The following is a 57,671-nucleotide window of genomic DNA, read 5'->3' on the forward strand; positions in this document are numbered from 1 at the left end:
ATTCTTATTACCATATTCCAATGGATATACAGAAGGAACTAACAACAAGATTAAGGTATTAAAACGAATAAGCTATGGACTTCGCCACTTTGGTAGATTTAGAGTACGTATTCTACTTTTGAGCAATCATAACCACCCGTAGAACGGGTGGTTTGCTCTGACCCTATAAGGGTCTTTCTCTAGTGGTAGCCCTCTAAAGAGGGCTTTGAATGATCTGACAACCACTCTATTACCACTGGCTGCCCCCTACTCGGGGGCTTTTATTTTGCCTATTTTACCGGCTCACCCGTAAACGGGTCGGTATATTCTTTAAAGTTTAATGTATCTTGTGCTATATCTTCTTGTAATTGATTGCGAATATACTCTTTTATCGCTCCTTCGTATCTTCCCACTGTATCCACATAATATCCTCTACACCAGAAATGTCTATTTCCATACTTATATTTTAAATTTGCGTGTTTATCGAATATCATGAGGCTACTTTTGCTTTTTAAATATCCCATAAAACTTGATACACTTAAATGTGGTGGAATCGTTACTAACATATGAATATGATCCGGACAGCATTCTGCCTCTATAATCTCTACATTTTTTCTATTACATAAATCTCTTAAAATTTTACCTACATCAGCTTTTATCCGACCATAAATTATTTGTCTTCTATACTTTGGTGCAAAAACAATATGATATTTACATCTCCATTTACTATGTGATAAGCTTTTTACGTCATTCATTGACATTGAACCTCCTATGTTGAAATGTTGTGGTTGCCAGACCAACTTCATTTTACCACTAGGAGGTTCTTTCCTTTTCTCTAAGAATTTTTTACCGACCCCCAGTTTAACTGGGGGTTTAGTCATGCCTATTCGGCGTACAAAGAAAACCGCGTAGCACGAGTGTACTACGCGGTTATACATACCTTAGATAGACAGGTATTCAGTGCCTACCTTTTGGGAGGTATCTTATTTAGTTGTCTTTTTAGCTACTTGAGGATTAGCGGCTAATACTTTTTCAAGCACTTCTTTAATTTCTTTATTTTGTGCTTCTAAGCTAGCAACCTTATCTTCGAGAACTTTTACAGTTGCTGGAGATGCAGGTTTGGAAGGTGCTGTAGGAGCGGAGCCAATACCGATAGTTACACCAGCATTTGCCATTACACCATTATCACCATCATAAGCAGCACCAGCGTGGAATAACAAATCAGGATTTGCATAATGAGCAACACCTAATGCAGTTGCTGTTTTACCTTTGTATGTACCAACAGCTGCCATGATTTGAGCTTTTTGGCCTTCATGGTATTCAATAGGTTTCAATGCTGCCAATGCGGCTGCAGATGCACCTACTGTTTTAACTTCACGTTCTACACTGCTAATGCGACGAGAGTTATCTTGAATTTGTGCTGTATGTTGTTCAATAGTTTCATGATCTTGAATTGTTAATGCACTTGCACGCAAGCTGTAATTTGCAGCTTCAGCTAATGTACTAATATCTGCAGTATTCTTGTTAACTTGTAAGCCCATTACATTGATACGTTCATTGTTTTCCAATGCAATCGCACCTACTGCCTTAGCTAATTTAGTATTGTCATTAACTTGATTTGTTACAGTAGCAATACTTTGTGTATTTGTATTAACTTGGTTAGATACTTCTGTTACACGGTTATTAACAGTGTTAATATTAGTAGCATTTGCTTTCACAGATTCAGTAATACCAACAATAGCATTTGCATTAGTTGTTACACGGCTATCAATGTTTTTAATATTTTCTGTATTCACGCTAATATTCTTAGCATTTACATTGATATTATTGATATTCGTAGTAACTTGATTAGATACTTTAGCAATATTAGTAGTATTTGCTGTTACTTGATTATTTACTTTTGTAATATTGTTTGTATTTTCAATAACGGATGCATTGATAGTGGCAATATTATTAGTATTTTTATTAACTTGAGCAGATACACTATTAATTGCTGCAGTATGTTCATCAACCTTGTTGATTACTTTTTGAACTGTTACGTTAGTATTTTGAATTGCTTCAGCATTTTGTTTGATAGCAGCTTTGTTAATATTGATATTTTCAGTATTGTGTTTGATTCTATCAGTATTAACTTCTACTTGGCTTTGAACATTTTTAATGCGTTCTTCGTTAGCATTAGCTTTGATTGTATTCGCATTAACTTGTTTTTTTACCTTAGATACATCAGCACTTACATTTTGCAAGTCTTTAATTGCTTGTGTATTTTTGCCAACTTGATCTTTCAAGCCAGATACATCTGTTTGAATACCGTTGATAATCTTAATATTGTTTTCAACCTTAGCATTCACATTTGTTACATCAGATTTAATGCTAGTTACATCAGATTTGATGCTAGTCACATCATTCTTAATATTTGTAACTTGATTATTGATAGTCTTCACATCATTCTTGATGTTTTCAACATTGTTGTTCACAATATTAATCTTCGCATCAATCTTCGCATTGATGTTAGTAATATCATTCTTCACGATAGTTATATCAGCTTTGATATTGTTAACATTCTTTTCAACGTTTACTACATTAGCTTTAATATTGTTAATGTTAGAAGTGTTGTTTTGAATATTTACAGTATTAGCATTGATTACACTATTTTGAGCTTTAATGTTGTTTGTAATATTTTCAACTTTCTTTTCAACATTAACGATTGTAGTGTTGCCTTTACCTACTTGACCTTTCAAGGATTCAATAGCTTTCGCATTAGAATCAACTTTACCATTCAAGTTACCAATAGCTGCTGCATTTGCATCGATACGAGTGGAGTTAGCATTTACCTTAGCAGAAACATCTGCGATGTTTGCTGTGTTACCTGCTACTTGTTTAGATACACTAGCAATAGCTGTTGTATTATTAGTTACATCAGTGCGAATTGCTTTAATATCTGCTGTATTCACATCAACTTTACTATTAATATTAGCTACATTATTTTGAATAGCTGTAATAGATTTGCTATTGTTTTCAATAGCTTTTGCATTCGCATCAACTTTTACATTTACATTATTGATCTTACTATCAATCTTCGTATTGTTTTCAACAATCTTCGCATCGATATTTTTATCAACTTTGTTAATAATAGTTGTGTTGTTGTTATTAATTGCAGTTTCAATATTCTTATTGATTACTGTGTTGTTATTAGAAATTGCGGTCTTGATATCGTTTCTAATCACTGTATTATTTGCTTCAATCTTAGTATTGATTGTATTTTCTACATTTGTGATTGTTGTACCAATTTTACCATTCAATTTCTTGATAGCATCTTCATTAGCAGAGATACGTTCAGAATGATGAATAATGTTGCCATCAATGTAATCAAGACGTTGATCATGACGATCTACGCGAGCTTTAAGACCTGCTACATCACCTTTAACGCCATCAATCTTAACATTTACATCACCAATCTTCGTATTAATTGTGTTGTTAATTTGTTTGTTGTTTTCATTGATTTTTACATCAATATTTTTATCAACCTTGTTAAGAATTGTAGTGTTATTTTCAGTAATCTTGTTATCGATAGACTTATTAATAACTACATTATTTTCATTAATTTTGTTAGTAATAGTGTTTTCGATATTTGTGATTTGAGTACCAATATGGCCTTTTAATTCATCAATAGCTTTAGTATTGGATTTCACACCATCTTCTACAACACTGATACGTGTAGAATGATCTGCGATGTTATCTTGTAAGTAATCCAAACGTTGATCATGGCGGTCTACGCGTGCTTTAAGACCTGCTACATCACCTTTAACGCCATCAACTTTTACATTTACATTGTTAATAGCAGTTGTATTATTTGCAATGTTAGTTGTATTAGCATCTACTTTTACATTTGTTGCATCAATACGTTTACTATTATCTACGATAGCTTGTGCATTAACAGCAATGTTCTTAGTATTATTTGCAATGTTAGTAGTATTATTTTCTACCTTAACATTTGTTTCGTTGATGCGTTTGCTATTATCTACAATAGCTTGTGCGTTTACAGCGATGTTCTTAGTATTGTTTGTGATGTTAGTAGTGTTATTTTCTACCTTACCATTGATATTAGTGATTTGAGTTTTAATATCATTGATAACTGTAGAGGATTGACCTACTTTGCCTTTCAATTCATCAATAGCTTTAGCGTTGATATTGATATTCTTAGTATTATTTTCAATAGCAACCTTGTTGTCGCCGATAAACTTACGGTTTTCAAGAGCAATTGTGCCAGCTACATTAATATCTTTTGTATTTTGATCTACCCGTTTAGTTAAGCCATCTAAATCGCCTTTAATACCATCAACTTTTACATTCACATTATTAATAGCTGTTGTATTAGCATCTACTTTAACATTTGTTTCATTGATACGTTTGCTATTATCTACGATAGCCGCTGCATTAGCATCTACTTTAACGTTTGTTTCGTTGATACGTTTACTATTATCTACGATAGCTTGTGCATTAACAGCGATGTTCTTAGTATTGTTCGCAATGTTAGTAGTGTTTTTTTCTACCTTAACATTTGTTTCATTGATGCGTTTACTATTATCTACGATAGCTTGTGCATTAACAGCGATATTCTTAGTATTGTTCGCAATGTTAGTAGTGTTACTTTCTACCTTAACATTTGTTTCGTTGATGCGTTTGCTATTATCGACGATAGCTTGTGCATTAACAGCGATGTTCTTAGTATTATTTGTGATGTTAGTAGTGTTATTTTCTACCTTACCATTGATATTAGTGATTTGGTTTTTAATATCGTTGATAACAGTAGAGGATTGACCTACTTGACCTTTCAATTCATCGATAGCTTTAGCATTGATATTGATATTCTTAGTATTGTTTGCAATGTTAGTAGTATTAACCTTTACATTATCTTCAACAGCACTAATGCGGGTAGAGTTATCTACAATATTGCCTGCTAAGTAATCTAAACGTTGATCGTGACGATCCACGCGACCTTTGAGACCATCCAAGTCGCCTTTAAGACCATTTAAATCACCTTTAACGCCATCAATCTTAACGTTCACTTCACCAATCTTAGCATTGATTGTATTTTCCACATTAGTGATTGTAGTGCCAATTTGACCTTTCAATTTCTTGATATCATCTTCGTTAGCACTAATACGTGTAGAGTTATCTACAATATTGTCATGCAAGTAGTCTAAACGTTCGTCATGACGATCTACGCGTTTAGTAAGACCAGCTATATCGCCTTTAACACCATCTACACGAACATTAACATTATTGATGGCTGTTGTATTAGCATCAATTTTCTTGCTCAAGTCGATAACATTATTATCAATCTTCGTATTGATTTCATTAACCTTGTTATCAATGTTTGTGTTGATTTCAGTTACTTTATTATCAATCTTAGCGTTGATTTCATTAACTTTATTATCTACCTTCGTATTGATAGTTACATCGTTCTTATCAATCTTAGCATTAATTTCGTTAACCTTGTTATCAATCTTAGTATTGATTTCGTTTACTTTATTATCAACTTTTTTGTTGATAGTAATATTATTATTATCAATTTTGGTATTGATAATATTTACATTATTATCGATTTTCTTGTTAATAATATTTACATTGTTATCAATGTTTGCATTGATTTCAGTTACTTTGTTATCAATTTTTTGATCAATAGCAATTACTTTATTGTCAATCTTAGTGTTGATTTCTGTAACCTTATTATCAATCTTTGTATTGATTTCATTAACTTTATTATCTACTTTTGTATTGATAGCAATGTCGTTTTGATCAATCTTCTTATTGATGTTTGTAATATCATTTTTAATATTGTTAATATCTACTTGAACGTTGCCAATATTTTGACCAACTTTACCCTTCAAATCAGCAATATCCTTTGTATTGATATTGACTTGATTTGTAGTATTGCTCAAATCAGTCTTGATATTCTTAACATCATTTTCTACAGCTTGTAAACGACCTTCATGGTTGCTCATAGCTTCAAGTACGTAGTTAATACGGGTGTTATTACTATTAACTGTATTAGTTAAGTTTGTAATAGCTGTCGCATTTTTATTAATGTTTGTAGTATTATTCGCAATATTTACTTCATTAGTAGCAATGCGTTTGCTATTATCTACAATTTTAGTTGTATTGCCATCAACCTTAGTGTTCACATTGTTAATTGTAGTGTTGACATTATTAATCTTAGCATCAACATCAGCATTCACTTTATTGATAATAGTTGTGTTGTTAGCATTAATTTCATTTTTGATTGTCTTGTTAATTTCAACATTATTTTGTTTAATGCTATTATCAATGTTAGCGTTAATAACTGTGTTATTAGCGTTGATTTTATTATCAATATTAGTGTTTACTGTATTGATAATATTTGTTTTACTATTATCAATTTTAATGTCTATATCTTTATTGATTTGATTAATAATCTTAGAGTTGTTTTCATTAATCTTATTATCAATTGTTGTGTTGATGTTGTTAATAGTAGTACCAACTTTACCTTTCAACTCATCGATGGCTTTTTTATTATCATTGATATCTTTCTTATTGTCGCCGATAAGTTTGCGGTTTTCCATCGCAATTGTGTTGTTGAAAGTAATGTTTTTGGTGTTTTCGTTAACTTGTTTAGACAAGTCAGCAATAGACTTGCTGTTATTGTTTACATTAACAGTCAAGTTGTTGATAGCTTTGCTATTAGCATCTACCTTAACATCAACCTTGTTAATATTCGCTTGTAATTCATTTTTTACATTGGCGATATTTTGATCAATTTTTACATTATTTTCATTGATCTTATTAACAATCGTTTTATTAATTTCAACATTATTCGCTTCAATGCTATTTTTGATATTATTGTTAATAACAGTGTTATTAGCATTAATTTCATTCTTAATAGTCTTATTGATTTCTACATTATTAGCATTAATTTCATTTTTAATGTTGTTATTAATAACTGTATTGTTGTTTTGAATACTTTCATTAATAGTTTTATTCACTGTATTGATGATAGAAGTATTATTTTTTTCAATCTTAGCATCAATATTTTGATCTACTTTATTAATGATTGTTGTATTGTTATTTTCAATTTTATTATTAATTGTTTGATCAATATTTTGATTTACTTGATTAATAATAGTTGTATTGTTAGCTTCAATCTTATTATTAATTGTTTGATCAATATTTTGATTTACATTGTTAATAATAGTAGTGTTATTATTTTGAATTTCTTTTTTAATGTTAGCATTTACAGTATTAATAATAGTCTTATTATTTTCTGCAATCTTAATATCAATCTTATTATTTACATTGTTAATAACATTATTAGTTACCTTGTTAGTAACATTATTAGTAATCTTATTTTCAATATTTTTAATATTGTTATTGATTGCATTAACGCTTACATTAAGTTGCTTAATATCTAAAGAGTTTTTAGATACCTTATCAGATAAGCAGTAAAACTGAGTACCAAGGCAATTAACTTTGTTATTTAATACATTGATATTATGAGTATTTGTATCAACTTGTTTTTTAATATCGCCTAAACCAACAATAACGATTGCATTACCGTTTTTTTGAGATTGTTGCTGCTGTTGTTGTTGCTGTTGTTGCTGCTGTTGATGCTGTTGTTGCTGCTGTTGCCATTGTTGTTGGTCTTGTTGATGCAAATCAATTGGTCTTTGTTCAACTGGTTGAGATGCTTGACCAGGTGTTAACCATTTTTGACTACCAATAAGATCAGTTCGATACCAATCCGCAGGTGTGGATGCTGAAACAATGCCTCCACCCAAACTGGCACTAAACAAAATGGCTGCTACAATTGTAGTAGCTGTTTTTTGATGCGACTTTGCTAGTTCAGATGTAACTACATATGCATTTTTAGTCGCACTCCATACTACTTTGAATACCTTATTCATATAATGTTCCCTCCCAACTTATGCGGCTCTCACCCCGCAAAGATGAAATAAATGAAAATACTGGAATACACTTCACTAAATATTCACAATATCTAACTAAATACTAGCATAAGTAATTTTAAAATTAAAGCATTTTTTTAATAAGTTATTCTTATGCTTCACATTTTACTCATGTATTTTTCGCTAGAATCCAATATTTTTCTTTGAACATCGTATTCTTTAAATATTTAAACTACAATTTTTATTTTATATTTATTTTAAGATATTACTCGTATGTTTATTCACAGCAATAAAAAAGGCCTATTAATGTATATGTATACATTAATAAGCCTTATATGTTCTATATTATATAAATCTAATTAGAATTTAGATTCGATAGCACCTTGTAAATCACCTTTTGGTAAGAAGCCAATTTTACGATCTACTACTTCGCCATCTTTCAAAATTACAAATGTAGGTAATACTTCTACTTGTAATTCACGAGCTAAGCTTGGTTCTTCATCAGTATTTACTTTTACAAAGTTTGCTTTGCCTTCTAATTCACCAGCGATTTCTTCGAAAACCGGCATCATGCGTACACAGTAACCGCACCATGGAGCCCAGAAATCAATTACTGTTACGCCACCTTGATTAACAAGATCTTGATATTCTGCTGTTTTTAACTCTTTTAATTCGCTCATTATTTCCTCCTAAGGTAATTGAACTAATACACAATCTTGAATGTAATCCAAACCTACCTCTTTAGCCTTAGCTAAAACTGCTGGTTTATCCGCACCGGGTTGTAACCAGATTGTCTTAATACCTAATTCTTTACATTCATCAATTGCTGCAAGCCCTGCTGCTTCTGGAACTACAAAATCAACAACGCTAGGAACAACTGGCAACGCAGATAGACTAGGATAACAAGTATCACCATCGATACTCGTCACATTTGGATTAACCGGATAGACTTCATATCCATGTTCTTTTAAGCACTTATAAATCTTATATCCAAACTTATCGGTTTTGTGAGTGGCACCTATTACAGCCCAAACTTTTTCAGCTAATGCATTTTTAATAGTCATTCTTACCACCTCTTAATTAATATTATATATTAATATCGAAAATTGTCAATATATTATATTGATTTTTCTAAAACAATATGTTCGCAATGCAATGCTTTTGTATGTGCAGTATATATTAATAATGATTCTAAAGAGATGCTCGGTGCATCGCTTTTGGGTATGAATCCAGCTAATACAGCTAATTCACCTAAAATGCGCTCCTGTGACCAACCCAGTTCTCTCAATTCTTTTACCGTTATACTTTTCTGCCGTTTTGAAAGCCTATGTCCGTCATTATCTATGAGCAGCGGTGCATGGCCATAGCATGGTGACTCAGCATGTAACGTACTATATAAATACATTTGTTGAGCCGTAGTTTCCAGTAAGTCATGACCTCGAATAATTTCAGTGATGCCCATAGATATATCATCTAATACAACTGCTAAATTATAGGCATACATCCCATCTCCGCGGAGCAACACAAAATCATCAATACCTTGACGCAGTACAAAACGCTGTGGTCCTTGGTATATATCGTTGAAATCCATAGTAGAATCAGTTACCTTAATTCGCATAGATGGGCTCTTTTCAAGTTTCTTTTGCGCCACAGTAAAACCATCTAAATCACGGCAATGACCATCATAATGATGAACTACTTCTCCGCGATGAGGTGCAGAAGCAATAGATTGCAAACGTGCACGATTACAAAAACATGGATAGATTAATCCTTGTTCCTCAAGCCTATTAAGGACTTTGTCGTATAGTATAAATCGTTCACTCTGCCAATAGGATTCTTCAGGTCCACCTACACGTGGTCCTTCATCCCATTCAAATCCAAGCCATTCCAAATCATCTAACAAGGCCTCTCCTAAAGAGCGTTTAGAGCGTTGTAAATCGATATCTTCCATCCGGACCACATAGGTGCCGTTTTGATTACGTGTAGATATATACGATAAAAGGGCGATCCACACATTCCCTAAGTGGATATACCCCGTTGGGCTAGGTGCAAATCGTCCTTTCATAAATAGTATCTCCTAATCACTCTATAATATACTATTATAATAATACATTATTATATTAATGTATCGTGAGAGTGTCATCAGTTTATAAACTATATATTATCCAAGGGATACAATGTTATCAAAGACACCAGCGTCTTTAATTTTTTGTTCATTCCCCATGGAGCAAATATTATTATCTTTCAAAACAGGCTCTACTACTTCTGCAAGAGCTACAATATCCTCTGGCTTACAAGCGATAACTTGTTTCCTAAATGCTACCTTATCTTCGATATTGGCACCACTAAAGTATAAACCCATAGCACGTGGCCCACGTAATGCAGGCGTCATCGGCAAATCAAGACCACTCATGGTACCGATAATATATTTACGCATTTCACGATCTGTCAAGGTAAATTGTCGTAAATACTCTGGCAATTCCTTGTAAACATTTAACGTTTCTACAAGATTTGGATCTCGATAGCTACAGAAAATCATATTACCATCATCGTAGAAATTAGCAAAGGCACCATAGGCACCGCCTTGTACGCGGATGCGAATCCATAAGTATTCGTAACGTAAAATAGTTTCTAATACACTCATAGCGCCAACATGAGTAAATCCATGATCTATAAAATTGCCGCCTTGAGCTACATATTGAACCTTGCCGGCAGTAACAATCCCTTCATTACTCGTTGTATGCTCTATAGTTAAAACATCATCTGGTAATATTTCTGCATTCCAGTTTTCAAGTAATGGTGCCATCAATTCTGTAAATGGTGCTAACTCATGTTCTTCACCAACAAATAAAATATCCACGTTATTGGAGCGGAAAATTTTACGAGCCACATCGGCTAATTTTTCTGGCAATAACGGTAATGCAGCTGGATTAGTAGCTAACTCACTAATCTTTTGATAATAACCTAAATTACCATCATCACGGAATTTACCAACCTTAGATACCTTGGCCATAACGCGTTGGCTAACGATAGTATTACCTCTACGGAAAGCCTCATTATCCCAAATGGCTTTGCTTTCTTGCACAAGCTCGGTCAAACGAGTTACATCTGTATACTGTGCATCATGAATAACTTCATTTACAAGTTGGCATAGTTCAGGCAATTTAGCATGAAGTGCCTTACTACGTACAATCATAAGCGGTACAAATTCATCGCGTTTACCCGCTTTGCTAATACCCGTAACATCAGAACTCAAACCGCCAAGATTTAGGTTAATAGCCTTTGCCATATCTTCATAGGAACGTTGAGATGTATCTACACGCCCAATGATATCACTTAAAATATCAGCATAAAATAATTCTTCTTCTGTAAGGCACCCTAAATTAAAGTAATAGGACACATAATTAATGCCTTTTGCAAAGGTCGGTACAAAATGAAGTTTCGTATGACCAATCATGCTTTCACGGCGTTCTACATCTTCAACGTCAGGACTCAAATCAGATAATTCTAACAACGGAATCGTAGCCAAAGCGTCTTCACTATCTGGTGTTTCTTGGCGAAGTTTAAGGCGTTTTGTTTGATCTACAATGGCTTGTAACTCGTCTTGTGTCATAGATGCTTTAATATTTGCCAATTCAGCCTTAACCTCTGCATCCTTTTGCTCTTGTAATCCTTGTTCTGGATATAAGGACACAATCGCTTTATGATTATTACCCAAAATAGAATGACGAATTAAATCTTCAAAATAAGTACCTTGTAAACCCTTGCGGATATTAACCAAAGCCTCTTCATAATGTAATAGTTCTAACGGGTCATGGCCATATAACCAATTGTCCATCATGCGAATCACATAAGCAAGACCGATTGGTCGACCGCCAAAGTCGCTTTCACGAAGGGCAAACTCAATAGAGTTAAGAGAGGCTTCTAATAACTCTTTATCAATGCCCTCTGTACATAATTGTTCTAATGTGGATTCTACAATAGATTGTAATTGTTCTTGCATATCTAAATTAGAACCACTCGCATGAATAGCCCAAATTGGTTGACGGATACTATCTAAATAATAGCCGGACACATCAGAACCAATGCCAGCTTTTACCAATGCTTGTTTTAGCGGTGCTGCTGGAGATGTTAATAAAGCATGAGTTAACACCTCAAAGGCAAGGCTTTGTTCAGGTGTTACTGATGGTAATACATAGGCAAAAGCATGCAATGTACGATTATCTGTACTTTCATCAGAACCTACACTATATGGATATGTAATGACACGGCCTTCCTTAAATGGGGCCTGCTCAGTCACCTCTGTATCGATTTCAATAGCATCAAAATGACTTAAGTATTCATCATGGATAAAACGCAATTGCTCTTCAATATCCATCGTGCCATACAAGAAAATATAGCTATTGGATGGGTGATAATGAACATTGTAAAATTCCTTGAATTTTTCATAGGTTAATTCTGTAATATTATCTGGGTTACCACCAGAATCTACACCATATGTGGTATCAGGAAATAAGGCATGCATCAATTCACGTTCAAGGACGGAATCTGGAGATGAGTAAACACCTTTCATCTCATTAAATACTACGCCCTTATATGTCAATTCATCATCTACTGAATCGAGTTCATAATGCCAACCTTCTTGCATCATGATTTCTGGGTCATTCGCAGCACGTGGATAGAAAACGGCATCGAGATATACATCCATTAAGTTGTGGAAATCCTTGTCATTCTTACTTGCTACAGGATACATTGTCTTATCTGGATAGGTCATAGCATTCAAGAATGTATTTAGGGAACCTTTAACAAGTTCAACAAAAGGCTCTTTTAATGGAAACTTACGAGAACCACAAAGTACGGAATGCTCCATAATATGTGCTACCCCTGTACTATCTTGAGGTGTTGTTCTGAAAGCAATATTAAAAACTTTATTAGAATCAGGTGAGTCAATATAAATAAGACGAGCACCAGACTTTTCATGTTTCATTTCATAAGCAGTACCATTGATTTCATCAATGCGTTCTATGCGATCAAGGCGAAAGCCAGAATATATATTATGTAATTCCATACTGTCCTTTCTTTCTATTATGTAATATGTATATATAAATATAGGTTTTTAATGTATTACTAACTATTTATTATACCACATCAGTATAGTTAACACGAATTTTCAAGAATAATTATCAAATTATAGATTATAAGTTGCAAAATCTCATCATCACAGAATAATACAAAGATTTACAGCAAAAAAGGACACTGCGAGAGTGTCCTTCTTAATTATTTCTTAGGATTTATTTGCCATTTTAAATTGCGTCGACTAGTCAAAAGACCTTCGAGAACAACTTCGAATTGGCGAAACGTCAATGTATAAGGAGCATACATATCTGGTACCACCTTATACGATATGGTCACTTCGGACGTATCGTAATTATAGAAAATACCATGAAGATTGCTCATTGTTGTATAGCCTGTTTGTGCTTGCTCTAATGTAGGAATCGGTTGTGTTTTTAAATTAGCCAATAAATCACTAATAAAACCTTCCTTGCGCCCCTGATCATCGAGCATCTCGTCCATAAATGTACGGAGACTATCCATCATACTATATTAGCCTCGTTTGTTAAGTAAAAGACCATTATGAATTACGCGAACAGCATCTTTTACACGCTCTTCTGCTACCAAGCAAGAAATACTGATTTCAGAAGTACTGATGATTTCAATATTGATACCTTCTTGGCTAAGGATTTCAAACATTTGTGCAGCTACGCCAGGTTGGCCCAACATGCCCGCACCAATGATGGATACTTTAGCCATGTTTTCATCGATATTCACAGCTTCGATATCAACTGTTTTTTGTAACTCTTCCAACACTTCACGTGCTAAAACTACATCATCAAGAGCAACTGTAAAGATTAAGTCTGTTTTAGGCTCGCCAACGGAACGGATGGATTGGACAATCATGTCCACGTCTACGTTTTTATCTGCTAATGCTTTAAATACTTTTGCTGCAATACCAGGTTTATTTTCAACGCCCACAAGAGCTACTTTCGCTGTATTAGTATCATCAGCTACGCCTGTAATAATATGTTTATTTGCTTCCACGGTATAATCCTCCCGAATAATTGTGCCTGTATTATCAGTGAATGTAGAACGAACATGAATAGGTACACCATAACGGAAACCCATTTCAACGGCACGCGGTTGCATAACGCCAGCACCTAGACGAGCCATTTCAAGCATTTCACCATATGTAACTTCTTCTAATTTGAAAGCTTCCTTCGCTACGCGAGGATCAGTAGAGTATACACCTTCTACGTCTGTGAAGATTTCACACACATCAGCTTTCATAGCGCCAGCCAAAGCAACTGCAGTTGTATCGGAACCACCACGACCTAATGTTACCATATCACCATATTCAGTTATACCTTGGAAACCTGCGACAACAACGATATTGCCTTCTTCTAATGCCTCGAACACACGATTAGGATCAACACCTAGAATGCGACCTTTATTAAAGTTCTCACTACTTGTGATGCCTGCTTGATCACCTGTTAAAGAGATAGCCTTTTGACCACGTTCATTGAACGCCATCGCCATTAAAGCGATAGTTACTTGCTCACCAGTACATAGCAAACGGTCCATTTCACGACCATAAGGTTTAGATGTCACTTGTTTTGCCAAAGCAACCAAGTCATCTGTTGTATCACCCATTGCAGATACAACTAACACAATGCGATCGTCTTCTTTCTTTTCATGAAGGACACGATCAACAATATTAAATATTTTTTCAGGTGTAGCAACGGAACTGCCACCAAATTTTTTAACGATTAAGGCCACTGTTATCCCTCATTTACCTATCTATACTAAAAATAACATGCATATACTGTACCATAAACCAATAGCACTGTAAAGGCATATACACATATTTTTCCACCTGAAAAGTACAAAAATCTTTTTTAAGGGGACAAACATGCATATCAATAAGTTATATTAATTCATATAAAAAAGCTATATAAGATATACCAACATACAAAAAAGACCAGCCCTCAGGCTGGTCTTTTAAAGTCGAATAGATTTAATTATTCAACAACGATATCTTTTTCAGACTCCCATAAACCATGGATATTGCAGTAAGATACAGCAATTAATTTACCAGATTTTTTCAAGGATACTGCTAATGTACCTTCAGAAACTGCAACTACAGGACCTTCGTTTGCTGTTGCACCATCACCATGTACATTGAAGGATACTTCACCAACTTCGAAAGGCAATTGAGTACCTTCAGCTACGAAGTATAATTTAATCCAGTTAATATGATGTTCTACAGTATTTGGATGAGCAATATCTTTACCAACAGACAAGTTTACGTGGAATGTTTCACCAGCTTTTACTTTGTCAGCAGCTTCAATAACAGGAACGTGTTTTTCAGTAGCGAAATCGCCAGATTTAATGTAATCATGTACAGCCATAGTTAACCTCCTGGTTATAGTTATATACATACTTAATGTCTTAAAAAATAGCACCTTGTGCTTATGACTATATTATACATTTTCGATATAGTTTAGGCAAGGACTTTTTCGAAAATTTTCTATATTTAAAACTCAATTCCTCTTGCTGCTTTTATGCCTTTTTCGTAAGCGTGTTTTACTACGTTCATTTCGGTCACTGTATCAGCGATGTCGATGATTTCAGGTTTTGCATAACGGCCTGTGAGGATGACATGTAGTCGTTCCGGTTTGTGTTTGAGCATGTCTACAACGGAGTTGACATCGATAAGTTCATAGTTAATGGCATTGTTGATTTCGTCCATAACGATGAGATCCCAATTATCGGAATTAACTTCTTCCACTAATGTTTTCCACGCTTCTTGAGCTGCTGCTTTGTGTTTTTCTAACTCTTCTACCGTAACTTTATCTCGGTTATAGTAGATAAAACCTTTTCCCATAGATTTGATGGTAACAGCGTCGCCTAGCTTTTTTAAACCCTCAAGTTCACCATAGCCATGTCCACTTTTGATAAATTGTAAAATTAAAACCTTTAATCCTTGTCCTACAGCGCGTAGCACAACACCTAAAGATGCCGTTGTTTTACCTTTACCATTACCAGTATTTACAAGTATTAAACCATGTTCGCTCATTTCTAGTACTCCTATTATGTCATACACTGTTATGCCATATACCTATCATAAGAAGGCTTATATAACAGCACTATTTTGCATTACCAAAGGCTTCACACATATCTACAAAATGCTTGGCCCCTTCAAGAGAGCCTGCAAAATTAAGATGTAAGTAAGATGCTAACACATTATTCGTAGCGTAACCTCCATCATAGGATTGAGGCTTTCGACCACCTTCTAAATGAAAGGCCCATGGGAACTCTTCAATAGTTGGTTCCATTGTAGAAAAATGGAATTCATGACCACGCAAAGTGGTTCCAGTATTACCCAGTAATGTATCCCGTTTTACCGTTGCAGTCACATAGCCGACCTTTTGCAATTTTTGTTGCATTACGCAATTGGCAGGCACGACACCAACCGTATCAAATACATTACCATCAAAATCATGAATGTGTTTACAAAGATACATAAGTCCACCACATTCAGCATAAATCGGCATATGACGTTCATTTGCATCAAGGATGGATTGCTTCATAGGTAGATTCTCGGATAAAGCCTGTAAGAACATTTCAGGGAAGCCGCCCCCAAACACAAGACCGTTCACATCAGGAATAGTACTATCTTTCAAGGGACTAAAATATACAAGTTCTGCCCCTTGAGCCTCAAGAGCAGCTAAACTCGCTGGATAGTAGAAAGAAAAGGCTTCATCATACGCAATACCAATCTTGGTGCGCTTTGTAACACCCTTAGTAGCATCAACAGGTGCTGCCATAGGGGCTGCACTAGCGGCAACCTTGTAAAGTGCATCTAAATCCACCATTGATTGCACTGCATGTTGGATTGTAGCAATCGACTCTGTTGGATCGATTTCTGTAACTGGTGTTAAACCAAGATGACGTTCTGGAGAATGCATACGATCATCACGGCGAATAGCACCAATAACAGGTACACCAATCTTCTCCATTCCTTCACGAACCATACGTTCATGATTATCGGAACCTAAACGGTTTAATATTACACCTTTAAAATCCACATCCTTGTCATAGTCTCTAAAGCCCATTGCAATAGCAGCTGCGCTTTCACCCATAGCCTTACAATCGATAACGAGCACAACAGGAGCACCTAATTGCTTAGCAATTTGAGCCGTACTGCTCACACCCTCTCGGCCACCATCATACAGCCCCATAACGCCTTCAATAATGGCTAGATCTGCATCGCCCGCCATGGATGCAAAAAATGTTGGCAATGTATCCGGTGGAACTAACCAAGAATCCAAATTATAACTTTCACGGCCCGATGCAATTTTATGAAAGCCCGGATCGATATAATCCGGGCCCACTTTAAAGGATTGCACCCCATGGCCACTTGCTCGATACGCTGCGAGAAGGCCCGCAACAATAGTCGTTTTGCCGACACCGGAATTGGTACCAGCTATAACAACACGTGGAATGGGTACAGTATTCATATGTATTACCTCTTATTAATACTATCTATAGGGATTTTACAATATCCATATAGTTAACAGGGTATATAATCGATTAACGATCTTTACGTTTTGCCAAAATTGTGGACAAGTAATTCAATTTCTTGTCTTTAGGCATATTGTCTAAACCTACGAAAACTTGTTCGTCAGGCAAACCAACGCGGGAAATCATAACGGCATCATCTGCCATATTATGTTTCAACAATACTTCTTGCACTTCATCAAAGTTTTTATACACCTTCATGATAACTGCATCATCAGCTACTGCCAATACAGCATCAATTTTTTCCTTAGGTGCTGTAGCTGGAACGATAGCCAATACTTCTTCTTTTTCTACGATTGGATAACCAAGATGAGAACCAATAGCACAGAATGCAGTGATACCAGGAATTGTTTCAATTTCAAAGCCTGTATGTTCAATCAAACGATATACATACATGTAAGTGCTGTAGAACATTGGATCTCCAAGAGTAAGGAATACAACCTTCTTACCTTGTTCTAAATAAGATACGATAATACGTTTCGCTTCTTCCCAACCCTCTTGTTGTGTAGCATCATCGAGTACCATTGGGAATACAACTGGAACGATTTCAGTATGTTCTTGAATGTATGGTTTCGCAATATTAAGAGCTACAGAACCATCTTTCTTTTCTGTTTTAGGTGTAATGATAACGTCCGCTTCGCCAACAATACGCGCCGCTTTCACCGTCATTAATTCAGAGTCCCCAGGACCAACACCTATGCCATATAATTTACCTTTCATGGTGATTCTCCTATTCTAATTTCAATATGTTTACCATTAATATTATACCTAATTTACTAAACATATACAAAGAATTTTATGAAAGTACTATTTTACATTAGGAATGATTGGTCTATGTCCACTACGTTTACCGTATACATCATCAATACAGTCTTGAATATGTTGACAGTAAATATCTTGAATTTGTGAGTATTCGCCTAGAGCATGGTGCATCTCTTCTACTTTATAGCCTGCTTCACGCAATACATTGACCACACTATCCTCTTCATCGCCAAACAAATCATTGAGTGCATGGTCACCTAGCACAAGCAATAGTGGATGAACATAGATTGTATTAGGTCTTTTACCATCAAGCCACTCCCAAGGAAGCGCTACATCCTCAATTAAAGGTGCATTTTCTAGGGTAGCGATACGTACATGGCCGAGACCATTGCGAATTAATTGATATTGCAAATGACCATAAGAGGAGTTGCCAGAACTAATACCACCATGACCAATTAATAACAAACCATCATCAGCGGAAATAGATAGGCTCTTAATAAATGTATCAATAAAGATTTGATAATCATTAGGATGTTCTTCTTGTCCCATGTAGAATACCAACGGACGACCTACGCGAAGAACCTCTAGTTCACTAGCTCGTTCATGATGTAAAATATTATATTTTAGCTTTTCAAATTCTTCCCCACCGGCAAAGTGCAATGTTTGTACATAAATGTGAGTATATCCATCCTCAATGAGAGCATCGAGTGCACCTTGCTCTGTAGGAATATCAATACCACGATCGCGTAAGCGCTTTACAATGATACGAGATGAAAAAGCCAAACGCACTTCATAATCCGTATATTTCTCTTTAATACGATTTACAACAGCATCGATTTGGTTTTCACGAGCAGAATCAACAGTTGAGCCAAAGGCTACCACTAAAATAGCTTGTTTCATAACGTTCTCCTTATAAAATATAACTTACTATCCATCATACCATATGCCCTGTTATAGTGGGATACCATACCCCGTATAAAGCCTATATTATGATAAACTTTCATATGCATATAGATAATACATATCAAAAAGCATCCCCTAATTTGGAGGATGCTTTTCGATGATAGTGTGTATTTATGAGAGAGTTTATATTACAACCTTACATAAAAGCAATTAGGAAATCATTCCCTGTGCCTCCATGCGTGTAGGTCGAATAACGGATTGAAATGAGTCCTTTTGGGAACTGCGTTTTCTGTCAGACATGCGGATAGCTTGCCCTAAATGCTTTAAGAATAAATCTTGCACATAAGGATTTTCTCCAAGACCTTCATTCCAAATATCTACATTATAGCCTTGTTCTGTAAGAAGCGCATAAATCGAATCAGAACGATCGCCGCCAAGGTAATCCATTAAATGTGCAGAACCAATCAAAGCCAATGGCACAACGAGTATGTCCTTATGTCCCATACGTTCTACTAAGGTCAACGCTTGTTTAAATGTAGGGAAACCATTTGTAGTAAATACCGCTACATTAGGTGCTACCCCATACATGGCTTTCAATTGTAATGTAGAGAATTCCAATTGATTTTGTCCATTTGCCATCAATAAAACCGATTTATTGAGAGATTTTGTATTAATATGACGCATAATTCCATCAATGGTTGCTTCATAATCATCAGCGTAGTTTTTCACCCCCAAGGATGTCAATAAAGGTTTACCAATATTAACTTGGGTGAAGCCATATTCACTGCTGTGAAGAAATTTAAGAGCTTGTTTGCGCATTTGTTGATAACATTGATCTGCTACAAGAGTGATTGGTTGAATATAGACCTCATCTATCCCCTTGCGGCTAAATTCTTGCATGACCTCTGTGAAAGAAGAAATTATATCGTCATATTTTTCATTCCATTTTTCCACCAATGCATCAGACAAAAATACCCGTCGTACCTCTACATCTCTGTATAAGGAACGAACTTTAGACTCTATAGTACCAATGGATGTTTCCACTGCTTCTTTATAAATTGATCCGAAGGATGCAATAATTATACCTTTCATATGTGACCTCCATATACTCATATATATGAAATAGATTTCATAATTGAAAACTATTATCAACTACTATGCATTAATAATACAAGATTAATATATGAAAGTCAATGAGAAATATTATCACTAATTTCATTTGTATAGGATAATATTTCGGTATTATTTCCAATTAAATCCAACGTATAAATATTTTCTACAGTTTTATCTATACTACTCTTTAAAATTTTAACAGCTTCATTAGTAAAATTACTCTTTATCACTAGTAACCATCCCTTATATTAAGAAACATTAATTTTATGAAGTTTTTTCAGTGCCTCTGACATATCGACAGCACGATCTTACTATAAGCCTCTATCTATTTACGAGTTTATAGCAACTACAGCTCTATAGGTCGCTATGACTATAATCAACAACTTTATAACCAGCGGCATCTCGCTTTGTATTAACCAAAATATAAATACTATGTAGCTAAAAATAATAAAGCTCCATTTAAACTTACTTTTAGGAACTATATTAATTCCTAGCAATTTGCCGTGTAAGCCTAAAAATACATAGAAAAATACTTTTGTTTGAGAGCCACAATTCCTTAACGCTCGTTTATAAATAAGTTTATATAGCTTTCGCCTTCTATATATAGGGCCTAATACAACGCACGCATATAAAAATGCGGGAAACATACCTTCTAAAACAGATAGTGAAAGCTCATAATTCATATCTTGTAGGCTGCCGATAAAGAAACCAACCAATAATATTAACGAAGAAATCCATCGAAATCGTTGGTCATTTAGAAACGTTAGTAATACGCTCTCAACACACAAATTATCTCCTCCTATTATTAGTCAGTCTATCCGCAATATGAAGCAGAATATTTCCGATAAACTCTCTAATAGTTTAAAGAAATAATACAATACTTTATTATTATTTAATCTATCTAATTATATAACATATTTTTATAAGATATGCCTACTAAAAGAACTCTGAAGAAGTGTTTCATCTCTCTATAAATCATGTTTCAAATATATGTATATATCTAGATACACAAGGTGAATTACTTATAATTATACCATTATAACTAATAAGAATATTAACCTCAAACATAAGAGCACTATATATTTATCATAATATTTTATTAATAAACCCTTATATTATCTATACTTGTACAGGTATGGGGTTTATTGACTTATATTCCACTACTTGCTACGATTAATTATAGATTATATATATTTATGTCTGCATAGTCAGATAATGTTGTTTAATGAGGTGATTCACTTATGATTAGTGTAAAAAAACATGCATTAACTGTTTCTGCTGCATTGGCGGCTTTCGCATTGACATTTGGTGCTCCTGTGCTTGGTCACGCTGCATACCAATTAAATCCTGAAGTAAAAGACCCTACTCCAGCATTAAAAGAAGCTTCTACAATCGGTGTTCGTACACACAATACTGAAGCTTTACAAAACTTGCCAAACAAAGATGCTATCGTTGTTATGAGCTTTGGTACAACTTTCAAAGATACTCGTGCTAAAACAATTGATGCTACTGTAGATGCTATTAAAGCAGCTCATCCAAATACAAAAGTAGTAACAGCTTTCACAAGCCACATTATTCGTGACCGTATCCAACAAAAAGAAGGTATTACATACCCAACTCCTGAAGAAGCATTAGCCCAATTGAAATCTGAAGGTTACTCTCGCGTAGCTTTGACATCCTTGGATGTTATCCCTGGCATGGAATACAACTATGATGTAGCTGTTTATAACCTTTACAAAAACAACTTCAAAAAAATGACATTAGGTACTCCACTTATGTACTGGATGGGTCAAGAAGGCCAAACTGATGAAGTTATTCAAACATTAAAAGCTGTTCAATCTCAATTCCCTAAAGTAGGTAAAGAAGATGCTGTTCTTATCATGGCTCATGGTACTCCAGATCCTGCCAATGCTTACTATTCTGTAATTCAAGACCGCATCCATACTCTTGGTATGAAAAATGTATTTATCTACACTGTAGAAGGTACTCCAAATCTTGAACAAGTTATCCCTCAATTGAAATTACATGGTATTAAGCATGTTACAATGATGCCATTCATGATGGTTGCCGGCGACCATGCTAACAATGACATGGCTGGTGACGAACCAGATTCCCATAAATCCATCCTTGAAAAAGAAGGCTTCAAAGTAGATACTTACCTTCATGGTTTAGGTGAAAACCAAAACATCCGTAACTTATTCGTTGAACGTGCTAACGAATCTTGGGACGCATTACATAAATAATCAATCTACAATTTAACTAGTATCGTTACATAACGTACATAGGAGTACATCATGAAAAAACTACTATTTTGTAGTCTTGCTTTGGTCATGATCGTACTAGCAATAGCTGGGTGTGGTAAAACCACATCCAGCTCTTCTGCTACTACGAAGGAACTTACCTTTAATGGTGAAACCTACACTGTACCAAAGGATCCGCAACGCATCGCCGTTCTTTCAAATTCTGTATTGTCCATGCTATACGCAGTAGATGGAAAGGCAGTTTCCCGAGCTAGCACAACAGATAAATTAGCGCCAGAATTAGAAGCATTACCTGCATTAGGTCAAACGGCTAATATCAATATGGAACAATTGTTAGATTTAAAACCAGATGTGGTATTGGGTTTGGAAAACCAACATAAAAAATATGAATCTCAATTACAATCTAACAATATTCCAGCCGTACTTTTCAATTACGATGGTATCAAGGATAATGTGCCAATGCTAACATTCCTTGGAGAGTTAACAAACCATCAAGATAAGGCTAAATCCGTTATTGCCACCTATGAAAGTAATATTCAAAAGGTTAAGGATGCCATTAAAAACCAACAACCTGCACGTATTGCCGTATTGCGTGCTACCGGTAAAGGTGTGACAGCCGAAACCGATGAAGCGGTAACTGCATCTATGGTCAAAGAATTAGGTATGACAAATGTTGTAACATCTCACCTAGATGGTACAACTAAAGATAAAACGGTACCGTATTCTCTTGAAACATTAACCGCTGATAACCCTGATATTATCTTCGTCGTTACCATGGGTAAAGAAGAAGAAATTACAAAGGCCATGAAGAAAGCTATGACAGATAATCCTGCATGGGCTAATCTTAAGGCTGTACAAAATAATCGTGTCATTTACTTACCATCTAAACTATTCCTACTTAACCCAGGTCTACAAACACCTGAGGCTATGGCTCGTTTAGTGAAAGAAGCATATGGCATTGATGTTACATTTTAACATATCCTAACATACTAAAGAGGGCATTCCCCATTTCGGGAATGCCCTCTTTCACTATTAGTCTAGTTATCTACTCAACTAAACCTTTTACGCGTACATATTGTTTATCATCAAAGGTATCGATTTGAACATCTACAGAGAATACATCTCTAAATAGTTCATCCGATACGATTTCTTTCGTATCTCCAGCTGTCACTAAATGACCGTCTTTTATAATAGCCATATAATGAGAATATTGTACGGCTTGCGTCAATTCATGGAGTACCATCAATACGGTTAACCCTTGTTCATCGTTTAATCGTTTTAACAATTCCATGATTTCTAGTTGATGGTTAATATCTAAGTATGTTGTTGGTTCGTCTAACACTAATAATTTTGGTTGTTGTGCTAACGCCATAGCAATCCATACCCGTTGCCGTTCACCACCAGATAAGGATGGAATTAATTGATTCCGTAAATGATTCGTTTTTGTAATTCCTAATGCATAGTCAACGATTTCTCGGTCCTCTTTGGCCGTATTCTTCCACCACATTTGGTATGGATAGCGTCCACAATATACCAATTCTTCTACGGTCATATCCTTTGGCATATTAGGCACCTGTGGCAGAAACGCCATTTGACGTGCCAATTCATTTTGTGAATACGACTGTAATGGTTTACCTAAAATAGTCACACATTCACGAGGACTATGAATATATCCAATCATAGACCGTAAGAGTGTACTTTTACCACAACCATTAGGCCCGATTAAAGTCGTTATTTTACCAGTAGGGACAGATACATTAATATCATGTAAAATATGACGATTTCCGAGAGTGACGGATAACTGGTTTACATCAATAGCCGTATTCATTAGTTATCCCTCCTCAATAGATATAAGAAGAATGGCGCCCCAAAGAATGCCATAATAATGCCAACCGGTACCTCAATTGGACTCCACATAACACGCCCTACCGTATCACTAACAACGAGGACGAGTGCCCCTAATAGTGCAGAGCCGGGGAGTAAATACGCATAATCATTACCGATGATAAGTCGTAACATATGCGGTATAACGAGGCCTACGAAACCGATTAAGCCCGCAATACTAACGGCACCTGCTGCTAATAGAGCCGCAACAGCAGTCATAATAAACCGCGTTTGTTCTACCTTAAGGCCTAGCCCCTTTGCTGTTTCATCACCTAAACTTAAAATAGTAAGACGTTTGGCACCTAAACAGGCAAAGATAAGACCGACTAACGCGTATGGGAACAGAACCTCTACTTGAGGCCAACTGCGTGCAGCCAAGCCCCCTACCATCCAAAGTAAGGCTCCTTGCACACGATCTCCATAGAATACAAGTAGTGCAGAAATACCAGAGCCTAAAAAAGCAGCCACCGCAACACCAGCCAAGATGATACGGCTTGGGCGTACACCATTCTTCCAAGCAAGAGCATATACCATCAACGCCGCAGCCATAGCACCTATAAAGGCGACAAGAGGCACAATATGATCATAGCCAGGGAAAAGAATAAATATAATAACACCGGCAAGTCCAGCACCGGAGGAAACGCCAACGATTTGAGGATCTGCCAAAGGGTTCTTCATAACCGCCTGTAAAATGGCACCCGATACGGCTAAACAAGCACCAACTAATGCGGCAACAATATTACGAGGCAACCGAATATTCCAAATGATTTGTGATGCTGTATCTGTTAGCTCACTAGCCCACAATGTGTGCCAAATCTCCGATAGTGACACCGGTGTGGAGCCCCAAATCAGTGAGATAATCATGCTAGCTATAACAGCAATAACCAAGACAATAATAACTGATATGCGAAAGAGTTTTCGTTCATTCAGAGAGTCCACAGTAACCTCTCCTTTCATCAATACATGGTGCTATCAGCACCCGTATTATACATATAAACCTCATAATAGATATAGTAAAACCCGAATCGCCAGCAGTATGCAACGATTCGGGTTACTTATTATTTAGATTCTTTGCCTTCTACAAAGAGCATATCGTTGCGTTTTACGTCTGTGTAAAGCAATGCATTACATACGGATGCTGCAATTGGGCTACCACCTTTGTTACCTTTTACAGTGATATAAGGAACTGGGGATACTTCCATCAAATAATCTTTGGATTCAGCAGCGCCAACAAAGCCTACAGGAATACCAATGATAAGAGCTGGTTTAATACCTTCTTCAAGAGCTAAACGCAATACTTCGTACAATGCAGTTGGTGCATTACCGATAGCAACGATTTGGCCTTCCAACTCTTTACCAAATGTACGCATAGCAGCGATGGAACGAGTTACACCTAATTCTTTAGCCATTTTAGCTACGTTTTCATCTTTGATTAAGCAATGTACTTCATTACCACGAAGTTTAAGAGCCGGTTTAGAAATACCTGTACGAACCATTTCTACGTCAGTGTAAATATCTGCACCATCGTCTAATGCTTCGATACCTTTTTGAACAGCGTCAGGACTCATTTTTACGAGTTGAGCATATTCAACGTCACCAGATGCGTGAACTGTACGAGATACAACGCGTACTTCATCATCGGTTAAACCTAAATCCTTTACATAATCGTAAATGATTTCCATACTTTTATCTTCAATAGCTTTAGGATTTTTAACGTAATCCATTAGTGTCCTCCCATAATTTGAAAAATTTATCATTCGATGATACCACAGGGCATTCGAGTTTTACCCGTGGACGATCGATAACAATAACGTGGATGCCAAGGTCGATGGCAGCCTGTAATTTCGTATCAGCACCACCTACGAGGCCAGAGTTTTTCATAACTACAACGCTCGCCTTTGTATCGTGAAACATAATACGATTCATATCGTAAGAAAATGGACCTTGTACGGCAACGATACGTTTAGGACTCACATTGAGGTCTTCCATCATTTGCAACACCTCAGCAGTTGGCAAAATACGTGTCCACACTTCACAGTCTCGCAACGCTTCAGATTTAGCAAAGATGTGCATTGTCTTACTACCAGTAGTCAAATACACATGGTTATTATTTTCTTTTGCTAACTTGCCTGCTAGATTAGCTGCTTCTGTCTCATCCACTACGATATGCAACTTATCATAGTCTGGCAAGGGTACCTCTTTTCGTTCAAACCGAACAAAAGGGATACCCACCGCCTTAGCTGCATCTTGAGCCGTTGCAGTCACAATAGCCGCATACGGATGGCTTGCATCAATGAGTAGGCGCACATTATGCTCCTTAATCAATTGTTGCATAGCCTCTTGGTCAAGACGGCCTGTATGAACTGTAATGCCTTCATGAGCTGCCAATTCCGCCCCATATTGGCTCACAACCGTCACGAGAACCTCTTCACCGGTTCGTTCTTGAATATCTACCGCTAAGGTTCGACCATCCAAGGTACCAGCGATGACCCAAATCATAATTTATAGCCTCGAGGTGTAATCATACGACCATTTTCAACATAAGTTTGGCTGTTACCAATGATAACAAGTGTTTGCATATCCACTTCTTCTTTTGTGAAGTTTTCAAGGTCAGAGATAACCATGTGTTGACCTGGACGGCCTGCTTTTTGTACGATACCTACTGGTGTTTTAGGGTCGCGGTATTGAAGAACGATTTCACGTACTTCTTCTAAGTGAGTAACGCGTTTTTTACTGCGTGGGTTGTACAAGGAAATAACCATGTCACCTTGCGCACAAAGATCAGCACGTTTTTTGATAAGATCCCATGGAGTCATCAAGTCACTAAGAGAAATAACAGCAAAGTCATGCATCAATGGTGCACCCAAAACAGATGCTGCCACATTAACGGCACTAAGTCCTGGTACGATATCTACAGAAGGACGTGTGTCAGCTGGTACTTTGTTAGCAAGCTCCAATACAAGACCTGCCATACCGTATACACCTGAGTCACCAGAGGATACTACGACTACTTGATGGCCTGCTACTGCAAGGTCAACAGCTTGTTGGCAACGATCTACTTCTTGCATCATCGCTGTACCAACAGTCTCTTTACCTTCGATAAGGTCTTTAATCAAATCAAGATATGTTAAATAACCGACTACACGATCTGCCGCTAAAATTGCTTCCCGTGCTTGTGGTGTCATAAATTCAGCGTCCCCAGGGCCAATACCGATTACTTTGATGTTACCTGTGCAATGGCTACCGTTGTTTTGGGATACACCGTTTTGTTCTGTATTAATGTTTGGCTCTTGGCCGCTAGTAATGCCGTTGTCTCGCATACGTTTCCTACTCCTATTGTTCCTTTTACAAATGTGGATTCTTTTAAATCCTGTTCTTCTATAACGGGTGCTATCTCTTCTTGTGTGTAGAAATGGATAGACCACCCTAATTCATTTACAGCCTCTAATAGACCGACTTCATCTTGTTTTACAATAACCGATGCAGCTGTGACGATACTTTTTGGTGAAAGCTTATGTACCTGTAATGATTGCGTAATAGCATCGAGGATGAGTTCCTTCGGCGTATCTCGGCGGCAACCTATGCCCATCGTATACGTACGAGGGCGTAAAATAAGTTGCTCTGTATACTCAGGAATCACCTTATCCGTTATCACTACGCGACGAACGCCATTAGTCTCAGGCAATGTAAATACATCTACCATCTGAACAGTACCATGAGTACCGATATGTGCTGTAGCAGATTGTGCTAAATGCTGTGCATTGACCAATGTGTTATCGATATAATAATTAACCGTTTCACCTGCGACGACAGCTGAGTTCACATCCACTAAGGTTTGGAAATCATCTACCAACAGATGCTCATGGCGCGCCAACACGTCAGGCGCTGGCAATCCGTTTACATCCGTAGCGGTTGTAATAACCGGGTCCGCATCGATGGCCAGCGAAATGGACTGCGTCCATTCGTTGGCGCCCCCCAGGTGACCAGATAATAAGCTAATTACATGGTGTCCTACTTCGTCCATTACAACAATCGCAGGGTCCTTAGATTTATGCTCAATATATGGTGCAATCATGCGCACTACGATGCCCAGTGCCATAATGCACAACACTTGATCATAATCTTTGAAAATCTGTCCAATATGGTTTTTGAGGGAATCAAAATAGATGGCCTCGCCTCCAGATGGACGATTTTCCTTTTCAAAGCAATCTGCATGAGGTGCCACTAAAGACCTAATGCGTTGACCTAGCTTTGCACCTCGTTCAGACACAGAAAGAATAGCTGTCCTATTCTTCTTGCTTCCCGTCAAAGGCGCAACAGTTTCTAGTGCTTTCATCACACTAGTCCTTAGCACTACGATACATGTGAGCAAAGCCCTTATCGTAAAGCTTAGATAATTCGTATTCGCTATCTAATACATGACTAACAACGATCATAGCTTGACGTAATACGCCTTCTTCAGCCACGATATCCGCAATCGTTTCTAATGTGCCACGAATAATGCGTTGGTCTGGCCAAGAAGCTTTCACTACGATTGCTACAGGTGTTGTTTTATCATAACCGCCTTCGATGAGTTCAGCCACTACCTTATCTAGCATTTGAACGCTAAGGAAGATACACATGGTCGCTTCATGAGATGCTAACATGCGCAATTTTTCCTTTGGAGGCATTGGTGTACGGCCTTCCATGCGCGTAATAATGACGGTTTGAGATACATTTGGCAATGTGTACTCTTGTTTTAATGCTGCTGCAGTAGCAAGGAACGAACTTACGCCAGGCACCACTTCATAGGTAATCCCCATGCCAGCCAAAGCATCCATTTGCTCTTGAATAGCACCGTAAATAGCAGGGTCGCCAGTGTGCAAACGGACAACCTTTTTGCCTTCTGCTACGGATGCTTTCATAACAGCTAGTACCTCATCAAGATTCATAGTAGCACTGTTATGAATTTCACAGCTAGGTTTACAAGCCTCTAAAATAGCAGGATTCACCAAGGAACCAGCATAGATAACAACGTCCGCTTCTTGTACTAAACGATAGCCTTTTCGCGTAATAAGCTCTGGATCCCCAGGGCCTGCGCCTACAATATGCACGTCAACCATATTACTCTCCTTCTGCGATACGCGTTGCAGATACAATAAAAATTGGACTCAATGGGTCCAACAAATGATATGGACCAGCCTTACGATAGCGGCTAATGGACATTTGGTACCCTTCATAGGTGAAAGGACGACCTTTCAACTCTTTTAAAATGGTATAACCCGTTTCCATCGTTACCGCCGTTACAACAAGGCGACCGCCTACCTTTAACAACCGTTGTACTTCATCCATAATGCCCGTCATACCACCAGCACTGCCGCCGATAATAACCGCATCAAGCTCAGGTAAATCTTCCATACCTTCTGGAGCCTTGGATTTTATAACAGTCATATTATTTACATTGAATTTCTTCATATTTTCATGAATCAACTCAATGCCTTTATCAAAACGTTCGATAGCGTACACATGTCCTTTAGGTGCTGCAAGAGCCGCTTCAATTGAAATCGACCCAGTACCTGCACCTACGTCGAGGACGATGCTATCTTCTTCGATGCGCGCTTCATTCATAACGGCTTTGCGAATCTCGCATTTCGTCATCGGCACGTCACCGCGTATAAATTCCTCATCAGGAATTCCGAAAAAATGTCTCATCCTAGTACCACCATAACAGAATGTCCAAAGCCTTCGAGTTCTGTAAGAACCTCTAGCGTGGAGTCTACAATTTTCTCATCGTCATAACTCAAGCGCTCAAGGGCTGCAGCTCTCGTTTCTTTTGGCCAACCTGCATCTATTAAAATACGCGCAATATGCGCTGGATTATATTCAGGATCCGTTAAGAATCCCATCTTTTTCCCTGCTTCATACACGAGTTTCTCAGGCGCTGGTTGGCGTCCATGAAAACTCATTAAATCCGCATCATGCCACACCTCATTAAGACGTGCAAAGGCAAATGTCATGGAACTAATGCCTGGCACCACTTCAATACGCGTGGTGGGAAATTTCTTTTTCAAATACGGTAACAAGCTATAGTAGCCCGTATCACCACTGACCATAACAACTACGTCATAATCGTTGAGCTCACGCTCAATTTGTTCAGATAACATGCTTAGCTTACCTGTTACAGGATATGTAATTTGGCCAGGCTCTTGAAAGTCCTCTAAGGACCGTTCACTGCCTACCAATACTGTAGCATGTTTAATTAAATTAAGGCCTTTAGGCACCACATAATCAGGATTGCCCGGACCAATGCCTACGATATACAAGGTATGTGCCATTGTTCAAGCTCTCCTATCTCTTTAGCATGTTTATCCATAGCCAAAATCTCACCCTTTAATGTGGTAATAATAATACCTACTTCAGCCTCATTGGCAATATATCGTTCACTACGTAACGATGCACGATCTACCACACGTTGATATACACCAGTTAGGCCTTCTCGCTCTAAGATAGGGAACGTAGATTCTGTAGTTTGGCAATTAAATAACTCTTCACAAACCGCCTGTGATGCACCTTCAAGGGCTGCATAGGCCACAATACTTTCCATGCGACCATCGCTCATGCGATTATGGGTATGAAAACTTCCGCTAGCAAGCTTAATAAGTTTACCAATATGACCGATGATCAAGATACGTTTAAATCCAATATGAACGGCTTGTTCAAGCATAAATCCGATGAAGTTACTCGTTTCAGCCATTTGGTTCTTATGGATACCAAGCACTTGTTCTGCCAAATCTTGACCAATCCGCCCTGGTACGAGAACCGCTGTTTCACAGCTATTGGCTTTCATCACCTTTAACTGAGGCACCAAAGAATTCTTGAACCCTTCTTCACTCATCGGTTTTACAATGCCCGTCGTACCAATAATGGAGATACCACCTTCAATACCAAGAGTATGATTCAATGTCTTCTTAGCCAACACCTTACCATTAGGCACACTAACGGTTACCGTTACGCCTTGACCATGAACACAGAATTCCTCAAAGACAAGTTTCATCATAGTCCGTGGACCCGGATTAATGGCAGGTTCGCCTGGCGGCATTGCTAGGCCTGGTTTCGTTACGGTGCCGACACCAAAGCCTGCGCGAAAGCGAATCTCCCCAGAATCATCAAGGGTAATGGTCGTTTCCACATCATTGCCATGTGTTACATCAGGGTCATCGCCGCCATCTTTCATAACGGTTGCCTTAGCCTCCGTATCAGATATAATCTCTACGGCCTTAATAGGCACCTCAATGTATTGACCTTGTGGGTTTTCAATAACCACCTTATCTACAATCTTCTTATCTAAGAGAGCCAATAAACCAGCTTTCATTCCTGCCGTAGCACATGAACCGGTCGTATATCCACCCTTCATGTCCTCTACTCTCATAGGGCCTCCTACACCAATAGGGTTAGCGATTCAAAGGAATCAATCTAACCCCATTTTTTATATCTATGTTATTAGGAACGGAAATTAACGAATTGCAATTCTACAGGAATATCCAATTGTTTTAACATTTGAATCACTGCTTGCAAATCATCTTTATCCTTGCCAGATACGCGCACTTGATCCTCTTGAATAGATGCTTGTACCTTTAATTTCATGTTTTTGATTGCTTTTACTACTTCTTTAGCATTTTCTTTTGTGATGCCTTTTTTAATAGTAATTACTTGACGTACAGTTGCACCTGCAGCTGGTTCAATCTTGCCATAGTCAAGATTTTTAATCGCTACATTACGCTTAACCATCTTGCCTTTTAATACATCGATAATAGCATTCAATTTATATTCGTCATCGCCAATAATTTTGATGGTGTCACCTTCAAGACTAATTTCTGCTTTAGAACCGCGGAAATCATAACGCGTACCAATCTCTTTCTTGGCTTGGTTTACCGCATTATCTACCTCTTGCATCTCCACTTCAGATACTACGTCAAAGGAACAATCTTTAGCCATATAATACCTCCCTACACCTGAACCCGTTGGGCATGGGGTCCACGCATTATTTTCATCATCATCCACGTATTCATTGAATAGAATACATCTATATAATTATATCGTAAATTATCAATATTTACTAGGAATTCAAATAATTAGATTATGATGATTTTTCATTAATCTAAATACAATAATTATCTTCGTATCCTATTATTTTTATATAATCAACTAAAATACCCAATAGCAATATTTTAAAATTTATCACTATTGGGTATTAATACTACTTATATTTTATTTAATTGGTAAAACAATATTTTGACCAGTAGGTTTACTTGGATTCATAGCATTAGGCAAATCTTCCACTGTTGTATTTAAATCTGTATCAGTAGATACAACAGCTACAAATTTTTGACCAGGTTCATAGTAAATATTAGTCCCTTTCATGAACAAGCCACCAACCAAACTTACTGCAGCAGCAACGGCAACTGCTCCATTATCAGAATGACCCTTTCCTTTAACTTCTGCAGTTAACGGAACATTTACACCATTAATAGTCTTAATGCTATCAATTTTAAACTCTAAACGACCTTTGCGTCCAAGCATACCATTTTTTCTTGCTTTTGTAATTGTCCCTAATACCTCTTGGTTTGCTGGAATAACAACTACATCATTAATTAGTATATTTTCTATGGTCTTTAATCTAAAGGTATTTCCTTCTTTGCTTTTCTTAGAACTAATAGGATCAATTAATTCTAAATTTATATTTGTATCTTTAGGAATATACGCATGTCCAGCAACAACAGATGATGTCTTTACAGTTGCCGTAGTTTCACCACTCTTTAACAACTGAATACGATTAACTCCAGATGGTAATTCTGTCTTAACTACAGATTCCTGAGTCACACTTTGTGTACTTGTATCTTCTGCTGAAGCAGTCAGTGGTAATGCACAAGAAACACTAAGACAACCTACAACCAAAAGTTTTAATAATGCTTTAGATGTTTTCATATATTCCTCCAAAAGCGAATAAATTCACAAGCCAATTTATAACTACAGTATAGCACATTATGAAAAATTAATGAATTCCTCATTTATAGTTAAACAACATAATATACTAGGATAACCAATACATAAATTTTTATTATAATACAATCTATCTATAAAATCTCAATATCCTCATACTGTGGTTGTACAACCCACTCACCACGTAGATTTACAATTCCCCATTTACCTTGAGATTTTGCCACAGCATAACCATGTTTAACGGGCATTGCGGAGGTAATTGTGTTATCACTAAATAATACTTTGCCAGTATCATCAATAAGCTTATAATCACTAGAGGTCTTATGTACCCAAGTATATGGTCCACTAAATTTGTTTATCCCCATATCTTTGGAGGTAGTCAAAATTACATTTCCTGTTGTCATATCGATTAACTGTTGAGTATCACCACTCACGACAACCATATTAGTTAGGCTTACAAATCTAATAGAATCATAGGTAAACGGAATAACTTGTTTACCTGTATCCACGTCAAATACACCCGCTTTTTTAGAATCTTTATTGATAAGTACTAACAATCCATTAATATCACTAAATTCGCCTAAATCATAATTACCTGGTTGAATAATATAATTACCTTCACGATTTACGAACCCAATAAGACCTTGATTTTTCACAAGTGTACCGTAAGCAGTAATTGGCCAAACTGCATCATTTTTACTGTCGATAACAATTTTACCATCACGATTAATATAACCACGCTTTACACCATCATATACAGGGTTCCATGCATCACCATAATAGATTCCGCCATGATTACTAAGGGTTATTCCTACAGCCATACTCAACAAGCCTCCAAGATTAAACTTGCTTATATGGCGTCGGAATTCTGCCAATCCATCATCATATGCGTCAATATCATTAGATGGTGCTTCAAATACAGTCTTACCTGTGCCATCAATTGCTACAGTTTTACCTTTCGCATCTTTTACAAAAGCACGATCTTCACTAAATTTCGTATATACTTCTTTAAATTGTGGTGCGATTACAGTATTACCTGATGCATCAGTAAAGCCCCATTTTCCTTTGACAGAAACGGCCGTATAAGAATCACTTGCATAGGTTTCCTTATGGTTTAACGAATTTTGATTCTTGTTTACAGTCTCATCATGATGATCAATAATTTGTTTAACCTGTTCATCTAAGGCATCTTTACCAGTTGATAAAACGGTACCATCTACTTTAATATGTTCTAAAGTTTTCTTTAACTTTACGAAGTATGTTCCGTCCTCAGCATAAGATGGATCTAACTCTTTATATTGTGGATCAAGCAAAACTTGACCATTAGTTCCTACAAGTCCCCATTTACCATTTTGCTTAACCTTAGCTAATTGACCCATTTTAATAAAAGCACTATTACTTTCAGTAGCCTCATCAATGTTTGCTTGGAGAGACTTAAATGCTTCTGGTGCTAATTTTTGAGTGGCTCCAATAATTGGTACGGCTACATAATCACCTAATTGCCCTACACCAACAGATACAGTTGTACCACTTGATTTAGTAGATACCTTTTCAGTCGTAGAAATATTAGTAGTAGATGTGGATACACTCTGTTGTTCACGTGTTACACGCGTACTTGTAGATGTTGGTGTATCATGATTTGTTACTGTTGTAATACTAGTGGATGTTGTACTAGATGCTGCGAAAGCACTCGTAGACATAGCCGCCAACACACATGCGACTAATAAAGATTTCTTGTTGAGTTTCATAGGCCTCTCCTCTTATTACTCAAAGCACTCTAGATATAAAAATTTTATAAAAAACTATTAACATAAATTATACTATATAGCCCTTTATATATACAATAAATTATGAAAAATTCTTCATCCATTATTTTTTTGCTATAATAGGACCTATGAAAACAGCAACCATAATCGACTTGATTGTAGATGCTAATGTACACACGCAATCTATGAATCACATCATAAAACAACAGCATATTTCACAGCGCATGCGACGACGTCTAAAAAATAATGGGATCATCACCATTAACGGACAATCGGCTACATGGGATACCCTTGTTCATGGCGGAGATCATCTACTTATGAAATTAGCACCTGAACAAGAATTTTCACGCACTCCAATGAATCTGGAAGTCGTATACGAAGACGAACACATCCTCGCTGTAAATAAAGCCGCCGGTGTTCTTATGCACCCTACCTCGACAGTACGCGAGGGAACATTGGCAAATGGTGTTCTCTATTATTATGACGAAACCGAACAAGCTCATGACTTTCACCCCGTCCATCGCCTCGATAAGGACACATCGGGCATCGTCATCATCGCTAAAACATCGGTAGTACAACACGCCTTTGATAAGCAACGCATAAAATTTCAAAAGGTTTATGACGCCATCGTTGAAGGCACTATGCCAAGTCAATCGCTAACCATTAATTATCCCATCGGACGTAAACCGGGTAGCATCATCGAACGGTGTTGCACATTAATCGGCAAACCGGCTCGTACAGATGTGACGGTATTGACACACCACATAGTTTCCGAGCCAATACAAATGGATATAAATATGAGCACGCAACAGGTTCTCACTCATGTGCAATGTGTATTGCATACGGGCCGAACCCATCAGATTCGTGTACATCTATCCCATTTAGGTTTTCCTTTAGCTGGTGATGATTTATATGGTGGTCATTTAGACCTAATTCAGCGCCAAGCATTACACGCAGGATATCTAGCTTTCACCCATCCTATGACACAAAAACACATGGAATTACGTGCACCTCTACCAGAGGACATGAAAAATATACTTAATCCATAAAACAGTATAAAAATTGTGGTGCTTTACATTGTTTCTTGATATACTAACAATGAATAGATATGTATCATCATAAGTTGATGACAATACTTTCAAAATACATAGAATCGGCTACTATGCCAAGGAGGACATTATGCCATTAGTAACGACTACGGAAATGTTTAAAAAAGCTTATGAAGGCGGTTACGCAGTAGGTGCTTTCAACGTTAACAATATGGAAATCGTGCAAGGTATCGTAGATGCAGCCAAAGAGGAACAATCCCCTCTTATTTTGCAAGTATCTGCAGGGGCTCGCAAATATGCTAAACATATTTATCTTGTAAAACTAGTAGAAGCCGCTCTTGAAGACAGCAACTTACCTATCGCGCTTCACCTTGACCACGGCGATTCCTTCGAAATCTGTAAGGACTGTGTAGATGGTGGTTTCACATCCGTTATGATTGACGCATCTCACCATGATTTCGATGAAAACGTAAAAATTACAAAACAAGTTGTTGAATACGCTCATGCGCACGGTGTTGTAGTAGAAGCAGAACTTGGTCGTTTAGCTGGCGTAGAAGATGACGTTAACGTATCCGATGCAGACGCTCGCTTCACAGACCCAGAACAAGCTGCTGAATTCGTAGCATTAACAGGCGTTGATTCCTTGGCTATCGCTATTGGTACAAGCCACGGTGCTTACAAATTCAAAGGCAATCCTTACCTTGACTTCGATCGTTTGAAAAAAGTTGGCGAATTATTGCCTAACTTCCCAATCGTATTACATGGTGCATCCTCTGTATTGCCTGAATTCGTAGCAAAATGTAATGAATTTGGTGGCAACATTCCAGGTGCACAAGGCGTACCTGAAGAAATGCTTCGCAAAGCAGCGCAAATGGCGGTTTGCAAAATCAACATCGATACAGACCTTCGCCTTGCGATGACTGCATCTGTTCGCGAATACTTGGCTCAAAATCCATCCGAGTTTGACCCTCGTAAATATTTAGGACCTGCTCGTGACGCTATTAAAGGCATGGTAGCTCACAAAATTAAAAACGTATTGGGTTCTTCCAACACTCTATAATCAATGGCTAGTGGATTTTTAAAAGGAACCTTAATTTTAACCATTGCCGGTTTCGTAGTAAAAGCCATCGGTAGTATTAACTGGATTCTTCTATCCCGTATTTTAGGCGGTGAAGGCATCGGTATCTACCAGATGGCCTTTCCTATCTATTTATTACTCTTACAAATTTCGAGCGCAGGTGTGCCAATCGCCATTTCTATATTAACGGCAGAACGGCTAGCCCTACACGACTTTGGTGGGGCCAAACGAGTATTCAATCTTTCCTTTATTATGCTCACCATAACAGGACTCATCGCCAGCCTCGCCATGTATTTTGGTGCGGATTGGCTCATCTCTAGTGGCATCATTACGGAAAGTCGTGCCTACTACTCTATTATCGCGCTCGCTCCGGCAGTGTTCTTTGTAACTTGGATATCCTGTTTCCGTGGTTATATTCAAGGTTATGAAATGATGACCCCTACAGCGGTCAGTCAAATCGTTGAGCAACTTTTGCGCGTTATCGTTATGCTCGGTGCGGCGGCCATTCTATTACCTTACGGTTTACCTGAGGCGGCAGGCGGTGCTAGTCTAGGCGCCGGCGTTGGTGCCTTTGGTGCCTTTCTAGTACTCCTATACTATTACTACAAATTGCCTAAGACTAGTAGTACTGGTGAAAGCTACGATGGCCCACGGGAATCCAGTGGTGAAATCTTAACACGCCTTGTGGGATTAGCTTTGCCGATTTCCTTGGCCAGTATCATGTTGCCATTGACGGCTAACCTAGATTTGCTCATCGTACCTCGTAGACTATTAGTGGCGAATTTCTCCATGAACGAAGTGACAGAGCTATTCGGTTACTTAACAGGCATGGCAGTACCACTCATCAACTTGGCTACTATCATTACGGCGGCCTTGGCTACGAGTATCGTACCGGCCATATCTCACGCATTTGCCAAACGAGATCAAGAGGGCATCTACTCACGTACATCAGGTTCCATGAAACTTACCTTTATGGCAACTGTGCCATTTACGGTACTCCTTTATGTATTAGCTGCTCCAACGGTAACATTAATCTATAATGCACCAAAAGCAGAGTTGGCTACACAAATTACAGCCTTCTCCATCTTCTTCCTCGGTGTTCACCAAGTAACAACAGGGATTTTACAAGGTTTAAATAAACCTCGTATCCCAGTTATCAACATGGCTATCGCCCTTGTTATCAAGGTTATCTTAAACTGGAACTTAACCTCCATACCTTGGCTTGGCATCGGTGGTGCTGCGTGGGCAACCGTTGCAGATATAGGCTTTGCAGCCTTACTCAACTTGATTTACATAAAAAAATATACAGGCTACTTCCTCGATATTTCCCTACTGTGGAAAAACGTGGTCAGTGCCGGTGTCATGGGTATACTCATCTACATGAGCTACCACTACTTAACAGATATCTTACCAATGTGGGGTAACTTTATACTCACAGGTATCGAAGGGTTAGTCCTCTATGTTATCATTATGGTTCTATTAAAAGGAATCAATAAAAATGACGGGGCTAATATGCCGTTGATTGGTAGATTCTTTAGATAATTACATATAACAACAAGAGGACTGACCTATGCGAGTCAGTCCTCTTTCTTGTATCGAACAATATAAAATACTCTATATATGATCTCTATATGATTATGTCCTATGAAAAGACATTTATTTTTTATTAGCTATTTTTTCTAACAGTTTTTCTTCCAATAAATACGAAGGCATACCTAAACCGGCCTTATATTTACTGTGATTCTCTTTATTTTGCTTATAATCTACATATTGCACAATATCTCGTAGTTTAAAATTACTAACATGAACCTCATGAGGCTTTATTATATAGTGAGAATAACGATGTGTATCATCAAATACAGTCATAATAAATAAAGTATCCTTCTCACCCTTAATTTCAAAATATATGCCAGGCAATCCATCATTCCATACAGTAGCATATTGAATTGGCTTGCCTTCATTTAATGAATCTACACCTACAAAGTCCATTAAAGAATTGTATAAAAGATTTTGTGCTTTTACGTCATCCCTTTTATGAAGAGGGCCTACTGAAATAGACTCTTTAATTTTCCCTGATTGGAAATACTCTATTTGCTTACCAGTTTTAGTAATCTTCGTTCCCTTCGATTTACTATTTTTTAGAGTTCTAAATGTGAAAGGCCCTCTATGTACCTCAGAGGTGTACTCTAGTATATCACTAGCAGGCTTAACAGATGGCAATACAATATTGGCCAATGGAGCCATAATAGTCCGTACTACTGTATCTTCACCTTGAGCACTTAATTTTTTTGAAACACTCTTAGAAGGTATATAACCAAGATGATAAGAGATCGTTGGCTGTTTAGGCATTGTAAAGTTTATGGTACCTACTATTCGGTTATTTTTATATTCAAACACATCCCATGTAGCCTTGTTAACAGTTGTATATGTAAAAGGATTGGCACCTAAAACCTTTATACTACGTTTATCTTCATTCGATATAGGATTACGTTTCTTATAAAATACGTCTTTCATAGATTCTGAATTCAATTTATTATAGGCTATATTAGTGTCTTCCCAATTCTCACTCTTTGGCTGTGGTCTTAACTCATAAGACCATTCACCATCGTAACTCAAGATACCACCACTGCGTGTTATCTCCTTATGCTTACCGTAACTCTCATCAGTATGCCCTACGATACTCGCTTCAGGAACAGTAAATTTTATATCCGCTCCATGATCTTTTAAAATAAACACTGTACTAGAGTACTTAATACCATGATTCAATTCCGTATTATGATAAATATCTGCTGGTAATCTAGACATATCATAATTAGGAATCGCCTCATCAGCCTTTGTAACACGCTCTACTATTTTTTGTTCCATTAGACGAGACTCTGCTGTATTCTTACGATAATTCTGATATTCATCTACAGACATTATCGCATCAGCACCAGGTATATTGACAGAAATTCCATAGGCCTGTCCCATACCTAATGTCATACCAAGAAAACCTAATGCTATCAGTCGTTTCAAATTCATAAATACGCTCCTCTATACTTCTATCTCTTAAACTAACCATTATTATACCTAATTATTAAATATTTATCAATTTTCTTTAAATTTTTGTTTTTTCATGAGTATGACAGTGTCTTAATATATAGAATTATTAGCATAGAAATAGTACTTGTGCATTATGTTATAGTCTATTAAAAATATATGCTATATACTAATACATAGTGTTAATGACTAGTGTATAGGATTAAGGCTTCTTGTTAGACCTTCTCTTTTTATATGGTATTGATATAGACCTATAAGGTTACTACCAATTTATATAATTGAAACTATGATTTATATATGAGGTGATACGATGACTAAACCATGTATCGGTATTTCTGGCAGCATATTGCGTACAAATGATGCGCCTTTTGCAGATGTGTTAAGAGCTTTTGTAAACGATGATTATGCTCGCTCTATCGAAGAAGCTGGTGGAATTCCAGTTATTATTCCTTTCACAAAAAATCTAGAGGTTGCCCGAGAATCACTCTCTCGTTTAGATGGGCTCCTCCTTACTGGTGGTCACGATGTGTACCCTCTGCACTATGGTGAAGAACCTTTACAAGGCATCGAAGATGTTTGGCCGGAGCGAGATCAATTTGACTTTGCTTTGTTGAAAGCTGCCGAAGAAAAACAAATTCCGATCTTTGCCATCTGCCGTGGACTTCAAATCCTTAACGTATATCGTGGTGGCACATTATATCAGGATTTAAAATATGATACATCCTGCTCCTTAAAACATTCACAAAATCAAACGCCAGCCCTTGGAACCCATACAATAGCAATTGATAGTAAGTCAAAATTAGCCAACGCTATTGGACATACTAATTGGGTAACGAACTCACATCACCATCAATCGGTAAAGGATGTGGGCGATAGTTTACATATTACGGCCCATGCCAAAGACGGCACTGTGGAGGGCTTAGAGGATGATAACTATCCATGGCTTGTAGCTTGCCAGTTCCATCCAGAAATGATGACAATAAATGACCAAAAAGCAAAGCGCTTATTTAAAGCATTTATACATGCTACAACAAAATAATACAGCAAAGAGGCAGGAGCAAGCTCCTGCCTCTTTATACATTCTATTAAAACTCTTCGTCTATATTTTCTTCTGCTAGTTCTGCTAAGTCCTCTTCAATATAGCCTATATCGTCAAGGGCCTCATCTTCATCACGAGTATCTATGTACATACTGATTAAGGCCAACTCACCTTCTTCGTTAAGGCTCACAATGAGGCTCATAGGTCCATATATTAAGATGAGTTTATCCTCTTCATCGCGAATAATGTGCGGCACAGCAGCAAAATGTTGATTCATCAACTGATCAAAATAGTCCTCTACATCGAGACCATTTTCAAGGGTAATGGATTCGGCATCACCTTTTTGGAATACTACCTTTGTATCCTCTGCAATATATTTGTAGAAATCGTCTACATCTAGATTGTCTGTTTCAAGCCATATACTAAGTGCTGCAATCCAGTCTTTCACCGTATGGGGCACGGTCTTAAAGCGATATGGTGACTCGTCCAAAGACAGTCGAAGATCATCATATTCGATGGTATAGTTTTCTTGGCTAGACACGATGCGCTCAATGCGACCATCGTCATTAAGGTCTACAAATAACATATACGCATATGTATCGCCTTCATCATAGGCCACCGTAAGACCTACACGGCCTTCGCGGAACAATGCATCATCTTCATAAACTTCAGCAATATGCATTACACGACAGATGACGGGCACGCGATCGGCTTTAATAGAATCGGTCATAGCCGATAAAAACTCTATGCTTTCAATTTTATTACGCGCTATGGTACCACGTCCCGTAGATACATACACACAATCTTCGGCGAGTAATGATTCAACACCGTGAAGATCTGAGGACTCTAGAGACGCTTTCAATAATAAAAGAGCTTGTATTTCAGTCATAACTACCTCATTATAAAACAACAGCCAACTACATTACTATTGTAACATAGTTGGCTGTATATACACTTAAAAATCTATATTATAAATTCAACTTAGCCATCATTTTTTCAATTTGTTCTTGCATAGCATTAATCTTTTCATCTTGCTCTTTAATTTTTGCATCTTGGTCATTGATAACCTTAACAAGTCCTGCTTTGGAGTAGTCTGCATAAGGTTCACTCTTACCAAATTTGAGACTAACGCCTAAGTTAAAGAGGTCCTCTCCGCCGCCTAGGCTAGCACCAACAGAATATAACATCTTATTATTAGGACGATAGAATGCACCAAGAGCCATAGCATTAGCACCACGGTAATGACCATACCCAGCAGCAAAGGTCCATTGATCATTAGGGTCAAACTCTTGAGGATGCAATGCAGCCAATGCTGCTGCACCGGCACCTACACGTTTAACACGACCATCTACAGCATCAATACGATTATTAACTTGAGTCAATTGATTATTAATAGTAGATGTGGAATCTGCTGTAATTCGTTTTAACTGTGCTACATTGACAGCATCAGTATCTTCTGAACCAGCTGCTACATTTGTAATTTGGCGTGTAAGAACAGTTGTTCCTGTGGAATCACCAACAGAAATAGCGGCTGCCGTAGATTTCCAAGTTGGAGAACCATCAGTAGATGCTGCTTTTGTAGTTGGATCATACCCAGCAATCCCTTTATCTACAGAAGCAATCGATTCACTCCCTAATGCTACACCACCATTTCGAGTAACGTTCGTATTGTAACCAAGCATTACAGCATTTTCAACATTTGCTGTATTGCGACGAGTAGCAACTAATTCCTTCACTGTATAGGTAGATGTACTACCATCAAATATATTTGTAAATGATTTCGTTACATCTCGCTCCTCAGCTGCCATGGAGCCAAGTACAACATTATGCTTTCCACCATCAAAGTTATGGAAATCCCCAATCACTACATTATCTTCACCATTTTTAAGGTCATTTCTAGTACCCACTATGGTGGATCGACTAATATTCGTACCTTCATTACCATATCCACTGACAGTATTGAAAGTACTTAAATTATTCTCTTGCCCTTTTAAGACATTATTAGTACCTGAAATTTGAGAGCGAATAGCATAATCAGCTGTATTGCTACTACCTAAAATAGATACGGCACCAGCACTCAAAGCCATGTATTCTTTCATATAATGTCGACCATCTTCTACTGTAGTTTCGGTTTTACCTCTGAGTTTATCGGTCCCAATCATATCTATAGTTTGAATAGAAAAATCACCAATGGTTGAACCTAGTGCAGGATTATCTATCATTGGGGCTTTAGAATTTGTCACCACATTACCAGAACCAACAATCATGGTACCTGTAGTTCCAGCTGTTCGGTTTAAACTACCTGTTACAGAGTTAGCAACATTATCAGCTTCCTCCGTATCAGTGGCAGTACTTTCAAGCGAATTTAGAGCCCCATAAGAGGAAGAGTACGAACCCGATAAATTATTCCCACCTTCAATTGTGGTTCCGTGACCAGTAATAGTTTGTAATATTTGCCCCGATTTTGAATGGTTGCCTACCACTACACTACCGCCTGAAGTGTTAGATGTATGATATCCAATAATCGTACTAGACCCACCAACCGTATATTTTTTATCGCTTGGATCTTGATCTGATTTTTGGGCTTGCTCCGCAGGCGACATACTACCAATCACAACAGACTCACTTATAGTATCAATATTTTGATTATCCCCAATGACAATACCTGCTGAAGGACCACCAGCAGATTCTGTGCTGTACTCAGCTTTGTTATTATTACCGATAACAGTTAAGGAGTCCCACTCATTTCTATATGTGTCAGTACCTCGTATAAAATTCCCTCTACCAATTGTCAAATCTGATGCATTCGGTTCACGACCAGATGGATGTCCATAATCAGTAACCGTCCCAGCATCACGAGCGATGATTTGGTTATTATCACCAATCACATGTTGTCTCCGGCTACCTTGAACTGTATTATTAGCCCCCACTATTCGTACATCTTCATTGCCAACGGCATTTACAAGAGAGCCATTGTCTCTAGGGAATGTCTTTGTAACTGTATTATTATCCCCCACAATAGTAGCATTTTTACCACTCGGAACTGAATTACTTTTACCAGTAATATTAGTATTATCACTAGCCAGATACGTGTTGCCATTCGCATCAGTAATTGGAGTTTCCCCATATACAGAGCCCCCCCATAAACAACTACAAGTACTCGTTACCAAAACAGCCGTTAACAAAGTGCTAACCTTACAATGTTTATTCGTTTTCTTTTTCATACTCTCACCCACTCCATCACATAAAAAACAAAAAGATTAACATAATTTATATAACTAACTATTTTAACACTATACCTAAAAAATACATTTGTCAACAACATTAATAAATAGAATGCTATTTAATTTATTCAACTTATATTTCAAGCTATAATATATTCTATATAAATTTTAAAATTGAAAAAGACTAGCAGTACAGCATTAGCTCTACTGCTAGTCTTTTACATTGTATATACCTGAGAATTAAGCCATCCATTATGCTACAATCCCAACTATTGTTAATAGTTCCATAATGAGTGGTATTACGAACACAAATAAAATAGTACTAATCATAACAAGCCCTGTAGCAAAGGGTAAATCAGCACCAGATTCGTTAGCTACGATTGGTAAAACCGCTATGACAGGACCGGCGGATTGAACGATAAATGTAATCATCGCAATGGGCTCTAATGTAATACCACCTATATAACGAACCGTTATAATAACGCCAAACATGATGAGTGGTGCAATCACAAAACGACCGAAAATACCACCTAATGAGTCTTTATTAAGAGCCATACTCTTAAGGCCTGCATCATGAAGCACAATACCAATATATAGTAAGGATAATGGTGTAACCATATCGCCTAAGTAATTTAAGGTATTATGTAAAATCGTAGGCAATGGAATCTGTGCATATAAAAATATCAAAGCCACGATAAAGCCCATAAGTGGCGGTGGTAATAATTTCTTCCAAGAAAATTTATGTCCTGAAGAGCGCACGCTTTCACCAGTAGCACTAGAATTCTGTGGCAAAGGATCCATTTCGATAAGAAATACCCCTACCATCCATACGGATATGGTGTTACCAATGTAATACAACAGAAAATATGGTAGCGCCTCTGGTCCAAACAAGGCAATCTGTACTGGTAAGCCGATAAATAGGCAATTATCGTTTACTACCATGTTGATAAAAATACCACGACGACCTGGAGGAACGCGTAACATTTTCATCATAATGAAAGCCACAATATACGATACAAAATAGGTCAAACCTACCACGAGTAAACCGTATCGTAAATTCCATAAATCCGATGTTTGCATATGATGTAAAACTGATACAAATACGCCTGCTGGTAAAATGACAGACATAATGAGGCGTGACAGATTAGAACTAAAGGTATCATTAAACATGCCGCGCCCTTTTAATATATACCCTAATGCTATTAGCAACACAATGGGGATAATACTTTGTAATGAAGTAAGAAAAACCATATAACCTCCCATACTCTATAAGTAGTATATCACAAACAAAATAAGCAAGTTATATGGCAATACAAAATTACGCTAATACCGCATTCATTTCGGTCAACAACTATAACAAATCCATATAGAACAGGCAATTATAATGTAAATACAGTTATAAAATAAACTGGAAATCGTAATGTTTCTTATAAATGCTAACAGTATCAACTATGCATTTTACGTATTATTACTATAACTCATTGTATTGCCTTGAAAGTGTGATGTATGTTACATTTATGGGGCAATGCTTTCACAGTGGTTATATATTGATTTATTCGATGCATTATAGTATGACGATTACCATGTGAGTATGTATCTGTATATTTGTAGTTAGTTGTCCCCCACGGAGAAATGAGGAACAAATGGAAAACGAAGTAAGAAAAGTTGAAATGAGCGAAAATGTAGCGGATCCTACTGGTCTTGGTTTACTAGGTCTCGCTGTAGTATGTTTTGTGGTATCCACGTCCCGCGTAGGCTGGTCTGGACCAACAACATCTGTTATTATCCCTTGGGCAGTGTTATTAGGTTCTATGGCCCAATTAATTGCAAGTTATTTTGATTTCAAGAAAAACAATCCATTCGGCTCCGTTGTATTCGGCGCATACGGTTTGTTCTGGTCCGCTATGGCTGGTGTTTGGTTGATCCAAATGGGCTCCTTCGGTCCTGAGATCCAAAAAGGTTTCGATGTAACACAATTAGCATTCGCGTTTGTGGGCTTCTTAATCTTCTCTATCTTTGGTACCATCGCATCTTTGAAAACAAACAAAGTTGTATTCGCTATCATGTTCTTAATCTGCTTCCTATTCTTGGGTCTTGCAACAGACCTATTCTTAGGTGGCAAAACAGGCTTCTTCGCTCTTGCAGCATGGTCTGAATTATTCATCTCCCTCTTGGGCTTCTACGGTTCTGGTGCCGTACTTGTAAACAAAGTTTTTGGCAAAACTGTATTCCCTATGGGTAAAAGCATCCTATAATAGTTTGAAAACTATATAATACACTTAAAGGTCTATATATTACTGAGTTGTAATATATAGACCTTTTTTATTACATATGTACCAATAATCTATTTAAAGCTAAACTGTGCATCCATAATCATGTGTCGCAGTTGCTCAATGCGTACACCATTTGGCAATCTATCTCTATAGAACTGCAATTTATAATAGTATCTAGTTCCTTCATAATCAGTAACTAATACCATATCCGTCCTATTCTTTAATGGCCAGCCATACATAAATTCAGCGAGTAAACTACGCACACCATCATTATAGACCTCTATTACATCATCCTTAATAGGCAATACCATCTTAACAGTAGGTTCAGGAATCGTTCTCTCTTTAACAATCTCATTAACCTCAGCCTCTAAAGTGGAATCAATAGATTTAGCCTTAACATACATAAATACCCCATCAGAGGTTCTAAACACCCTACCATCAATATCCTTTGTTTCACCCTGCGTTTCAATAGCATCCTTTAATACGCGGAACTGGTAAGGTCCATAAAACTTTGTTTCTGTAAAAGTATCTAACGAATTATCATATTGACTATTAGATTCATTAGTAACACGTATCATAGATGTTATATCAATTGCTTGTGAAAGCACTGGTGTCGCTAGCAATACACCAAGGCTGATAGCACATATTATTCGTTTCATCTCTACGTCCTCCATGATTAACGATGATGCGGAAAATCCTGCTCAATATCCTCTCTATAATCGTCTTTGTATCGTATCTCATCAATCTCTGCTGGAGTCAACACACGACCTTCAGCATTAACATATTCACGGAACTCATTAAAGTATATGCCTTCTACATCGGAAGGTTCTAATTGCGGCTCATACGATTCCACATTCCCATATGTACGATTGATTTCATCCAATATGCGATTCTGTTTCTCTATATCCGCATCATTATCTATTTGATTATTCGATGACCTAGATTTTGCAATAAGTGCAATGATGATGACGGCAATGACTAAATAGAACATAGGTCTCTCCTACAACACGACTACTATATTATTAATTGTAACATATTGGGATAAATAAATTTGTTTAAGGCATGAAAAAAAGGCCCGACAAAGAAGTCAGACCGTTTCTTCAATATTAAAAATCGAGAAGCGAGAGCTGGCGACCAAACCATTTATGCCTCACTTTGATATCAATTATATCATATCTAAGCACGGAAGGGAATTGAACAATTTCCTTCCGTGCTTTCATTTATAAACCTTCATGCATTCTTCGTTCATAGGTATCATCTTTGGGAAACAGATGGGCCTTCACATATTGATTCCAATAATTGCCTTTTATAATTTCCTTACCATTATATCGGATAGCAGCCCGCCCCTCATGATCAGGCGATTTGCTATAAGAGGTAACAAAATATTGAATATGGCCTCGTAAGCTAGGCGCTAAATATTCTGTTTCTAACTTATGCCGTATTCCAGACCACGTAGCCATAGGATTCACACCTCAACACACGAAACAAATATACACATTACTTAAAAGGATAATCCTGCTCATAGTCCTCTTGATAATCTAGTTTATGACGAACCGCATCAACTTCATTGGGACTTAGTACATTTCATATTACTATTATTGTATCATAGCAAATCCACTTCACCCTTATAGGTATCTCCTAAGTTTGCAATCTTAGCATCTGAAATAATACTATGCAATAATCCAATATTATAATCATTCGTTGCACGATTATAATTAATCGTATGGATATAAAGATTATGAGCATCTTGAATACTAAAGCGTAATTCACCAGTGCCATCCTAATACCCAAACACTGTGAGCACACCAGGAACGCCATCATTCCATATATACCTATGGCTTCCATGACGCATACTCGGTTTAAGTTTTTTTCCATCAACTGAATCATTAGTATGATATAATATTAAATATTTACTAAGTTATGTATTTGAAAGGAGGAAAATATAATGCAACAATCATGGAAAATTGCATTTGCCTACATAGGTGTTATTGTAGGTGCAGGACTATCGAGTGGACAAGATCTTCTACAATATTTTATAAGTTTTGGCCAAATAGGTCTTATTGGTGTTCTATTACTAGGTCTATTAAATGCCGCATTTGGTAAAATCATGCTTTCTTTGGGGAGCTACTATCGTGCAGACAATCATGAAGAAGTTTTTACACAGATTTCCCATCCTATTATTACAAGAATACTTGATTTTGTACTAATCGCTGGTAGTTTTATTATGGGCTTCGTTATGATAGCCGGTGCAGGATCAAACTTAGAACAACAATTTGGACTTCCTTTTTGGATTGGCGGATTAATTTGCTCACTTTTAATCATAACCGTATCATTTATGGACTTTGATAAAATTACCAGTGTTCTAGGTGTTTTTACACCTATTATGATTGTAATGATATTCATCATTACAGGTTACTCTTTTATTGGTAAAAGTCATGATTGGGCTGCGTTAGATACTATAGCCCACACAATCAAACCAGCCACAAGCAATGTATGGTTTTCTGTCATTAATTATTATTCTCTATGTGCTATGACAGCTGTTTCTATGGCCTTTATTTTAGGTGGTTCTGTTGTTCGTATTGGTATTGCTGAAAAAGGTGGCACTCGTGGTGGCCTATTAGTCGGATTAGTTGTTTTTATAGCTGCTATCTCTATTTTTGCAAATCTAGATACAGTAAAAGATGCAGATTTGCCGATTCTTGCTATTGCCAATCAAATTCATCCTTGGCTAGCATATATATATGCAATCACAGTCTTTTCACTTATTTTTAATACAGCATTCTCTCTTTTTTATTCTATTGCTAGACGTTTTGCCAACGGCAGCACAAAAAGAATGAGAATTGTTATTATTTCTGTAGTAATCATAGGATATATATGTAGTTTCTTTGGTTTTAAAGATTTGATTAGTATCCTCTACCCAATTCTCGGTTATATGGGACTATTACTCCTAATTATTCTTATTTATGGCTGGCTCCGTGATCGTAAAGATATCATTATGGAAAAACTCTTCCGAAGAAAGATGCTCCATTTATCATTAAAAAAACATAGTCCTCACAAAAATCTTTCAGAAAAAGAACGCGAACTATTCCATACATTAGGTGATATTAGTCAAGCAGATACAAAATCTCTTAAAGAAGATATTCATAATGAAGCAAAAGAAATACTTTCAAATACGGAAACAGTTCAAGAGCTAAAAGACTATGTAGAAGAGCATCTCTCAATAGACGAAGAAGTTATACATCAAAATATCAATATTCTACAAGAACAACAAGAAGAATCAAAATCAACTGAATCTTCTAAAGATAGACCTATCAAAAAGTCCAATATAAATAACAATGAAGTAAAATGAACAACGAGGAAATAATGACAGGTGTGGAATTAGAAATTATACTAAAAGCTGGAAAAATACTACTTAGCAGTGGCGCCGAAATCAGTCGTACAGAGGATACTATGAACTACATAGCACGAGCTATGAATTTTAAAGATTTAGAAGCCTACGTATCCAATAGAGGTATTTTTGCAACTGCTAAGAAAGCTGATGGAACTGAAATTACTCGTATTTGTAACGTTCCTGAAGTCGATATTAACCTCAGCAAAATTGAATCTGTTAATGCTCTCTCCCGACGTATCACACAAAAAAATATTACTATTGAGGAGATTGAAAGTGAACTTAATCAAATTGATACCATGTCAGACTATTCTTTTTTTTGGAGATTAGTAGCTTATACGTTAGGAGCTTCGGGCTTTAGCTATGCAATTGGTAGTTCTATAACAGACTCTATAATTGCAGGTATTATAGGCTTAATATTAGGCGTCTATATGTGTACGATTAAACGCATACTTAGCTCTGATGTATTGATTACCATTTTAGGTAGTATTCTAATAGCCTTATTGGGTAATCTCTTTATCCACTTTGAATTAGGCTCCAACCTATCAGTTATATTACTAGGAGCCATGATTGACATTGTTCCCGGAGTTCCTTTCGTCAATGCTATTAGAGAGTATAGCCAGAATAACTATAATACAGGAATAACCCTTATGATGGGCGCGTTACTTACCTGTATTTCAATGGCTGTAGGGGTCGCAGTAGTACAATCACTACTCTTCAACACACAAATGATTCCTCTTTATACCTCTAATTTAGATACTAATTCCTTAACCTCTATGTTTATGCGTAGTATAATGGCTGGTATTGGTACTACAGCATTTGCAATCTTATTCCGTGTAGCTAAACAACATTTTATCGATTGTACAATATTAGGATTCATCTCATGGTTCTTGTTCTTAACATTATCTTCACTACAGTCTAATGTTATGCTCTCCATATTTATCAGTGGTTTTATCATCGCCATAGCATCAAGAATATTGGCTGTTAAACGGAAATGCCCTGCTATAGTTTTCCTAATGACTAGCTTATTCCCTTTACTACCAGGGCTCAGCTTTTATCGATCCATTTATTATATGCTAATGGGACAAGAAACTATTGCCATTAGCTTCGCAAAAGAATCCTTTTTGATAGCTTTTACAATTGCTATATCTATCGCAATTGTAAAACATATAAAACCACCACCAATCCAAAAAAACACTTATAAATAATATAATCTTATAACAAATTCATGTAAATTAAAGCATTTACAACGTAAATTCCAAATCTATTACCTGTAAAAAGATGATATATGTTACGTTTGTGAGGCGGTACTTTCTCATAGATGCGCCATCAAAACTGTATTTCCTTTGGGTAAAAGCATTCTGTAATAGTTTAGTAACATAGTGACTTATATCACCGACAAAATATATTGTCAATTGGTATATTTATTTCATCTTCCTACTGGGCTGACGGATACGTAGAATTGACTACATGCACAGTAGCACACATCGTGTGATAGCCGACCGTCTGGGCAAGCTTTTGTTCAGATGGTCTTTTTTTATTGCCATCTCATAGCAAATGCTTCTTTATCAATTTTTGATAATCTCACGTGTATGAAAGGAGTTTTTTTATGAGAAATCGTTGGCTTATCGCACTTGCAGCTATTGGACTGCACATATCCATCGGTAGCGTGTATGCATGGAGCGTGCTCACGCGCCCTATCATGGTAGATATGGGATTTACCTTATCACAAACAACCTGGACATTTTCACTAGCCATTCTAATGCTTGGTCTATCTGCAGGTTTTCTTGGATCCTTTGCAGAGAAGATTGGTCCTAAAAAAAGCGGTCTCCTCGCCATGTTATTTTGGGTAGCAGGTCTATTCGGTACAGCCTATGCACTTAGCATCCATAGCCTTACCTTACTATATCTATTCTACGGTATCATTGGCGGTATTGGACTAGGCATCGGCTACATCACACCAGTTTCTACGCTCGTAAAATACTTTCCAAATCGTCCTGGATTTGCTACCGGATTAGCTATAATGGGATTCGGATTTGCCGCCCTTATTGCAGGTCCTCTTATGCAGTACCTTGTGGCTCATGTGGGCTTAGTAAATAATTTCATTATCCTTGGTATCACCTATCTTATAGTTATGAGTGCTTCTTCCCTTTATTTGAAAGCACCTACGCCAAAAGCACCGACACGCTCTAATCAAGATAAATCTACCATGTACGTACATAATCACGGTATGCTAGCTAATGATGCTATGAAAACGTGGCAATTCAGTGCTCTATGGTGGGTCTTCTTTGTTAATATTACCTGCGGTATTGGGCTCCTATCTCTAGCATCTCCAATGGCACAAGAAACCATTAGCATGACACCAGCAGCTGCGGCCTCTCTAGTCGGTATTATTGGCATTTTCAATGGTGGTGGTCGCATTGTATGGTCCACTATCTCTGATTTCCTTGGACGAGCACAAACTTATATATTATTCTTTATCATGGAAATCATTGCCTTCTATTTACTGTCCCAAACCAATAGTGCATTAACATTCCAGATTTTAATACTCCTCATTATCACCTGTTACGGTGGAGGCTTCTCTTGTATGCCAGCATATCTTGCAGACCTTTATGGTATACGTCAACTCTCTACCATTCACGGCCGTATCCTAACAGCTTGGGGCTTAGCCGGCATTGCTGGTCCCATGATTGTATCGTACTTTCATGAAGCCGGATATGGCTATTCCATGGCTTTAGTATGCTTTGCAGGTTTATTTGTATTAAATACAATAATTGCTATAGTCTTAAAAATGTATGGCAAGAGAAACCTTCACACCTGACACCTGCATTTAAACATGAAAAAAGGCCCGACAGTAGTGTAGTGACCCCAAAAAGTTAGACTTTTATTTCCGAGTAACCTAAACTGGTTGCTCGGAATTTTTTATGCTGCAGTAATAGCTAAACGATAGTCAACTGGACTTAGCCAGTTCAATTTTTCCTTAATTCGTTTAGTATTGTAATACATAATATAGTTTTCAATCGCCATTTTTAACTCATCATAACTATGAAAGGTATTGTCATAATACATCTCTTGTTTTAAGATAGCAAAGAAGTTTTCCATTGGTGAATTGTCGAGACAATTACCTCTTCTAGACATACTTTGAAATATGTTATGCACTTTTAAATTATGTTGATACGCTTTCATTTGGTAACCCCAACCACGGTCAGAATGAAATGTCCGTCGATACTTAGCATCGGCAGTCTTTTCAATCGCCTGTTGTTGTGCTGAAAGTATAGACTCAGCCGATGGTGTAGGACTTATACTAAAACTAATAATTTCAAGATTATATAAATCCATAAATGGATCTAAGTATAGTTTTCCAACTTTCAAAGCACCGTTTGCATTTAGTTCATAATACTTAAATTCAGTTGTATCTGTAGTAATTTTTTGATGTGGTTGACTGCAATAGAATCTACGCTTAATGCGATTAGGTGCAATCCGTCCTTTAACGCCTTTATATGAGTTATATTTTCGGCTCTTACGGGAGAATGCTATTACTTGCAGATTGAACTTTTGCATAATTCGTTGCAATCGTTTCTTATTAATAACAATACCTCGTGATCGCAACAAAGGTAACAACCTTCTATATCCATAGTTGGGATGGTTCTTACGAATATCTTCAATAGCTATTCGTATTTGTAGATCTGGATCTACTCGGTCAAAGCGCTGTTGCCAGTACATATATGTTGCTTTTGGAAAACGTAAGGCAGCAAGAATCTCAGTTAGTTTGAATTCTCTTCGGAGACTGCTAATGATTCTTGCTGTTCTTTCATTTTTCGAGCGTCCTCGAGGCGCAATCTCCTCAATTCTTTTAAATAGGCATTCTCTATTTGAGCATAGCGTAATTGTTTTTCCAATTCTAAAATACGAGCTTGCTCTGGTGTTAATTCTTTTTTCTTCTTTTGGTTACGTGATTTAGTATGTGTGGTAATCTTTGCTTTTTCATCTGTTCGACTCATGGTAGGTATTCGTCCTTTCGGTCGCTCGACAAAAGCATTGGTCCCATATTTCATAAAATCCGACTTCCAGCGAGCTATTAATGAAGGATTATTCAGCCCATATTGTAATGCAATTTGCCGATACGATAATTCACTAGTTAAGTATGACTCTACCATAGCTAGCTTAAATTCTGAAGTATATCTTGTATTATTTCGCTTTCGACACAAACCATCTTTACCAAATTCTTTAAATGCACTAATCCAACGACGAACTTGCGATGTAGTCTTTAAACCATATTTCTTAGTTAAATACTCATATCCACCCTCGCCGTTTAGATATGCGGTAACGACTTTTAATTTAAATATAAGGCTATATTTTGCCATAGAAAAACCGACCTCCTTAACGTTAAGATTTTTGGTCTAACATTAAGGGGTCGGTTCATAGAGTCAGACCATTTCTTCAAATACTTTTTCGAGAAGCGAGAGCTGGCGACGAAACCATCTATGACTCACTTTGATATCAATTATATCATAATTAAAACAGGAATTATCTAAGACTGTTTTATATTAACTAATGACTAAAATCCCCTTAATTACTATTTATAAGTAATTAAGGGGATTCATACTTGTAGCGACCATTATTATAGCAGCAAAATGATTGTTTTCTAGCTTAAGCTATTTTAATAGTCATGAAAAAGCCCGACAAAACTTCTTCTTGAGCATTATAACACAAATATATAAACTAAAACCAATCAAAATAATGTAATTTTATGTATTATAACATGCTTATATAACAATAATTTAGTCCATTTGACATACTAAATCTGACTATTAATAAAATTTTGTAGTACTAATTCACTTTCATATATTTGCATTTTAAAATCATCATAATTAGCAGATTTATTAGGAATTTTAAAGCCAAGCTTAATAATATTTACATCATCACGCGCACTAATATTATTTTCATAGGTAGAACCCTTATTCAGATTTAATACAAGGGGTACTTGTCCTTCTGAGTCAGGATAAATATAGAATCCCTGACTTGCATCAAATCTATACATATATGCCAATACTTGCAAATAATCTCGTCCTCTAATATTTTCTATCGGTTTGTACTTTGCATCAACAATTAAACGAGGATCAGTTGATTTACTAATAAAATCAGGATATATTAAGCTTTTTCCATCTGAAAACAATTGTTGTGCACCAAATTTACTCTTATTTTTAGGATGATAAAAGTGAGAACTTAATAATATATTAATATATTCTTCCCATAACCATGCACCATCAAATAAGATACCATAGGAATTTTGTATACCACTACCAATATCATGTTTTTCACTTTTTAAAATTAAAATACATAATCTTTGTAATGCTGAATATTCCCTAAAATAGGCATGTCTAATGGGATTCTTCTTATTCTGTTCTATAATCTTTTGCCTATCACAAGCTCTATATGACTGTGTAGCATTTACAATTAACTTAAGTTCTTCTTTTATATCAGAAAGTATTATAGATCCATATGATTTGGATTTAACAAACTCTATTGTATGTCTTATTAATTCCATCAACATATTGTCATATGAAAATAATCGTTGACTATAAGCAATGTTACCTATGAACGGAGTATTCTTAATTAGATGTCTAGGAATATCAATCTTCCCTTTTATATTCGTATCATTATATTGCTTATGTATATATTGCTTATAAAGACCTTTTCGTATTGCATTTTCAAGATATTTTGGAAATATAAACAATAAGAAATTTAATAACCTTTTATCACTACTCGTATCTGCATCTAGACTAACTATATTAGGAATGTTTAATACACGCTCAAGTAAATAAGATAAGAAATAATCTTCCTTATCATTACAAAACCGTGATTGTATAATCAATCTTTCTTTTCCACATCCAATAAATCCCATTACATTTCCTGTACGATATTTTCCATTAAACTCTTGTAATATCATCTGATCACGAGTTAAATCCTCTACTTTTTTTATTGATTCAGGAAATATGAAAAGCCCTTCCGCATCAAGTTGACTTAAAGACTTATTTAAAATATTGCTAATTATACATTGAGTACAAGAAAATCTCGAAGTTATATATGTTGTATTATCTTTAACTTTAGGAATTTTCATTATTAAGACCCTTCTATGGTTCTATATAACCATATGCAGTAGCAAATTTTTTCATTTTACCTTCTTCATCATATAGTCCCTGAACATATTCTTGTAATAAAGGTCGTAAACAATCCGTCCAGAGTTCATCAAATGTTAAATTTTTCAACTTTAGAAAGTAAGAAGCACCAATTTGATAATTTTCATTTAAATCTTCAATCTCTAAAATGGCTTCATTCAACGCAGTCATCCTATTGATAGCTTCCTCTGGCAATAATTCATTAGCAGCATCATCAAGACGATTACTCCTTAACCCCTCTAACATACCTGATGTAGCATCTGCTTTTATTTCTATAAATCTAAATCGTCTACGCATCGCAAAATCAAAACTATCTACAGAACGATCTATATCATTCATTGTCCCGATAATATATAAGTTTTCTGGTATATAAAATTTCTCATTTCCCACCTGTAAATTGGAATATTGTGTAGCAATTTCACCTGATTTACCACGATATCCGGGGTCAATAGAATAGAAAAGTTCACCAAATATTTTAGAAATCTCACCACGATTTATTTCATCAATAATAAAAATATATTTCTTTAAAGGTTCTGTCTCTACTGATGATTGTCTAGTACGAATTTTACTAGATTGAATTACTTTAAGAATAACAAATTCATATGAATAAGCTTGTGATGCAAATTGTTTATTAAAAAAATTAGTAATATCTTTAACTCTATTAAATGTTAGACCAGACTCTAGCATTTGCTTGATTTCACTTACACTCAATACTAATTTATTAACTACATCATTTCCAGGAATAGTAATATGAATAAAATTATCATCAATACTTGAAACATAGAAACTATTTCCAGTTAATGTCTTAAATTCATCAACACCTAACTCTATATTATCAAAGAAATTTTTCATTGATTCTTGAACAGAAGTTTCTTTTTCTACTATCTCTTTAGGCTTTTGAGAATTCTCATAATTTCGTCTTGCACGTGAAACAAAGCTTTTAAAAATACCATCTTTCAATTCAAATCCCATAGAGCCATCATCATTGATCTTTGGACGTAACCCCTCAACAAAATCTGAATAATCATAACTTGGATGGAACTGAACGAATTCAACCTGTTTTTTTTGTTCATCATTTAGAGACTCATATTTATCAAAATAACCCTCACTGATAATATCAGTTGCAATCTGTTTAGCTAAATAAGATTTTCCTGTCCCTGGTGCCCCCCTAAAAAT

General features: G+C 36.7%; 47 protein-coding genes, 1 pseudogene and 1 riboswitch (1 of these 49 running past the window's edge). Of the genes and pseudogenes, 11 read left to right on the top strand and 37 right to left on the bottom strand.

The window, feature by feature from the left end:
• On the top strand, positions 1-142 hold a 142-nt coding region (locus VTHSUH11_RS02315), incomplete at its 5' end, for a transposase (protein WP_146104608.1).
• Between the two features lie 127 nt (positions 143-269).
• Here VTHSUH11_RS02315 and tnpA read toward each other — a convergent pair.
• The 14 genes from tnpA to VTHSUH11_RS02385 all read right to left on the bottom strand — a co-directional run bounded on the left by tnpA (position 270) and on the right by VTHSUH11_RS02385 (position 20,315).
• Positions 270-734, bottom strand: coding sequence for an IS200/IS605 family transposase (tnpA, locus tag VTHSUH11_RS02320; protein WP_005375295.1), 465 nt, complete (start codon positions 732-734; stop codon positions 270-272).
• A gap of 228 nt (positions 735-962) precedes the next feature.
• The gene (locus tag VTHSUH11_RS02325) at positions 963-7,919 is read right to left on the bottom strand and encodes an ESPR-type extended signal peptide-containing protein (RefSeq protein ID WP_105092510.1); all 6,957 of its coding nucleotides are present in this window, start codon (positions 7,917-7,919) and stop codon (positions 963-965) included.
• Positions 7,920-8,278: 359 nt separating this feature from the next.
• Positions 8,279-8,599 (bottom strand): thioredoxin, encoded by a 321-nt coding sequence (trxA, locus tag VTHSUH11_RS02330; protein WP_105092511.1) that lies wholly within the window; start codon positions 8,597-8,599, stop codon positions 8,279-8,281.
• Positions 8,600-8,608: 9 nt separating this feature from the next.
• Entirely contained in the window at positions 8,609-8,983 is a 375-nt protein-coding gene (locus VTHSUH11_RS02335; RefSeq protein WP_105092512.1) for a CoA-binding protein, read from the bottom strand.
• A 53-nt stretch (positions 8,984-9,036) separates the two neighbouring features.
• Positions 9,037-9,984: a tRNA glutamyl-Q(34) synthetase GluQRS gene (gene gluQRS / locus VTHSUH11_RS02340; RefSeq protein ID WP_105092513.1), complete on the bottom strand. Its 948-nt coding sequence runs from the start codon at positions 9,982-9,984 to the stop codon at positions 9,037-9,039.
• Between the two features lie 96 nt (positions 9,985-10,080).
• Positions 10,081-12,987 carry an insulinase family protein gene (locus VTHSUH11_RS02345; protein WP_105092514.1) on the bottom strand — a complete coding sequence of 969 codons (2,907 nt, stop codon included), beginning with the start codon at positions 12,985-12,987 and terminating at the stop codon, positions 10,081-10,083.
• Between the two features lie 209 nt (positions 12,988-13,196).
• Entirely contained in the window at positions 13,197-13,514 is a 318-nt protein-coding gene (locus tag VTHSUH11_RS02350) for a hypothetical protein (RefSeq protein ID WP_181143907.1), read from the bottom strand.
• A 9-nt stretch (positions 13,515-13,523) separates the two neighbouring features.
• Entirely contained in the window at positions 13,524-14,753 is a 1,230-nt protein-coding gene (locus VTHSUH11_RS02355; protein ID WP_105092516.1) for an aspartate kinase, read from the bottom strand.
• A 242-nt stretch (positions 14,754-14,995) separates the two neighbouring features.
• The gene (locus VTHSUH11_RS02360) at positions 14,996-15,385 is read right to left on the bottom strand and encodes a class II SORL domain-containing protein (protein ID WP_059363162.1); all 390 of its coding nucleotides are present in this window, start codon (positions 15,383-15,385) and stop codon (positions 14,996-14,998) included.
• A gap of 125 nt (positions 15,386-15,510) precedes the next feature.
• Entirely contained in the window at positions 15,511-16,053 is a 543-nt protein-coding gene (gene cobO, locus VTHSUH11_RS02365) for a cob(I)yrinic acid a,c-diamide adenosyltransferase (protein WP_105092517.1), read from the bottom strand.
• Positions 16,054-16,123: 70 nt separating this feature from the next.
• Positions 16,124-17,497, bottom strand: a complete 1,374-nt coding sequence (locus VTHSUH11_RS02370) for a cobyrinic acid a,c-diamide synthase CobB (protein WP_105092518.1) — start codon at positions 17,495-17,497, stop codon at positions 16,124-16,126.
• 73 nt (positions 17,498-17,570) lie between these two features.
• On the bottom strand, positions 17,571-18,278 hold the full coding sequence (gene cobI, locus VTHSUH11_RS02375) for a precorrin-2 C(20)-methyltransferase (protein ID WP_059363168.1): 708 nt from the start codon (positions 18,276-18,278) through the stop codon (positions 17,571-17,573).
• 87 nt (positions 18,279-18,365) lie between these two features.
• Positions 18,366-19,220 (bottom strand): sirohydrochlorin cobaltochelatase, encoded by an 855-nt coding sequence (locus tag VTHSUH11_RS02380; protein ID WP_105092519.1) that lies wholly within the window; start codon positions 19,218-19,220, stop codon positions 18,366-18,368.
• A 213-nt stretch (positions 19,221-19,433) separates the two neighbouring features.
• On the bottom strand, positions 19,434-20,315 hold the full coding sequence (locus VTHSUH11_RS02385; protein ID WP_105092520.1) for a sirohydrochlorin cobaltochelatase: 882 nt from the start codon (positions 20,313-20,315) through the stop codon (positions 19,434-19,436).
• A gap of 1,262 nt (positions 20,316-21,577) precedes the next feature.
• On the opposite strand from VTHSUH11_RS02385, the gene VTHSUH11_RS02395 reads away from it, so the two are divergent.
• Complete coding sequence (locus tag VTHSUH11_RS02395; RefSeq protein ID WP_105092522.1) at positions 21,578-22,579, top strand: sirohydrochlorin cobaltochelatase; 1,002 nt, start codon at positions 21,578-21,580, stop codon at positions 22,577-22,579.
• A gap of 51 nt (positions 22,580-22,630) precedes the next feature.
• A complete protein-coding gene (locus VTHSUH11_RS02400) occupies positions 22,631-23,572 on the top strand; it encodes an ABC transporter substrate-binding protein (RefSeq protein WP_105092523.1) in 942 nt (313 codons plus the stop codon).
• A gap of 70 nt (positions 23,573-23,642) precedes the next feature.
• Here VTHSUH11_RS02400 and VTHSUH11_RS02405 read toward each other — a convergent pair whose 3' ends face one another.
• The 13 genes from VTHSUH11_RS02405 to VTHSUH11_RS02465 form a co-directional block, all read right to left on the bottom strand.
• Positions 23,643-24,425 carry an ABC transporter ATP-binding protein gene (locus VTHSUH11_RS02405; RefSeq protein ID WP_016475724.1) on the bottom strand — a complete coding sequence of 261 codons (783 nt, stop codon included), beginning with the start codon at positions 24,423-24,425 and terminating at the stop codon, positions 23,643-23,645.
• The gene (locus VTHSUH11_RS02410) at positions 24,425-25,420 is read right to left on the bottom strand and encodes a FecCD family ABC transporter permease (protein WP_005379268.1); all 996 of its coding nucleotides are present in this window, start codon (positions 25,418-25,420) and stop codon (positions 24,425-24,427) included. Before VTHSUH11_RS02410 ends, VTHSUH11_RS02405 begins: the two co-directional genes overlap by 1 nt.
• A 119-nt stretch (positions 25,421-25,539) precedes the next feature.
• Positions 25,540-26,205 carry a precorrin-8X methylmutase gene (locus tag VTHSUH11_RS02415; protein WP_105092524.1) on the bottom strand — a complete coding sequence of 222 codons (666 nt, stop codon included), beginning with the start codon at positions 26,203-26,205 and terminating at the stop codon, positions 25,540-25,542.
• Complete coding sequence (cobK, locus tag VTHSUH11_RS02420; RefSeq protein ID WP_105092525.1) at positions 26,192-26,980, bottom strand: precorrin-6A reductase; 789 nt, start codon at positions 26,978-26,980, stop codon at positions 26,192-26,194. Before cobK ends, VTHSUH11_RS02415 begins: the two co-directional genes overlap by 14 nt.
• Complete coding sequence (gene cobJ, locus VTHSUH11_RS02425) at positions 26,977-27,666, bottom strand: precorrin-3B C(17)-methyltransferase (protein ID WP_244899973.1); 690 nt, start codon at positions 27,664-27,666, stop codon at positions 26,977-26,979. The genes cobK and cobJ overlap by 4 nt, the downstream gene beginning before the upstream one ends.
• A 29-nt stretch (positions 27,667-27,695) precedes the next feature.
• Entirely contained in the window at positions 27,696-28,817 is a 1,122-nt protein-coding gene (locus VTHSUH11_RS02430) for a cobalt-precorrin 5A hydrolase (RefSeq protein ID WP_105092526.1), read from the bottom strand.
• 4 nt (positions 28,818-28,821) lie between these two features.
• On the bottom strand, positions 28,822-29,583 hold the full coding sequence (gene cobM, locus VTHSUH11_RS02435) for a precorrin-4 C(11)-methyltransferase (RefSeq protein WP_105092527.1): 762 nt from the start codon (positions 29,581-29,583) through the stop codon (positions 28,822-28,824).
• A 1-nt stretch (position 29,584) separates the two neighbouring features.
• Positions 29,585-30,172 (bottom strand): precorrin-6Y C5,15-methyltransferase (decarboxylating) subunit CbiT, encoded by a 588-nt coding sequence (gene cbiT / locus VTHSUH11_RS02440; protein WP_005382722.1) that lies wholly within the window; start codon positions 30,170-30,172, stop codon positions 29,585-29,587.
• Positions 30,169-30,795, bottom strand: a complete 627-nt coding sequence (cbiE, locus tag VTHSUH11_RS02445) for a precorrin-6y C5,15-methyltransferase (decarboxylating) subunit CbiE (RefSeq protein WP_105092528.1) — start codon at positions 30,793-30,795, stop codon at positions 30,169-30,171. The genes cbiT and cbiE overlap by 4 nt, the downstream gene beginning before the upstream one ends.
• Positions 30,771-31,889: a cobalt-precorrin-5B (C(1))-methyltransferase CbiD gene (cbiD, locus tag VTHSUH11_RS02450; RefSeq protein ID WP_105092529.1), complete on the bottom strand. Its 1,119-nt coding sequence runs from the start codon at positions 31,887-31,889 to the stop codon at positions 30,771-30,773. The genes cbiE and cbiD overlap by 25 nt, the downstream gene beginning before the upstream one ends.
• 71 nt (positions 31,890-31,960) lie before the next feature.
• The gene (locus VTHSUH11_RS02455) at positions 31,961-32,455 is read right to left on the bottom strand and encodes a YajQ family cyclic di-GMP-binding protein (protein WP_059363192.1); all 495 of its coding nucleotides are present in this window, start codon (positions 32,453-32,455) and stop codon (positions 31,961-31,963) included.
• 273 nt (positions 32,456-32,728) lie between these two features.
• Complete coding sequence (locus tag VTHSUH11_RS02460; RefSeq protein WP_105092530.1) at positions 32,729-33,445, bottom strand: hypothetical protein; 717 nt, start codon at positions 33,443-33,445, stop codon at positions 32,729-32,731.
• Between the two features lie 149 nt (positions 33,446-33,594).
• Complete coding sequence (locus VTHSUH11_RS02465) at positions 33,595-35,208, bottom strand: WG repeat-containing protein (RefSeq protein ID WP_105092531.1); 1,614 nt, start codon at positions 35,206-35,208, stop codon at positions 33,595-33,597.
• A gap of 146 nt (positions 35,209-35,354) precedes the next feature.
• Here VTHSUH11_RS02465 and VTHSUH11_RS02470 point away from each other — a divergent pair, with 146 nt between their 5' ends.
• The 3 genes from VTHSUH11_RS02470 to VTHSUH11_RS02480 all read left to right on the top strand — a co-directional run bounded on the left by VTHSUH11_RS02470 (position 35,355) and on the right by VTHSUH11_RS02480 (position 38,895).
• The gene (locus VTHSUH11_RS02470) at positions 35,355-36,275 is read left to right on the top strand and encodes an RluA family pseudouridine synthase (RefSeq protein ID WP_105092532.1); all 921 of its coding nucleotides are present in this window, start codon (positions 35,355-35,357) and stop codon (positions 36,273-36,275) included.
• A 130-nt stretch (positions 36,276-36,405) separates the two neighbouring features.
• The gene (gene fba, locus VTHSUH11_RS02475) at positions 36,406-37,335 is read left to right on the top strand and encodes a class II fructose-1,6-bisphosphate aldolase (RefSeq protein ID WP_105092533.1); all 930 of its coding nucleotides are present in this window, start codon (positions 36,406-36,408) and stop codon (positions 37,333-37,335) included.
• Positions 37,336-37,338: 3 nt separating this feature from the next.
• On the top strand, positions 37,339-38,895 hold the full coding sequence (locus VTHSUH11_RS02480) for a putative polysaccharide biosynthesis protein (RefSeq protein ID WP_105092534.1): 1,557 nt from the start codon (positions 37,339-37,341) through the stop codon (positions 38,893-38,895).
• A 114-nt stretch (positions 38,896-39,009) separates the two neighbouring features.
• Here the strand turns inward: VTHSUH11_RS02480 and VTHSUH11_RS02485 are convergent, their stop codons facing one another.
• Positions 39,010-40,374, bottom strand: coding sequence for a hypothetical protein (locus VTHSUH11_RS02485; protein WP_105092535.1), 1,365 nt, complete (start codon positions 40,372-40,374; stop codon positions 39,010-39,012).
• A 328-nt stretch (positions 40,375-40,702) separates the two neighbouring features.
• Between VTHSUH11_RS02485 and VTHSUH11_RS02490 the strand changes: the two genes are divergently transcribed.
• The gene (locus tag VTHSUH11_RS02490; RefSeq protein WP_105092536.1) at positions 40,703-41,431 is read left to right on the top strand and encodes a gamma-glutamyl-gamma-aminobutyrate hydrolase family protein; all 729 of its coding nucleotides are present in this window, start codon (positions 40,703-40,705) and stop codon (positions 41,429-41,431) included.
• 46 nt (positions 41,432-41,477) lie between these two features.
• Here VTHSUH11_RS02490 and VTHSUH11_RS02495 read toward each other — a convergent pair whose 3' ends face one another.
• The 3 genes from VTHSUH11_RS02495 to VTHSUH11_RS02505 all read right to left on the bottom strand — a co-directional run bounded on the left by VTHSUH11_RS02495 (position 41,478) and on the right by VTHSUH11_RS02505 (position 45,906).
• Entirely contained in the window at positions 41,478-42,320 is an 843-nt protein-coding gene (locus VTHSUH11_RS02495) for a hypothetical protein (RefSeq protein ID WP_105092537.1), read from the bottom strand.
• A 79-nt stretch (positions 42,321-42,399) separates the two neighbouring features.
• On the bottom strand, positions 42,400-44,655 hold the full coding sequence (locus VTHSUH11_RS02500; RefSeq protein ID WP_105092538.1) for a YadA-like family protein: 2,256 nt from the start codon (positions 44,653-44,655) through the stop codon (positions 42,400-42,402).
• A gap of 252 nt (positions 44,656-44,907) precedes the next feature.
• Positions 44,908-45,906, bottom strand: coding sequence for an AEC family transporter (locus VTHSUH11_RS02505; RefSeq protein WP_105092539.1), 999 nt, complete (start codon positions 45,904-45,906; stop codon positions 44,908-44,910).
• 392 nt (positions 45,907-46,298) lie between these two features.
• Here VTHSUH11_RS02505 and VTHSUH11_RS02510 point away from each other — a divergent pair, with 392 nt between their 5' ends.
• Positions 46,299-46,910 (top strand): acetate uptake transporter, encoded by a 612-nt coding sequence (locus VTHSUH11_RS02510; RefSeq protein ID WP_105092540.1) that lies wholly within the window; start codon positions 46,299-46,301, stop codon positions 46,908-46,910.
• Between the two features lie 89 nt (positions 46,911-46,999).
• Here VTHSUH11_RS02510 and VTHSUH11_RS02515 read toward each other — a convergent pair whose 3' ends face one another.
• From VTHSUH11_RS02515 to VTHSUH11_RS02525, 3 genes and pseudogenes are all read right to left on the bottom strand, one after another.
• Positions 47,000-47,587 (bottom strand): hypothetical protein, encoded by a 588-nt coding sequence (locus tag VTHSUH11_RS02515; RefSeq protein ID WP_105092541.1) that lies wholly within the window; start codon positions 47,585-47,587, stop codon positions 47,000-47,002.
• A gap of 17 nt (positions 47,588-47,604) precedes the next feature.
• Positions 47,605-47,919, bottom strand: a complete 315-nt coding sequence (locus tag VTHSUH11_RS02520) for a hypothetical protein (protein ID WP_105092542.1) — start codon at positions 47,917-47,919, stop codon at positions 47,605-47,607.
• Positions 47,920-48,157: 238 nt separating this feature from the next.
• Positions 48,158-48,388, bottom strand: a pseudogene (locus VTHSUH11_RS02525) (SF0329 family protein); the annotation flags it as partial.
• Positions 48,389-48,873: 485 nt separating this feature from the next.
• Between VTHSUH11_RS02525 and VTHSUH11_RS02535 the strand changes: the two are divergent.
• The 3 genes from VTHSUH11_RS02535 (at position 48,874) to VTHSUH11_RS02545 (ending at position 53,137) form a co-directional block, all read left to right on the top strand.
• On the top strand, positions 48,874-50,277 hold the full coding sequence (locus VTHSUH11_RS02535) for a YkvI family membrane protein (RefSeq protein WP_105092543.1): 1,404 nt from the start codon (positions 48,874-48,876) through the stop codon (positions 50,275-50,277).
• Between the two features lie 14 nt (positions 50,278-50,291).
• Positions 50,292-51,524, top strand: coding sequence for a threonine/serine exporter family protein (locus VTHSUH11_RS02540; protein WP_105092544.1), 1,233 nt, complete (start codon positions 50,292-50,294; stop codon positions 51,522-51,524).
• Between the two features lie 223 nt (positions 51,525-51,747).
• Positions 51,748-51,835, top strand: a riboswitch (ZMP/ZTP riboswitch).
• A gap of 90 nt (positions 51,836-51,925) precedes the next feature.
• Positions 51,926-53,137 carry an L-lactate MFS transporter gene (locus tag VTHSUH11_RS02545; protein WP_105092545.1) on the top strand — a complete coding sequence of 404 codons (1,212 nt, stop codon included), beginning with the start codon at positions 51,926-51,928 and terminating at the stop codon, positions 53,135-53,137.
• Positions 53,138-53,238: 101 nt separating this feature from the next.
• Here VTHSUH11_RS02545 and VTHSUH11_RS02550 read toward each other — a convergent pair.
• The 3 genes from VTHSUH11_RS02550 to VTHSUH11_RS02560 all read right to left on the bottom strand — a co-directional run.
• Positions 53,239-54,680 (bottom strand): IS3 family transposase gene (locus VTHSUH11_RS02550; RefSeq protein ID WP_105092186.1). Its coding sequence is split into 2 segments (ribosomal slippage): positions 53,239-54,092 and positions 54,092-54,680, totalling 1,443 coding nucleotides; the frame shifts between segments, so codons are not numbered across the junction.
• Positions 54,681-55,114: 434 nt separating this feature from the next.
• Positions 55,115-56,437, bottom strand: coding sequence for a 5-methylcytosine restriction system specificity protein McrC (locus VTHSUH11_RS02555; protein WP_105092546.1), 1,323 nt, complete (start codon positions 56,435-56,437; stop codon positions 55,115-55,117).
• A gap of 13 nt (positions 56,438-56,450) precedes the next feature.
• Positions 56,451-57,671, bottom strand: the 3' portion of a protein-coding gene (locus VTHSUH11_RS02560; protein WP_105092547.1) for an McrB family protein. It continues 621 nt past the right edge of the window; the window shows 1,221 of its 1,842 coding nt (coding positions 622-1,842); its start codon lies beyond the right edge, outside the window; it ends in the stop codon at positions 56,451-56,453.

Origin of the sequence: Veillonella tobetsuensis (genome assembly GCF_002959935.1) — a bacterium.
GTDB classification, from domain to species: domain Bacteria; phylum Bacillota; class Negativicutes; order Veillonellales; family Veillonellaceae; genus Veillonella; species Veillonella tobetsuensis.

What these genes read in the sequence shown, in the direction of transcription:
- VTHSUH11_RS02480 (WP_105092534.1), top strand. Translation starts at nt 37,339, where the DNA reads ATGGCTAGTGGATTTTTAAAAGGAACCTTAATTTTAACCATTGCCGGT.
- VTHSUH11_RS02510 (WP_105092540.1), top strand. Translation starts at nt 46,299, where the DNA reads ATGGAAAACGAAGTAAGAAAAGTTGAAATGAGCGAAAATGTAGCGGAT.
- VTHSUH11_RS02490 (WP_105092536.1), top strand. Translation starts at nt 40,703, where the DNA reads ATGACTAAACCATGTATCGGTATTTCTGGCAGCATATTGCGTACAAAT.
- VTHSUH11_RS02485 (WP_105092535.1), bottom strand. Translation starts at nt 40,374, where the DNA reads ATGAATTTGAAACGACTGATAGCATTAGGTTTTCTTGGTATGACATTA.
- cobJ (WP_244899973.1), bottom strand. Translation starts at nt 27,666, where the DNA reads ATGACACCACAAGCACGGGAAGCAATTTTAGCGGCAGATCGTGTAGTC.
- VTHSUH11_RS02505 (WP_105092539.1), bottom strand. Translation starts at nt 45,906, where the DNA reads ATGGTTTTTCTTACTTCATTACAAAGTATTATCCCCATTGTGTTGCTA.
- VTHSUH11_RS02555 (WP_105092546.1), bottom strand. Translation starts at nt 56,437, where the DNA reads ATGAAAATTCCTAAAGTTAAAGATAATACAACATATATAACTTCGAGA.
- VTHSUH11_RS02335 (WP_105092512.1), bottom strand. Translation starts at nt 8,983, where the DNA reads ATGACTATTAAAAATGCATTAGCTGAAAAAGTTTGGGCTGTAATAGGT.
- VTHSUH11_RS02470 (WP_105092532.1), top strand. Translation starts at nt 35,355, where the DNA reads ATGAAAACAGCAACCATAATCGACTTGATTGTAGATGCTAATGTACAC.
- VTHSUH11_RS02325 (WP_105092510.1), bottom strand. Translation starts at nt 7,919, where the DNA reads ATGAATAAGGTATTCAAAGTAGTATGGAGTGCGACTAAAAATGCATAT.
- VTHSUH11_RS02350 (WP_181143907.1), bottom strand. Translation starts at nt 13,514, where the DNA reads ATGGATAGTCTCCGTACATTTATGGACGAGATGCTCGATGATCAGGGG.
- cbiT (WP_005382722.1), bottom strand. Translation starts at nt 30,172, where the DNA reads ATGAGACATTTTTTCGGAATTCCTGATGAGGAATTTATACGCGGTGAC.
- cobK (WP_105092525.1), bottom strand. Translation starts at nt 26,980, where the DNA reads ATGATTTGGGTCATCGCTGGTACCTTGGATGGTCGAACCTTAGCGGTA.
- VTHSUH11_RS02515 (WP_105092541.1), bottom strand. Translation starts at nt 47,587, where the DNA reads ATGAAACGAATAATATGTGCTATCAGCCTTGGTGTATTGCTAGCGACA.
- VTHSUH11_RS02540 (WP_105092544.1), top strand. Translation starts at nt 50,292, where the DNA reads ATGACAGGTGTGGAATTAGAAATTATACTAAAAGCTGGAAAAATACTA.
- VTHSUH11_RS02495 (WP_105092537.1), bottom strand. Translation starts at nt 42,320, where the DNA reads ATGACTGAAATACAAGCTCTTTTATTATTGAAAGCGTCTCTAGAGTCC.
- VTHSUH11_RS02370 (WP_105092518.1), bottom strand. Translation starts at nt 17,497, where the DNA reads ATGAATACTGTACCCATTCCACGTGTTGTTATAGCTGGTACCAATTCC.
- VTHSUH11_RS02385 (WP_105092520.1), bottom strand. Translation starts at nt 20,315, where the DNA reads ATGAAAGGTATAATTATTGCATCCTTCGGATCAATTTATAAAGAAGCA.
- VTHSUH11_RS02360 (WP_059363162.1), bottom strand. Translation starts at nt 15,385, where the DNA reads ATGGCTGTACATGATTACATTAAATCTGGCGATTTCGCTACTGAAAAA.
- VTHSUH11_RS02535 (WP_105092543.1), top strand. Translation starts at nt 48,874, where the DNA reads ATGCAACAATCATGGAAAATTGCATTTGCCTACATAGGTGTTATTGTA.
- VTHSUH11_RS02415 (WP_105092524.1), bottom strand. Translation starts at nt 26,205, where the DNA reads ATGGATTACGTTAAAAATCCTAAAGCTATTGAAGATAAAAGTATGGAA.
- VTHSUH11_RS02430 (WP_105092526.1), bottom strand. Translation starts at nt 28,817, where the DNA reads ATGAAAGCACTAGAAACTGTTGCGCCTTTGACGGGAAGCAAGAAGAAT.
- VTHSUH11_RS02405 (WP_016475724.1), bottom strand. Translation starts at nt 24,425, where the DNA reads ATGAATACGGCTATTGATGTAAACCAGTTATCCGTCACTCTCGGAAAT.
- VTHSUH11_RS02460 (WP_105092530.1), bottom strand. Translation starts at nt 33,445, where the DNA reads ATGAAAACATCTAAAGCATTATTAAAACTTTTGGTTGTAGGTTGTCTT.
- VTHSUH11_RS02345 (WP_105092514.1), bottom strand. Translation starts at nt 12,987, where the DNA reads ATGGAATTACATAATATATATTCTGGCTTTCGCCTTGATCGCATAGAA.
- trxA (WP_105092511.1), bottom strand. Translation starts at nt 8,599, where the DNA reads ATGAGCGAATTAAAAGAGTTAAAAACAGCAGAATATCAAGATCTTGTT.
- cbiD (WP_105092529.1), bottom strand. Translation starts at nt 31,889, where the DNA reads ATGAGAGTAGAGGACATGAAGGGTGGATATACGACCGGTTCATGTGCT.
- cobM (WP_105092527.1), bottom strand. Translation starts at nt 29,583, where the DNA reads ATGGTTGACGTGCATATTGTAGGCGCAGGCCCTGGGGATCCAGAGCTT.
- tnpA (WP_005375295.1), bottom strand. Translation starts at nt 734, where the DNA reads ATGAATGACGTAAAAAGCTTATCACATAGTAAATGGAGATGTAAATAT.
- cobO (WP_105092517.1), bottom strand. Translation starts at nt 16,053, where the DNA reads ATGAGCGAACATGGTTTAATACTTGTAAATACTGGTAATGGTAAAGGT.
- VTHSUH11_RS02380 (WP_105092519.1), bottom strand. Translation starts at nt 19,220, where the DNA reads ATGAAACAAGCTATTTTAGTGGTAGCCTTTGGCTCAACTGTTGATTCT.
- cbiE (WP_105092528.1), bottom strand. Translation starts at nt 30,795, where the DNA reads ATGGCACATACCTTGTATATCGTAGGCATTGGTCCGGGCAATCCTGAT.
- fba (WP_105092533.1), top strand. Translation starts at nt 36,406, where the DNA reads ATGCCATTAGTAACGACTACGGAAATGTTTAAAAAAGCTTATGAAGGC.
- VTHSUH11_RS02465 (WP_105092531.1), bottom strand. Translation starts at nt 35,208, where the DNA reads ATGAAACTCAACAAGAAATCTTTATTAGTCGCATGTGTGTTGGCGGCT.
- VTHSUH11_RS02395 (WP_105092522.1), top strand. Translation starts at nt 21,578, where the DNA reads ATGATTAGTGTAAAAAAACATGCATTAACTGTTTCTGCTGCATTGGCG.
- gluQRS (WP_105092513.1), bottom strand. Translation starts at nt 9,984, where the DNA reads ATGAAAGGACGATTTGCACCTAGCCCAACGGGGTATATCCACTTAGGG.
- cobI (WP_059363168.1), bottom strand. Translation starts at nt 18,278, where the DNA reads ATGAAAGGTAAATTATATGGCATAGGTGTTGGTCCTGGGGACTCTGAA.
- VTHSUH11_RS02500 (WP_105092538.1), bottom strand. Translation starts at nt 44,655, where the DNA reads ATGAAAAAGAAAACGAATAAACATTGTAAGGTTAGCACTTTGTTAACG.
- VTHSUH11_RS02400 (WP_105092523.1), top strand. Translation starts at nt 22,631, where the DNA reads ATGAAAAAACTACTATTTTGTAGTCTTGCTTTGGTCATGATCGTACTA.
- VTHSUH11_RS02545 (WP_105092545.1), top strand. Translation starts at nt 51,926, where the DNA reads ATGAGAAATCGTTGGCTTATCGCACTTGCAGCTATTGGACTGCACATA.
- VTHSUH11_RS02455 (WP_059363192.1), bottom strand. Translation starts at nt 32,455, where the DNA reads ATGGCTAAAGATTGTTCCTTTGACGTAGTATCTGAAGTGGAGATGCAA.
- VTHSUH11_RS02520 (WP_105092542.1), bottom strand. Translation starts at nt 47,919, where the DNA reads ATGTTCTATTTAGTCATTGCCGTCATCATCATTGCACTTATTGCAAAA.